We start from the raw sequence: 56571 nt of genomic DNA on the forward strand, positions 1-56571 counted from the left end.
CATCGGGGCGACCGACATGACCCACGATGGTGAGGTCATCACGGTCGTCGTCGAGCAGCACCGCGTAGTGCGACGCGACGAGTCCGTCGGGCCCTGAGCTCATGATCGTGGCCCAGGGATTCGCCTCGATCACTCGCCGGATCTCGGCGACGTCGGCGAGGGTGAAGCTGGGATTCTGGCGCATGATCCGAGCCTAGGCCTGGCAGCGCGGGCACCAGTACAGCTTGCGGGCGCCGATCTCCTCGAGGGCGATCTCGGTGCCGCAGACGCGGCACGGCAGACCCGCACGGTGGTACACCCAGTGCCGGTCGTCGCGACTCGCCATCGCCGCACGGTACTGCTCCGCGGAGAGGTCGTCCATGGTCATCATCTGCCCGGTTTCGACGCCGATCGCGAGCAGGCGGACCCAGTCGCGCCAGAGCTCGCGCACGATCTCCTCCGGGACGTCCCTCCCCGGTGTGTGCGGGTTGAGTCGCCGGCGGAACAGCATCTCGGCGCGATACACGTTGCCGATGCCGCTGACGACGCTCTGGTCCATCAGCAGGAGCGCGATCACCGTCTGCTTCTTGCGAACGGCGCGGACGAAGCGTTCCTCGTTCTCAATCGGATCGCCCACAAGCGGGTCGGGGCCCAGCTTGGCGACGGTCGCGAGCATCTCCTCCGGCGTCTGCAGCACGCAGGCCGTCGGACCGCGCAGATCCGCGACCGTGATGTCGGTCATCAGACGCAGCCGAACCTGACCGACGATGGGTGGAGGCCACTCGAGCCCCTCATCCGCGAGCCCCTTCGTCTGCTCCGACATCCGGACGTGCACGCGCGCGCGGCGAGGAGCCCCGATCGATGCGAGCGAGTTCTCCCCCGCATCGTCGAGTATCACGTCGTCGAGGTCGGTCCCTCGCTGGTTGGTCTGCCCCATGCGTCCGTTCGCCGAGGCGATCGTCGGGTCGATGAGGATCTCTCCGGCGAAGTCCCACGCTCCGTAGAGCCCGAGGTGCACGCGCAGCCACACATCGCCCTCGGTCTCGAGGAACATCTGCTTGCCGACGGCCTGCACGCTCACCGCTTCGCGGCCGTCGAGCACGGCGGCTCCCTCGGCGAACCGCCCCTGCGGGCTCGACGCGCGGAGGGCCTTGCCTACGAAGTTCCGGTCGAATTGCCGCGCGATCCGGTGGACGGAATGCCCCTCGGGCATGTCAGGCCCTGGGGTCCGGCAGCAGCGATCCGTCGTGCTCGAAGTCGGCGATCTGGCCGATCCGCCGCACGTGGCGCTCCTCGTTGGAGAACGGGGTCGCGATGAACGTGTCGATGAAGCTGGTCACCTCATCGAAGGTGTGCTGCCGCGCACCGATCGAGATCACGTTGGCGTCGTTGTGCTCCCGTGCCAGCTCGGCGGTCGAGATGTTCCACACCAGCGCAGCGCGGATGCCCTGGACCTTGTTCGCGGCGATCTGCTCGCCGTTGCCGGAGCCGCCGAAGACCACTCCGAGCGCCTCGACGCCGGCCGACTGGTCGGCGACGACGGCCTGGGCCGCACGGATGCAGAACGCCGGATAGTCGTCGACGGCGTCGTACTCGATCGGGCCATGATCGACGACCTCGTGTCCTGCCGACCGAAGGTGGTCCTGCAGCTGCGTCGAGAAGTCGAGACCGGCGTGATCGGTGGCGATGTGGATGCGCATGGTTCCCATCCTATTGAGGGTGTCGGATGCCGAATCCGGCGTTACGGGACGAGACCGGCGGCGGCGGGTTTGAAGCCCAACCGCGCGTTCTCGCAGTCACCGGGGCGAGAGACGTCGTACCAGGGGCCGAGTTCGGTGAGATGCGGCCGCTCTGCAGCCGGCGTGCCCTCGATGCGCTCGACGACGAGGTCGATGAGCCCCGCGACGAATGCGGGGTGCGTGCCGGGCGTCGGGGTGCGGACGGCACGGATGCCGGCTTCCTCCGCGGTCTCCATCGCCTCGGTGTCGAGATCCCAGAGCACCTCCATGTGGTCGCTGACGAACCCGAGCGGAACGATCACGACCGCCTTCGCACCGGTCTCGGGCAGTGTCGAGATCACGTCGTTGATGTCGGGCTCGAGCCACGGCTGGCTGGCCGGGCCGGAGCGCGACTGGAACACGAGCTGCCATGGCACAGTCGATCCGCCCGTGACGGCAGCCAGTTCGCCCATGATGTGCTCGGCGACGGCCCGGTGCTGGGCGGCGTACGCACCGCCCACACCCCAGTCGACATCGCGGGGTCCGGAGCGCTCGGCATCGCCCGTCGGAATCGAGTGGGTCGAGAACAGCACCCGGATGTCCTCCGCGGCGATGCCGTCGGCGAGCAGAGCGCGCACCGCGTCGTCGACTCCTTCTTGGAAAGGAGCCACGAATCCGGGGTGGTCGAAGAAGAGACGCACCTTGTCGGCGGTGACCCGCTGTTCGAGGTTCGCGTCGATGATCGCCTTCGCGATGTCCTCTCGGTACTGGCGGTCGCTCGAGTAGGAGCTGTATGCGCTCGTCGCGAGCACCAGCAACGTGGAGTGCCCGTCATCCGCGGCCTGTGTGAACGCGTCGGCGAGATAGGGATCCCAGTTGCGGTTTCCCCAGTAGACCGGCAGGTCGAGTCCGCGTGCGGCGATCTCGGCCTCGAGTGCAGCTTTCAGCTGCCGGTTCTGCTCGTTGATCGGGCTGATGCCGCCGAAGTGACGGTAGTGGTGCGCGACCTCCTCCAAGCGCTCGTCGGGGATGCCGCGTCCTCGCGTCACGTTGCGCAGGAACGGGATGACGTCATCCTGCCCCTCCGGACCACCGAACGACGCGAGGATCAGCGCGTCATATGCCACCGGAGTCTCCACATGAGGCGCACCACCTGCGGCAGCGGGAGAGGCGAAGGGCACGAGGGTCTGATCGTTCGCAGTCACTTCTCCATCCTTTCATCCTCGCGCGTGCGCGGACGCCCGTCGGGTCCTGGCGTAGGCTGTCATGGTTGCCGTCGGCGCCAACTGCGCCCGAACCGCGGCCACGTCCCCTCACCCCTGGGAGTACAGCAGTGCCTGGAGAGAACCTCACCCGCATCGAAGCGCAGGAGCGCCGCGACGTCATCGACACCCAGTCGTACGAAGTCGCCCTCGATCTGACGAAGGGTGCCGAGGTCTTCGGCTCTCGCAGCGTTGTGCGATTCACCGCCACCCCCGAGAGCTTCACCTTCATCGATCTGATCGCCCGCGAGGTGCGCGAGATCTCTCTGAACGGAGAGCAGCTCGACCCGAACGAGGTCTACGCCGATTCGCGGATCGCTCTCACCGGTCTGCAGGCCGAGAACGTCCTCGTCGTCGATGCGGACTGCCTGTACACGAACACGGGCGAGGGCCTGCACCGCTTCGTAGACCCCGTCGACGATGAGGTCTACCTGTACTCCCAGTTCGAGGTGCCCGACTCCCGCCGCGTGTTCGCGGTGTTCGAGCAGCCCGACCTGAAGGCGACGTTCCAGTTCACCGTGACGGCCCCGGCCGCGTGGAAGGTCGTGTCCAACTCGCCCACGCCCGAGCCCATCGTGCACGACCCTTCGTCGGGCTCGGGGACCGGAGAGGTCGCGACGTGGGGATTCGAGCCCACTCCGCGCATCTCCTCGTACATCACGGCGCTCGTCGCCGGCCCCTACGAGGCGACCTTCTCCGAGCTGACCAGCGCATCCGGCCGGGTCATCCCGCTGGGCGTCTACGGGCGCAAGAGCCTGTGGCAGCATCTCGACGCCGACTACATCTTCGACAAGACCCGCGAGGGCTTCGCCTACTTCGAGTCGAAGTTCGGCGTGCCGTATCCCTTCGCGAAGTACGACCAGCTCTTCGTGCCCGAGTTCAATGCGGGTGCGATGGAGAACGCGGGCGCGGTGACCTTCACCGAGACCTATGTCTTCCGCAGCAAGGTGACGGATGCCGTCAAGGAGCGCCGCGTCGTCACGATCCTGCATGAGCTCGCGCACATGTGGTTCGGAGACCTGGTCACCATGAAGTGGTGGAACGATCTCTGGCTGAACGAGTCGTTCGCCGAGTGGGCCTCGACCATCGCGACCGCCGAGGCCACCGAGTGGACCGAGGCGTGGACCACGTTCAACGCCATGGAGAAGACCTGGGCCTACCGTCAGGACCAGCTTCCGTCGACGCATCCGATCACGGCCGTGATCAACGACCTCGAAGACGTGCAGGTCAACTTCGACGGCATCACGTACGCCAAGGGCGGATCGGTGCTGAAGCAGCTCGCCGCCTGGGTCGGGATCGAGGCGTTCTTCGCCGGTGTCTCGCAGTACTTCCAGAAGCATGCCTGGGGCAACACCGAGCTCAGCGACCTGCTCACCGAGCTCGAAGCCACAAGCGGTCGCGACCTGAGCACGTGGTCGAAGAAGTGGCTGGAGACGGCCGGCGTCAACACCCTCGAGCCGCTCATCGCCGAGGCCGCAGACGGCACGATCTCGCGCTTCGCGGTCACGCAGACCGCACCTGCCGACTACCCGACCATTCGCCCGCACCGGCTCGGCATCGGCTTCTACACGCTGCAGGGCGGCTCGCTCGTGCGCACGCACTTCATCGAGGTCGATGTCGACGGCGACCGCACCGAAGTGCCTGAGCTCAACGGGATCGCCCGCCCGGATCTCGTGCTGCTCAACGACGAAGACCTGGCGTACGCCAAGATCCGACTCGACGAGCGTTCCCTCGCCACCGCCATCGCGCACCTTGCCGACATCCGTGATCCGCTGGCGCGCTCGCTCGTCTGGGGTGCGGCCTGGGACCAGACCCGCGACGCCGAGAGCGCAGCGTCCGACTACATCGATCTCGTGCTCGGCAACATCGGACGCGAGACCGAATCGACCACCGTGCGCACCACGCTCGCTCAGCTGCGCACGGCCGCGACGCTCTATGTCGACCCTGCGCAGCGTCTCGCGGCTCGGCAGAAGATCGCCGACGGCCTGTGGTCGCTGGCGGAGGGCGCCGAGGCCGGAAGCGACAGCCAGCTGCAGTTCGTCACGGCTTTCGCGAACTCCCTGGTCACACCCGAGCATGCGGGCATCGTGGGTCGCCTGCGCTCCGGCGAGGAGACCCTTCCCGGTCTCGAGATCGATGCGGACCTGAACTGGCAGCTGCTGGTCGGCCTCGCGACGATCGGCGCGACGGATGCCGCCACCATCGACGCCGCGCTCACTGCCGACAACACGGCCAAGGGCGGAGAGTTCGCGGCTCAGGCTCGGGCCGCGCTCCCCGACTCCGCATCGAAGAAGACCGCGTGGTCATCGCTCATCGAGCGCGACGACGCACCCAACACGATCGTGCGTTCGGCGGCGCTCGGCTTCGTCCACCCCGCCGGAGTCGACGTCCTCGCAGAGTTCGTCCCCGCGTACTTCGACATGCTTCTTCCGATCTGGGAGTCGCGCTCGTACCAGATCGCCCAGTACCTGGTCGTCGGACTCTTCCCGACCGCTCTCGCCGACATCGAGCTGCGCGATGCGACCCGTGGTTGGCTCGCGGCCCACCAGGACGCTCCCCCGGCCCTGCGTCGTCTCGTGATGGAGAACCTCGCCGACGTCGAGCGTGCGCTCGCGGCGCAGGCGCGCGACGCCGAGGACTGACCCTCCGACAGGCTCAGAGACTCAGGCTCTGAGTCGCTGAGCCTGTCGAAGCATCCAGCCCGCGCAGAGGCCTGATCGCTAGGATCGGTGGTGATGATGTTCCCCTTCGAAACCACCACGCCGCCCGTCGACACGCCGCTTCCCGAGTGGTTCCAAGCGCTTCCCGACTGGCTCCGAACTGTGCTCACGGTACTCATCCCCGTGGGGTCGACAGCGCTCACGATCGCGATCATCATCGTGAGCTGCGTGCTCATCGCACTGGTCCTGCGCGTCCTCATCCGCCGCGTCGTGCACCGCATCGTCGACAGCGCGAAGAGCAAAGCGGCCGTCGACGACACCCAGGCCCTGGAACGATCGCCGCTCGCCGACATGCGGCTCGTGCAGCGCACCCGCACGCTCGGCAGCATCCTGCAGAACATCGTGAACGTGATGCTCGTCGTGATCGCCGTCGTGCTCATCGTCAACGCCATCGACAGCGGCCTTCTCGGCTCGCTGACGCTGCTGACGGCCGCCGTGGGCGCGGGTCTCGGCTTCGGGGCCCAGAACATCGTCAAAGACGTTCTGAACGGCATGTTCATCGTCGCCGAGGACCAGATCGGCATCGGCGACGTCGTCGATCTCGGCCTCGCGAGCGGGGTGGTCGAGTACGTGAGCGTGCGCATCACGCAGGTCCGTGACGTGAACGGCACTCTCTGGTACGTCCGCAACGGCGAGGTCACCCGCATCGGCAACATGTCGCAGGGGTGGGCGCGCGTGATCATCGACCTCGGGGTTCCCGCCGATGTCGACCTCGATGCCGTCGAGCACACGATGCTCGAGACCGCACAGGGACTCGCCAAGGATCCGAAGTGGCGTACGCGCATCGTCGAGAAGCCCGAGCTGTGGGGCCTCGAATCCATCGGCGGCGATGCGCTCGTCGTGCGCATCGTGATCAAGGCGCGGGCGAACGCCAAGGACGACGTCTCGCAGGAGCTTCGCAAGCGCCTGCGTACGGCGCTCCACGAGCAGGACGTCGCGATCCCGAGCATGGTCGGCGTGATCCCGACCGGCCTCGAGGGCGCACAGCGGGTCCGCGGCGCGAATCCGCCGAAGACCAGGCCCAACGCGATCACCGGCGTTCCGGTGATCCCCGATCGCGGCATCTGGCGCCGAAAGAAGTCCGGCGACGGCACGAAACCCGGTGACGAAGGGACCCCGCAGCGATGACGTTCTACGACGAGGTCGGCGGTCACGCCACGTTCGAGAAGCTGGTCGGAGTGTTCTACCGCGAGGTCGCCCTCGACCCCGTGCTGAAGCCCATGTACCCCGAAGAGGACCTGGGCCCGGCCGCCGAACGGCTGACGATGTTCCTCGCACAGTACTGGGGCGGACCCACCACGTATGGCGAGACACGGGGGCACCCCCGTCTGCGGATGCGGCACATGCCCTTCCACATCGACCCCGACGCTCGCGATCGTTGGCTCACGCACATGCGCACCGCCGTCACGGAGACGAAGTTGTCGCCTCTGCACGAAGCGACCCTCTGGGACTACCTCGAACGCGCCGCCTATGCCATGGTGAACACATTCGAGCCGTCGGGCATCGGGCCGGCAGCGTCCGGCCGCCCCACTCTCGAGACCCGAGCACGTCAGGAATCAACGGAGAACGAATGACGAAGTCAACCCTGTCCACAGACGTCCTGGTGATCGGATGGGGGTTGGCCGGGCTGGTCGCCGCCTGCGAGGCGCTGGATGCCGGAAAGCGCGTGATCCTGATCGACCAGGAGCCCCGCACGAACCTGGGCGGACAGGCGTGGTGGTCGTTCGGCGGACTGTTCTTCATCGACTCTCCCGAGCAGCGTCGCATGGGGATCAAGGATTCCCTGGAGCTCGCCACGCAGGACTGGTTCGGGAACGCAGGTTTCGACCGGCCGGAAGACGAATGGCCGCGCCGCTGGGCGGAGGCGTACCTGAACTTCGCCGCAGGCGAGAAGCGCGCCTGGCTGCGCGAGCGCGGTGTCGGGTTCTTCCCTGTCGTCGGCTGGGCTGAACGCGGCGGTTACGGCGCCCTCGGCCCCGGCAACTCCGTACCGCGGTTCCACATCACGTGGGGCACCGGCCCCGGAATCGTGGCGCCGTTCGCCGCACGCGTCGAGCAGGGTGAGCGACAGGGTCGGATCACGATCCTCCCCCGGCATCGCGTCACCGGACTCGTCTCCGCAGATGGAGCGGTCGCCGGTGCCCGTGGTGACGTGCTCGCCACCAGCGCCGCCGAGCGGGGCGAGAAGTCCTCGCGCGACGTGATCGGCGGTTTTGAGATCGCCGCAGGAGCGACCGTGATCGCCTCCGGTGGGATCGGCGGCAACCACGACCTCGTGCGCGCGGCCTGGCCCGAGCGGCTCGGTACGCCGCCCGCGCACATGCTGAGCGGAGTGCCCGCATACGTGGACGGCTCGATGCAGCCCGTGGCTGAGGCGGCGGGGGCGCGGCTGATCAACGGCGACCGCATGTGGCACTACGTCGAGGGCATCACCAACTGGGATCCGGTGTGGCCGTCTCACGGCATCCGCATCCTCCCCGGGCCGTCGTCGCTGTGGCTCGACGCCACCGGCAAGCGGCTCCCCGTGCCGCTGTTCCCCGGATTCGACACGCTCGGCACGCTGGCTCACCTGCGCACGACCGGCCACGACCACTCCTGGTTCGTCACCTCCCGGCAGATCGTCGAGAAGGAGTTCGCGCTCTCCGGGAGCGAGCAGAACCCCGACCTCACCGGCAAGGATGTGGGGCTGCTGCTGAAGTCACGACTCGCGAAGGGGCCCACCGCTCCTGTGCAGTCCTTCCTCGACGAGGGCGAGGACTTCATCGTCGAGAACGATCTCGAGTCGCTGCTCGAGCAGATGCGCCGTCATCCGGGCGGAGACGCTCTCGACATCGACCGCGTGCGCAACGAGGTTCTCGCACGCGATCTCGAGATGGACAACGATTTCACCAAGGACGCGCAGATCGGGATGCTCCGCTCGATGCGCGGCTATCGCGGGGACAAGCTGATCCGCACGGCATCGCCACATCGCTTGCAGGACCCCGCGGCCGGTCCTCTGATCGCCGTCAAGCTGCACGTGCTGACGAGGAAGTCGCTCGGCGGCATTCACACCGACCTCGACGGGCGCGCCCTCGACGCCGACGGCACCGTCATCCCGGGACTGTTCGCGGCCGGCGAGGCGAGCGGCTTCGGCGGCGGCGGCGTGCACGGATATCGGGCGCTCGAGGGGACCTTCCTCGGTGGATGCCTGTTCTCGGGCCGCCAGGCGGGTCGCGCGGCGGCGGGCTGAGCTCAGTCCGCGCTGCCGGTGCCACGCACCGCGGTGAGGCCGGTCGCCACCGGGCCGCGCGACAAGACGTGACCGCGGCGGAAGGCCAGACGGATCCAGCGCCCAGAGCGCATGACGGGGACGTCCTCCTCGCCTGAGATGAAGCCGAACGCGTCGGCGGCGAAGGCCACACCGCGGGGAAGGTGACCGAGGTCTTCGTCGAGCTCTCCCCAGATGGCGGCACGCAGCGCACGCACCGCCTCTTCACCGGCCCCGGGAGTAGCACCTCGTGCCACGGCGCTGATCCCCCACTGGGCGCGCTGGGCGATCAGAGAGGCGGCGAGCGTGCCCGTGGCCTCCCAACCCTGTCGAGGAGGCGCGATTCCCGCCCATGAGGGCGACAGGCCCGATTCGGGCAGCTGCAGCATCCGCTCGTCCGCTCCTGGGGTCAACTCGGCGACGACGATGTCGCACTGCAGCTCAGGATCGGCATGCACGACGCGCATCGCCAGGACGGTCGGGGTCTGATCGAAGAGCCCGTGCGGGGCGAGAGCTGCGGCCGTGAGCGCGAGGACGCCGTTCGCCCCTTGCAGACGCACTCCTTCATCGGAGATGCGCCGAGCCCTCCCCACGAACGTGAGGACGTCCTTGGACGTTTCGGCATCGGCGAGGACGAGAGGGTGCGGCACGCACTCTAAACTAGCAACGCCAGCGGCCGCAGCAGTCGCGAGGAAGCGCACATGCGACGGCACGACCGACCGGAAGGGCATGAATGACCGCCGATCAGCACGCGATCCGCACCGTCGAGCAACTGCTCGCGGTGCTGGATCTCGACACGACTCAGGCGCGCACGACCGAGGACATCTTCACCGGCTCGTCGCACCCCATGCCGAGCGGGCGCATCTACGGCGGGCAGGTGCTCGCACAGAGCCTGATCGCCGCGGAGCGCACCCTTCCTGAAGATCGGGCCGTGCACTCCATGCACGGGTACTTCCTACGTCCCGGTGACGCGTCGCAGGGCATCACCATCGCCGTCGATCGCATCCACGACGGACGCTCCTTTTCGACGCGGCGTTCGCAGGCCTACCAGAACGGCGTGCCGATCTTCTCGATGATCGCCTCATTCCAGGATCAGGACCCGGGTCTCGAACACGCGGTGCCGATGCCTGCGGGCATCCCCGCCCCGGAGACGCTGCTCCCGGACGAGGAACGGGTCGATGGGCTCCCCGAGGGCACAGCCCGAATGCTGAGCGACAGGGCGGCCGACGTCCGACACATCGAGTCTCCGCTGTTCCTGCCGAGCGACGACGCCCAGGTGCCGCAGCAGGGCGTGTGGATGCGCATGCGTGCACCGTTGCCCGACGACCAGCGCCTGCACCGGGCGGCGCTCGCCTATCTCAGCGACATGACCATTCAGGAGTCGATCCTGCGCGCCCACGGCGCGTACTGGGCGCTTCCCGGTCTCAAGGTCGCGAGCCTCGACCACGCGATGTGGTGGCATCGGCCTGCACGCGTCGACGAGTGGCTGCTGTACCTGCAGGAGTCGCCGAACGCCCGTGGCGGACGAGGGCTCGCGCAGGGGCGGATCTACACGCGAGACGGCGATCTGGTCGCCACGGTCGCGCAGGAGATCATGATCCGCGTGCCGTCCTGACCGAGCGACCGGGCACGCCAGCGCCTCGACCGCCTCGCCGTCAACGGTGCGCGTACTCGATCGACGGGCCGGTGAACGGCTCCCACACGTCGCGCATCTCCTGAGTGAGCCGCGTCGGGCGTCCCGTGCCTGCGTCGACGAGGACGATGATGGCGGTGGAGCGCGCGTACAGCTGCCGGGACTCGGATGCCGGGTCGTTGTGCACCTCGTAGCAGACCTCGACGCTCGATCCGCCGAGCTTTCCGAACCACATCTGCACCTCGAGCGGACGCCGCTGGTACGGCACCGGCGCGAGGTACTCGATCTCCTGACGCGCGATGAGCGTCAGGATGCCCTCCTCGATCCCGGAGTCGAGCACTGCTGTCGACGGCGCCTCCTCCCCCGGGCCGGCCCGCCAGAACGCGCGCACGCGCGCCTCTTCGAGCAGCTTGAGCATCGACGTGTTGTTCACGTGGTTGAACGCGTCGAGGTCGCCCCAGCGCAGCTGGATCGGGATGTGCAGCCGAGACGTCTTTGCGGACTGCTCGGCTGCCGCGTCCGAGGCCTGCACGTCAGTCACGCGTCAGCTTGCGGTGCGTCGACCGGTGCGGCTTGGCCGCGTCAGGGCCGAGTCGCTCGATCTTGTTCTGCTCGTACGCCTCGAAGTTGCCCTCGAACCAGTACCACTTGTCGGGCTGCTCGTCGGTGCCCTCGTAAGCGAGGATGTGCGTGGCGATGCGGTCGAGGAACCACCGGTCGTGGGTGATGACCACGGCGCAACCGGGGAACTCGAGCAGGGCGTTCTCGAGCGAGCTGAGGGTCTCGACGTCGAGGTCGTTGGTCGGCTCGTCGAGGAGAAGCAGGTTGCCGCCCTCTTTCAGCGTGAGCGCGAGGTTCAAGCGGTTGCGTTCGCCGCCGGAGAGAACGCCGGCCTTCTTCTGCTGATCCGGTCCCTTGAAGCCGAACTTCGACACGTAGGCACGGGAGGGGATCTCGGTCTTGCCGACGGTGATGTAGTCGAGTCCGTCCGACACGACCTCCCACAGGGTCTTGTTGGGGTCGATGTTCGAGCGCGACTGGTCGACGTAGCTGATCTTGACGGTCTCGCCGATCTTCAGGTCGCCGCCGTCGAGCGGCTCGAGTCCGACGATCGTCTTGAACAGCGTCGTCTTTCCCACACCGTTCGGACCGATCACGCCCACGATGCCGTTCGGCGGCAGGCTGAAGCTGAGACCGTCGATGAGCGAGCGACCGTCGAAGCCCTTCTGGAGCTTCTTCGCCTCGATCACGACGCTGCCCAGTCGCGGACCCGCGGGGATCGTGATCTCTTCGAAGTCGAGCTTCCGGGTGCGCTCCGCCTCAGATGCCATCTCCTCGTACCGGGCGAGACGTGCCTTCGACTTCGTCTGGCGACCCTTGGCGCTGGCACGCACCCACTCGAGCTCCTCCTTGAGTCGCTTCGCAAGCTTGGCGTCTTTCTTGCCCTGGATCTCCAGGCGCTCGCCCTTCTTCTCGAGATAGGTCGAGTAGTTGCCCTCGTAGCCGATCAGACGTCCGCGGTCGACCTCGGCGATCCATTCAGCGACGTGGTCGAGGAAGTACCGGTCGTGGGTGATCGCGATCACCGCGCCCTTGTACGCCTGCAGGTGCTGCTCGAGCCAGAGCACGCTCTCGGCGTCGAGGTGGTTGGTGGGCTCGTCGAGCAGAAGCAGGTCCGGCTTCTGCAGCAGAAGCTTGGCGAGTGCGACGCGACGCTTCTCTCCACCGGAGAGCGGTGCGATCGCGGCGTCCGCCGGCGGAGTGCGTAGTGCGTCCATAGCCTGATCCAGCTGGGAGTCGAGGTCCCAGCCGTCGGCGGCGTCGATCTCCTCCTGGAGGGAGCCCATCTCGGCGAGCAGCGCGTCGAAGTCGGCATCCGGATCGGCCATCAGAGCCGAGATCTCGTTGAAGCGGTCGAGCTTCGCCTTGATCGCGATGCCGTCCTGGATGTTCTCGATGACGGTCTTCGACTCGTCGAGTTCGGGCTCCTGCATCAGGATGCCGACGGAGAATCCAGGAGACAGCTTCGCCTCCCCGTTGGAAGGCGTGTCGAGGCCGGCCATGATCTTGAGGATCGTCGACTTTCCGGCGCCGTTCGGGCCGACCATGCCGATCTTGGCTCCAGGAAGGAACGCCATGGTGACGTCGTCGAGGATGAGCTTGTCGCCCACCGCCTTACGCGCTCGAACCATCGAGTAGATGTACTCAGCCACCGAAAATGCTCCTTCTGTCGGCGTCGAAGATCGACACTCCAGCCTACCGGCCCTGTGCTGTGCCGTTGTCGTGAGCGCCGAGCGGTCACCAGTCGATTGCGCGCGTGCTCCCGACGAGACAGCGTCCTTCAGCGAGCTGCGGCAGAACCACGGTGACGGGTTCACCCGTCGACGGGCCCACCTGGCCGACCAGGCATTCCGTCTCGCCCCATCGCACGGAGAACTGCAGAGTCTCAGCGGCGTTGCCGACGGTGGACTGATCCTGCGTCACCTGCATGGCTGCACGGTCGAAGCCCGCTGCGATCAGCGCATCGATGTAGGCACGCCCGGATACGCGTTGGTCCGTGGACCACACCTGCGCGGTGACAGCCGTGAACAGCGGAAGGTTGTCGGCGGCGGAGCCGTCGGCGACGAGCACCGGGCCCTCCGAGCTCGGGGGTGCGGTCGGACTCTCCTGTGCGCCGTCTGTCGTCGTCGGCGTCGGCGTGGACGTCGGTGCGCAAGCGGACAGAACGAGAATCATGGCAGCGGCGGCACCCGACAGCACGATGCGCGATGCGGAGGAGGCCGGTCGTCGTAGCACGAACCGAGTCTACGGGCCGCCCTCCCCCGAACCTGCACATGCGCCGCGTCCGCGCGACGTTCAGTTGAGCACCGTGGTCTCGTCCTTCACCTCCTCGTCACCGGTCGCCCATGACACGTCGATGTCGTCGAGCAGGTTCTCCTCGTCGTCGCTCACCTCGCCGGTCACGGGATCGGGGTACAGCTGTCCGGACTGAGCCGGGGCTGCCGCGACATCGCCGCGCGTGGGCGAGCCGTCGGCATCTCCGAACTCGCGACTCGCCGTGATGACCCTCGAGCGGGGCATGTAGCTGCTCGTCCCCCAGCGAAGATCGTGGCCGATCGCCTCCGCATCGATGTCGACGCTGGTGCCGTGCTTTCCGTTCGCCTCCCAGTTCCGGATCTTCAACCTCCCGGTGACGATGACACTGTCGCCCGTGTGCAGCGAGGCGCGCACATGCTCCGCCAGCTGACGGAACGCGGCGACGCTGAACCAGTTGGTCTCCGCGTCGATCCAGGTGTTGGTCGCCTGGTCGAACCGGCGGTGCGTACTCGCCAGGCGGAAGTTGGTGACCGGTGTGCCGCCGGCCGTGCGCCCGGTCGTCGGGTCTGTGGCCACCTTGCCGACGATGGTCAGGATCTCCGTCATGTTCTTCTCCTCTGCAAGCCGGGGCATGCCCGGATCGCTCCAGGATGCGCCGCATGGCGGACCCCGGGTGGGCGCTGACGCACCTTCTGTGGAGAAGCCGTCGATCTTCACCGGCTGTGCAGGAACAGTCCAGGTGGGAGGGCATAACCCGATGTCGGAGGCCCCCCGTAGCGTCGGATCAGGAAGGAGTCACCGATGTCCGACAAGCTGATCCAGTCCGCACCCGAAGTTCCCTACGCCGCTCCGCGATTGCGTTCCTCACGAGAGCATCTCGTGCGGGCGTCCGCTCACCTGTGGCGCGTCCAAGACGCGTCCGGCCGGCTTCTCGGACATCTTCGGATGATCGCCGACCCTCTGGGCATCCGTTATCGCGCCGAGCGACTGCATCTCGCCACCGGGCAGTTCCGCCTGGTCGGCGACTTCTGGCGGGCCGACGACGCCGTCGCTGCGCTGCGCAACGGCTGAGCCCCGTCGAAGTAGTCGTCGTGCCCCCTGCTGGATTCGAACCAGCGACCGACAGATTAGAAGGCTGTTGCTCTATCCACTGAGCTAAGAGGGCGTGCCGTTCAACCGTACCGTGCTCCACGCAACCGATGTCGGCACCGTCGATAGGATGATCGAATGGTATCTGCGTCCGAGAACGACCGACTGGTCTGGATCGACTGTGAGATGACCGGCCTCGACCTCGCGGTCGACGAGCTCGTCGAGATCGCGGTCGTCATCACTGATTTCGAGCTCCGTCCCGTCGATCCGGGCTTCCAGGTGGTGATCCGCGCGAGCGAGGCTGCGCTCGAGAACATGAACGACTTCGTGACGAACATGCACACCTCGTCCGGCCTCATCGAGGAGATCCCGCTGGGCGTCTCCTTGGAGGACGCGCAGGCGCAGACACTCGCGTACATCAAGCGCTTCGTGCCGCTGGAGCGCAAAGCTCCGCTCGCCGGCAACACGATCGGCACGGATCGGATGTTCCTCGCGAAGTACATGCCCGACGTCGACGGCTGGCTGCATTACCGCAACGTCGATGTGTCGAGCATCAAGGAGCTGTCTCGCCGCTGGTATCCGCGAGCGTTCTTCCACGCCCCGGCGAAAGACGGAGGGCATCGTGCCCTCGCCGACATCCTCGAGTCGATCCGCGAGCTCCAGTACTACCGTCAGGCCGTCTTCGTGACAGAGCCCGGCCCGACGAGCGAGGAAGTCCGCGAGATCGCCTCCTCCGTCGTGTCAAAGTTCGCTCCGAACATGTAATAGACTCGTCTGGTTGCCCGATGCGTCGGGCACATGGTGGCTATAGCTCAGTTGGTAGAGCACCGCGTTGTGGTCGCGGGGGTCGCGGGTTCGAGTCCCGTTAGCCACCCCAAGCGAAGCCCCGGCTCATCGAGCCGGGGCTTCTTGCATTTCTGACACTTCGGGAATACCCCCACTGGGTATGGGGTTCTCGTCAGCATGGAGAGCCACGAGCAGATGCACAGCGAGCACCACCAGCACGCGACACCTGAGATGCAGAAGCATGCGCACCACGCGGGGCACGAAGGTCACGCCGGGCATGCGGGCCACGCCGATCGGTTCCGGCGGCTCTTCTGGATCATGCTGCTGATCGCCGTTCCCGTCGTCACGACCTCTCCGATGTTCGGGATGATCCTGGGCTACGAAGTGACCGGTTGGGCGCGATGGATCGCACCGGCACTCGGCACCGTCATGTACGTGTGGGGCGGCGCCCCCTTCCTCACCGGCGCCGTGGACGAGATCAGGTCCCGCCGACCCGGCATGATGCTTCTGATCGGACTCGCGATCACGGTCGCCTTCCTCGCTTCCTGGGGCGCGAGCCTCGGAATCCTGCATCACGAACTCGAGTTCTGGTGGGAACTCGCACTGCTGATCGTGATCATGCTCCTCGGTCACTGGATCGAGATGCGTTCGCTCGCACAGACCACGTCCGCTCTCGACTCGCTCGCCGCGCTGCTCCCCGACGAGGCCGAGCGCGTCGACGGCGCGAACATCGTGCAGGTGAGCCCCGCGGATCTGCAGATCGACGACGTCGTCATCGTCCGCCCGGGGGGACGGATGCCGGTCGACGGAATCATCGTGCAGGGTTCCGCACAGCTCGACGAATCGATGATCACCGGCGAATCCCGCACAGTGCGCAGGGCCGTCGGCGATCGAGTGGTGGCCGGAACCGTGGCGACCGACTCCGGCCTTCGGGTGCGGGTCACTGCCATCGGTGCCGACACGGCCCTGGCCGGCATCCAGAAGCTCGTCGCCGACGCTCAGGCGTCGTCCTCACGCGCTCAGCGCATCGCCGACCGGGCCGCTGCGTGGCTGTTCTGGTTCGCGCTGGCCGCAGCAGCGGTCACCGCTCTCATCTGGACGGTGCTCGGGATGCCGGACGATGCCGTCATTCGGGCGATCACCGTGCTCGTGATCGCCTGCCCTCACGCCCTCGGTCTCGCGATCCCTCTCGTCGTGTCGATCGCCACCGAGCGAGCGGCCAAGGCCGGGGTGCTCGTGAAGGATCGTCTGGCGCTCGAGACGATGCGCACGGTCGACACCATCCTCTTCGACAAGACGGGCACCCTCACGAAAGGCGCACCTGCTGTGACCGGCGTGGCGCCCGTCGAGCCGTTCGGGGAGGACGAGCTGCTGGCGCTGGCCGCCTCCGCCGAGCACGACTCCGAACATCCGCTGGCCAAGGCCATCGTCGCCGCCGCCCAGGAGCGCGGCCTGGACGTCCCCGCTTCCACCGACTTCTCCTCCTCTCCCGCCATCGGTGTAAGCGCCCGCGTCGGCGGGCGCGTGGTTCAGGTGGGCGGTCCGAACCTCCTCCGCGAGAGCCGCGCCGCGGAGCTGTCCGTGGCCGACGACTGGCGTCGCGAAGGAGCGATCATCCTCCACGTGCTCGTCGACCACGTCGTCGCCGGAGCGTTGCGTCTTGCCGATGAGATCAGGCCCGAATCCCGGGAGGCCGTGCGGTCACTGCATTCCCGAGGAATCCACGTGGTCATGATCACAGGCGATGCGGCCGCGGTCGCCGAGCACGTCGGCACGGAACTCGGCATCGACCGCATCTACGCGGGCGTGCGTCCTGAAGACAAGTCGTCGAAGGTTCGCGAGCTCCAGGCGGAGGGGCGCACGGTCGCGATGATCGGGGACGGCGTGAACGACGCCCCGGCCCTCAGCCAGGCCGACGTCGGCCTGGCGATCGGCGCGGGCACGGACGTCGCCATCGCCTCAGCGGGCGTGATCCTCGCGGGAAGCGATCCGCGCAGCGTCCTCTCGGTGATCGACCTGTCCACGGCGAGCTATCGGAAGATGACGCAGAATCTCTGGTGGGCGGCCGGCTACAACCTCCTGTCGGTTCCGCTGGCGGCCGGCGTGCTGGCGCCGTTCGGATTCGTGTTGCCGATGTCGGTCGGAGCGATCCTGATGTCGCTCTCCACAATCGTCGTCGCGCTCAACGCGCAGCTGCTGCGCCGGCTGGACCTGCGGCCGGCACCAGAGCGCTGAGAGCGTCAGCCCTTAGAATCGACGAGTGTCTTCCGCCCTCTGGGGCACGCTCCTCGCCGCGTGCATCGTCATCAGCTTCACGCCAGGAGCCGGCGCGATCAACACCATGTCGAACGCGCTCAGCCAGGGCTGGCGACGCTCGATCTGGGGCATCATCGGCCAGCAGCTCGCTCTGATCGTCCACGTCATCATCGTGGCGGCGGGAGTCGGCCTGATCGTCTCTCAGTCCGAGTTGCTGTTCAACATCATCCGATACGCCGGCGCCGCCTATCTCGTCTATCTCGGCATCCGTCTGATCCTTGCGAAGCCCACGCTCTCTTCGACCGACGACGACCCCGTGGCCGACGCACCGAGCGAGGGCCGCTGGTCGATGGTGCGTCGGGGCCTGTGGGTGAACCTGCTCAACCCGAAGGCGATCGTGTTCTTCCTCGCGTTCATCCCCCAGTTCGTGCGTCTCGACCAGCCGCAGCTGCCCCAGTACTTGACCATCATCGTCACGACGATCGCTGTCGACATCGTGGTCATGTGGGGCTTCTTCGCGGCAGCAGCGCGACCGTTCCGCCGGCTCGCTCGCTCGGAGCGAGGACAGCGGACGCTCAACATCGTCTTCGGATGTCTGTTCATCGTGGTCGCCGCGCTCCTCGCGCTTGTGCACTGATCCGCGGGCTTAGACTCACGCTGTGTCGATCCGGATCCTCGTCGTCGATGATGAGCCGCAGCTCGCCGAGCTCGTCGCCAGGCATCTCGAGCGAGAGGGCTATCGCGCGGCGACTGCCGATGACGGCGTAGCGGCGCTCACCCTCGCCTCTGGCGGCGACTTCGACCTCGCCATCGTCGATGTGAACATGCCGGGGATGACCGGGTTCGAGGTGTGCCGCCGTCTGAAGCAGATCGACGGATCTATCAGAGTGCTGATGCTGTCGGCCCGCGATGCGGTCGATGACCGCGTCCACGGACTCGACTCCGGCGCTGACGACTACCTCACCAAACCGTTCGAGTTCGCCGAGCTGTTCGCTCGACTCCGCGTGCTCACGCGGCGAAACGGCAGCGCGCAGCTGCACTGGCGTGCGGGCGACCTCGCGCTTTCGGTCGATCGCGGGGCCATCACAGTGGGAGAGGCGAACCTGCAGCTCAGCAGGCGCGAATTCGACCTGCTGAAGACGCTGGTGCAGCATGCTGGGGAGACGGTCTCGAGACCAGCGCTGCTCGCCGAGGTCTGGGGTTCGGAGCACTTCGAATCGAACGTCGTCGATCAATACGTCGGCTACCTTCGCCGCAAGCTCGACTCGATGGGATCGGCAGCCCAGATCGTCACCGAACGCGGAGTCGGCTTCCGACTGCTTTCGGGAGGAACTGACTGATGAGGCGACGGATCTCACTGCGGGCCCGCATCACGATCGGTTCCACCCTCGTCGCCGTGCTGCTGCTCGCCGGCGCGTCCGCCATCGTGTACGCGCATCTCACCGGGATCGTGGCCGACAAGGAGCGGGCGATCCTGCACGGCATCACCGAGGTGTATCGCGGGGCGATCCAGGAAGATCCGAATGAGCGCTTCCCGCCCCCGGGGGTCAAGCAGCACGTGGCGATCGTCGCGCCCGACGGAACCGAGCGCATGAACACCTTCCCGGCTGGCCTCCTCGACCACGCCACGGAGATCATCGCGGAAGGTCCTCGCCTGCAACACGTCCGCGCCGGCAGCAAGACCTTCTTCGTGTACGTCGATCCCGTCGAGACCGCGGACGGCACGTGGTACGTCCTGGCCACACGAGACACGGACATCGCCGAGGACGTGCTCTCCGACGTGGTCCGTCTGATGGTGCTCGTGCTGGCCGCAGGGGCGCTCGTATTCGCCGCGGGTTCGTGGTTCGTCGCAGGAGCCGCCCTGCGCCCGGTGGATCACATGCGACGCAGTGCGCAGACGCTCGTCGTCTCACGCCGCGGCGAGCTGCTCCCCGTCGGAGACGCGCACGACGACCTCGCCGACCTCGCCCGCACGCTCAACGACCTGCTCGAACGCATGCGGGCTGCGACCGACAGGGAGCGGCAGATGGTCTCGGACGCGAGCCACGAGCTGCGCAATCCCCTGGCCGTCCTGCAGGCGCAGTTCGAGCTGATCGATGGATCGGATGCCGCCGCCGACGCCACCGCCATCCGCGAAGCGCGCGCGACGCTCGCCCGTCTCACGAGGATCGCCGACTCGCTTCTGCAGCTCTCTCGCATCGACGCCGTCGGCGATGCCGGATCGGCCACGGCAGAGCAGCTCGTCGACGCCGTCACGGATCGTATCGACCGGTTGCGTCTGCAGAGCTCCGAGCGGACACCGGGGCGAAACGTCGACCTCGACTTCGTCATCGACGTGGCAGACGACCGAGTCCGGCTCCGCGTCCGTGCCGACGACTTCACCCGGATCATCGACAACCTCGTGGACAACGCGCTCTCCGCCGCAGAATCGGAGGACGTGCGCATCCTCGTCTCGCTCGCGGTGACCTCCGACGGTGCACGCCTCGCCGTCAGCGACGACGCAGGAGGTTTCGACCCGGAGGTCGCCGATCGCGCCTTCGAACGATTCGTCCGCGGCCGAGCACCGTCCTACTCCGGCAGCGGGCTCGGTCTCGCGATCGTCGCAGGGCTGGCTGAGAAGAGCGGCGGCGAGGCCCTCATCGAGAACCGTCAGGGCGTCGGCGCCACCGTCGTCGTGACCTTCGGCGTCGCCGACGACTGAGACGGGCCCCGCGCAGAGCGATCCGCGAAGACCCACGAGCGATATGCGGCGAACCTGACGGCGGAACCGGCGATCAGTCCGACCACGTTCGCCGACACGTTGTCGGCGACAGGCGTCGTGAAGGCGAGCAGATAGTGCGACACACCCAGGCAGGCGAGAGCCACCCCGCTGCCGAGGAGACTGGCGACCAGGAACTCGAGTCCTTCACGCGCGGCATCGGATCTCCGCTGCTCGCGGAACGTCCACCATCTGCTTCCCATCCAGTTCACGGCGATCGCGCACACCGTCGATGCGCTCTTCGCGATCATCGGCCACGCCGCGGACTGGGACGGGTGCAGGAGCAGCAGATTGAACAGACCGACGTCGACGATCAGGCCCACACCGCCCACCGCGGCGAATTTGGCGAGCTGTGCGAGGACGGACGGCTGTCGTGTTCTCATGCGTTCAGACACGAGCGGCCTCGATCCGGAGTGTCTGCGCCTGCCGACGAGAACCGAAACGTCGGCCGATGCCCCAGCGGGTGACCTGTCCGAGCGCCTCGAGCACGATCCGTCCCGACATCTTCGACTGCCCGTGCAGTCTGTCGTCGAAGGTGATCGGCACCTCCGTCACTCGGCATCCGCTCCGCACCGCTCGATCGAGCATCTCGATCTGGAAGCAGTAGCCCCTGCTCTCCACCTGCACCGGCACGATCCGTTCCAGAGCCTCGGTCCGAAAGACCCGGTAGCCTCCCGTGATGTCCTTCTGCGGCAGCCGCAGCATCACGCCCGCATACGCACTCCCCGCTCGCGAGAGGAGGAGACGACCGGGCGACCACCTCTCCACCGTTCCGCCAGGCATCCACCGCGAGCCGATCACCACATCGGCGCCGGTCAAGGCGTCGAGCATGCGAGGAAGGTCCTCCGGACGGTGCGAGCCGTCGGCATCAGACTGCACGATCACCTCGTAACCCGATGCCGCCGCTTCTGCGAAACCGGCGATGTATGCGGGCCCGAGCCCCTGTTTCTCCGCACGGTGTAGGACGTGCACCTGCGGGATGCGGGAACTCAGCAGGTCGGCGAGTTCACCCGTGCCGTCGGGAGACGCGTCGTCGACGACGAGGATGTCGGCCGTGGGAACGCTGCTCCGCAGTCGCCCGACCACCTCCGGCAGGGTCTCGATCTCGTTGTAGGTAGGCAGAACCACGACGGTGCGCGCGATCATGATGTTCCCTTCTGGAACTCGTAGACGATGGTGCGATGGACGTCTGTGCGGGAGACCTGGGTGAATCCGGCCCGCAGCAGCGCGGCGATGTCGTCCTCGGCCGAACCGGAGGAACCGGTCTCGAGCAGCCAGACGGTGCCGTCGTCCAGCGTGGGCGCCAGGTCGGAGACGACATCCATGCGATCCCACAGGCCATCGGTCTGCTCGGCGGGAGTGATCAGCTGCGGATCCTCGAGTCCGGCGAAGGCTTCCGGATAGAGACGGTAGATCAACCTCGGCGCTCGGGATGGACGGGTGCCGGTACCGAAGAGGATCGTGTCGCCGGGATCGCTCCGTGCGGCGACCTCCGCCGCCACAGCACGTCCGTCCGCCGCGCCGTCCTTCGCGAACGGAGTGCGCTGGTGCACGAACTCGGGTACCAGGACCACGGCGCTGATCGCGATGAGAGATGCCCCCGCCAGCGCACCTCCCCTGACGCCGAGCCGCTGCGCGACATCGACGAGCGCCCACGCCCCGGAGGAGATGAGGAGCGCGACAGCACCCAGACTGATCGAGAGATATCGCGGGTTGTACGTGGGCGACACGAAGACGTCGAGGACCACGAGCACCGCGGCCGGGGCCAGCAGCCACACCAGCGTCGGCAACGCCCCCGGGATGGAGCGGCGGCGCCGCACCACGACGAGCACGCCGATCACGAGAAGAGGAAGGAGAAGCGCCGCAGGGGCTGGATGCGCGAACCACGGCGTCACGAACCAGCCGCGAGGCGACATGTAGCCGCGATGCGCGAGAAAGGCCACCTGCCCCCGCTGGGTCGACGCCGCCAGGATGATCGGGGCTGCGAGAACCGCGGCGATCAGCATCGATCCGATCCAGCGCCGAGCGACGCGGCCATGGAACGTGCGCCACGTGAACAGCCACGCGGCGTGGACCATCGGCATCAGCAGCAGATAGAGGAACAGGGTGCCGCCCGCCGCCACTGCCACGCCGTACAGCACCCAGATCACACGACCGGATCCGCGATCGACGATGTGCACGAACAGGACGGTGACCCACACGGCGGCGGCAGCGGCGAGGGCGTAGCCGCGCGCCTCCACCGCGAGCACGCCGGCGCGCGGGATCAGCGGGATGAGCACGCCTGCGAGGATCGCCGTGCGGGCGTCGTACCAGCGTCGGCCGAGGACGACGACCCCCGCGGCCAGGAATCCGATCCCGATCGCGCTGGGCGCCCGTGTCGACCATTCGCTGCTGCCGAAGAGGTCTATCCACACATGAAGCAGGGCGTAGTACAGACCGTGCACCGCGTCGACTGTGCTGAGCTCTGCCGTGAGGCTCTCCCACGACCGCTGCGCCGACAGCACGCTGGCCGCCTCATCGCCCCAGTAAGAGGGGACGCCCGCTCCCACGTAGGCCACGAGCCCTGCTGCCAACCCGATCCACAGGGATGCTCGCCTCGTCGGACGCGGCGCCGGCCCGGCACCGCGTCTGACGACGACCGGACGATCCAGAGTGACCATGCAGACAGCCTTCTCCGCGTACTTCGCCGTCAGCCCGGAGAAGCGGCATCGAATCATGAGAGAACTCACATGATCGCCGACGGCAATAGGCTGGACGATGATGGAGATGGATGCGGAGAGCTTCGAGGAACTCGTGATCGCCGAGCTCGACCGGCTGCCGGACGACATGGTGGACGGTCTCGACAACGTCGTGTTCGTGGTCGAGGATCGGCCGGAGGACGGAAGCCTGGATCTTCTCGGCCTCTATGACGGTCTCGCGCTCACAGAGCGCGGCGGGTACGGCATGGGCGAGCTACCGGATCGCATCGTGATCTACCGCGAACCCCACCTGTCCGAGTGCGACTCCGAGGAGGAGCTCCGCGAGGAGGTGCACACCACACTGGTCCACGAGATCGCGCACTTCTACGGAATCGACGACGAGCAGCTGCACGAGATGGGGTGGGCATGAGCACGCCGCTGAGCACGCCGGATGTCGACGAGGAGCTCGGCCTGAGCGCCGCGCCCGGAGAACCCTGGCAGGTGGTCGTGTGGAACGACCCCGTGAATCTCATGAGCTACGTCGTGCGCGTGTTCCGCACCTACTTCGGCTATTCGCACGACCGCGCGACGCAGCTCATGCTCGCGGTGCACCACGACGGACACGCGATAGTGGCGACCGGACCGCGCGAGACCATGGAGGTGCACGCCCAAGCCATGCATGACTTCGGACTCTGGGCGACGGTGCGGAAGGTGCCGCAGTGACCGCCGACCTCGTGCGGGTGCAGATCGCTCCCGCAGAGGAACTGCAGCTGCATCGACTGGTCCAGGACTTCCGCGATCTCATCGGCGCTGATCGGGATCTCGCCGATCCTGCACTCGCACGGCTGACGCCCAGCCCGTATCCGAACGACGTCGAGGCCGCACGTGAGTTCCGCACAGCCACGGAGGCGGACCTGCTCGGCCGGCGCGACGCGGATGCCGCGACCGTGAGTGCCGCTCTCGCCTCGATCGAGGATGATCTCGCCGGGATGTCCGATGACGATGCCTTCGCGGAGCGCGAAGTCGCCATTCCGGTGGAAGACATCGACGCGTGGCTGCGCACGCTCACCGCCATCCGGCTCGTGATCGCGACACGCCTCGGAATCGACAGCGAAGAGGACCACGATCCGGTCGACGCGCGGTTCGGCGTGTACGACTGGCTGGGCTATCGCCTCGAGCTGCTGATCGAGGCCGCAGAAGAGTTGGGCGTGTGAAGCGGATTCACGGCACGGTCACGACGCGGGTCGCGAGCGAACGCGGATCATCGCGTTCGATGTGCCGGAGCTCCTGTTGCGCCCATCGGTCCCAGTGGGGTCGATAGGTGTCGCCATCACGGGCGAGCGCGCGGGCCTTGCGCCCTGCCTCCCCGGATTCCACCCAGATGCCGATGTCTGCGATCGCGGCCGTCGTCGGGGTCAGGATGCCGCTGCCTTCGACGATCACTCCGAGTGCGGGGTTGACGGCGAAGCTCTCCGCCTGAACGCCGCGCTCCCAGTCCCAACGATGCCAGGTGCTGTGATAGCCGCGCCCGTGAGGTTTGAGGATCCGTTCCAGCGCGTGTTCGACGCCCGCATCCAATCCGTCCCAGCCGGGATAGATCGAGTCGAGGGCGATCAGCTGCACGCGGCCGGCGAGCGGCCATCGATCGGCCAGCCGACGGGCGAGAGAGGTCTTCCCTGCACCGCTTCGTCCGTCGATCAGGACGACAGGATTAGCCGCCGCCAGCGCGCGCACATCGGCATCGATCAGCGTCGCCGCGCGCTCCAGCGCGACGGCGACAGGATCGTCACTTCTTGAGTGCACGGATGATGCGGCTGATCCCGCGACCGGCGACCCACACGAACGGGATGGCGACAGCGAGCAGCGAGACGAGGTTCGGCTCGAAGCGGAGCCCCTCTTCGCGGCGGATGTACACGCCCAGCGGGATCGCGACGCCTCCGCCGCCTCCGCCCTCGCCTTCGGTGCCGTCGGCTCCGCCGGACCCGCCACCGAAGCCGGTCCACGTCAGTGCGACGGGCGTGAACTCCGCCCCGTCGACCGTCTGGGTCGCCCCGTAGGCGCTGTTGACGCCGAACGAGCCGGCGTTCTTCCCTAGTTCAAGTGCAATATTGGGCATGAGTCCACGCTAACCCAGGAGGCGCCCGCGCGAGAGGTCAATCCAGGCCGCGAGCCTTCGGATGTCTGGCGGTGCCGCGTCCCTCGTCCCGGCCGAGGTGCCGCGCCCTGGTGATCGTCGACGTGCCGAAGCGCGCCACAGCCGTGTCGACAGCGCCCTCGACCTTGCGCCAGTCCTCGTCGTCATCCCAGAGCGCGATGCCGCCGCCTCCGGCTGGTCTCAGCTTCTCGGCGCGCACGCCGACCAGGCGCACAGGATCTCTGCTCGCGATCTGCTCGAAAAGCGTCTGTGCGGCTTCGCCGATGCGCTGCCCTACGGCTGTGGGCTCGGCGAGGGTCTGCGACCGGTTCACTGTGCGGAAGTCGTCGAATCGCACTTTGATCGCGACCGTCCCGGCTTCCCACCCCGCACGACGGAGCCTGGCAGCCACGCGGTCGGCGAGTCTCAGCAGCTCGGAGCGCAGGAACACCCGGTCGGTGATGTCGACGTCGAACGTCTCCTCATGACCGACGCTCTTCTCGACGCGCTCCGTGTCGACCGCGCGGGCGTCCTGCCCGCGGGCCAGCTGCGCGATGCGCGCGCCGAGGGCGGGCCCTACGGCACGATCGAGCATGTCCTGAGACGACTCCCTGATGTCGAGAATCGTGCGGATGCCGCGCGACTCCAGCGATTCCGCGGCCTTCGGGCCCACACCCCACATGGCCTTGACGGGTCGCGGAGCGAGGAAGTCGAGCGTGTCGGATGCCGCCACCACGAGCATCCCGTCGGGTTTCGCGATCGTCGACGCCATCTTGGCGACGTGCTTGGTCGCGGCCACACCGACGCTGCACGTGATGCCGACCTCGTCTCTGACGCGCTCTCTGATGATCCGCGCGATCCGCGCGGGACTCCCCCAGAGCCGGCGCACGCCCTGCACATCGAGGAACGCCTCGTCCACCGACAGCGGTTCGACCAGCGGTGTGATGGACTCGAAGATCGCCATCACCTGGCGCGAGACCTCTTGGTAGCGATCGAAATGCGGCATCACGATGCGCGCCGAGGGGCACAGGCGGATCGCCTGCGCGACGGGCATCGCCGCGTGCACGCCGTAGCGCCGAGCCTCGTACGAAGCACTGGAGACGACCGATCGGCCGTCCGGGGCACCGATGATCAACGGAAGGCCGCGCAGACTCGGGTCGTCGAGCACCTCGACCCCCGCGTAGAACGCATCCATATCGACGTGCAGGATGCGGGTGCCCGAGTCGTCGGCGTCGGCGAGAGAGACGAGCCGCCCCGATCCGTCACCGTGTCCCATGCACTCATTCTCCCCCGCGCCACCGACACTGCGCCTGATACGAAGAGGTCCCGCACGGCCTGCGGCGGTGCGGGACCTCTTGAGATGCGAGCACTACTGCGCGGCGCGCTCCAGGATCAGCTCGCGCACGCGCGCGGCATCCGCCTGACCCTTCATCGCCTTCATGACTGCGCCGATCACTGCGCCGGCCGCCTGGACCTTGCCGTCCTTGATCTTGGCGAGGACGTCGGGCTGGGCAGCGAACGCGTCATCGATCGCCGCGATCAGGGCGCCGTCATCCGAGACCACGGCGAGACCGCGACCGTCGACGACCTCCTGCGGAGCGCCTTCGCCCGCGATGACGCCCTCGAGGACCTGACGTGCGAGCTTGTCGGTCAGAGTGCCCGCATCGACGAGCTTCTGCAGAGCGGCGACGTTCTCGGGGCTGACCAGCTCGGCCGCGTCTTTCTCCTGAGAGTTCGCGAGACGGGTGATCTCACCGGTCCACCACTTGCGCGCAGCGGCGGGTGCGGCTCCGGCGGCGATCGTCGACTCGACCACCTCGAGCAGACCCCCGTTGCGGACATCCTGGAACTCGAGGTCGGTGAAGCCCCACTCGGCCATCAGCCGACGACGACGAGCCACCGGCTGCTCAGGGAGCGCGGCGCGCAGCTCCTCGATCAGATCGGGTGCCGGACGCACCGGAAGCAGGTCGGGCTCAGGGAAATAGCGGTAGTCGTCGGCGTCCGACTTCGGGCGACCCGGCGAGGTCGTGCCGGTGTCCTCGTGCCAGTGGCGGGTCTCCTGCGTGATGGTTCCGCCGTCGGCGAGGATCTGCGCCTGACGCTGGATCTCGTACCGGACGGCGCGCTCGACCGAGCGCATCGAGTTGACGTTCTTCGTCTCCGTGCGCGTGCCCAGCTTCTCCTGGCCGCGCGGGCGCAGCGACACGTTCGCGTCGCAGCGCAGGTTGCCGCGCTCGAGACGCGCCTCGGAGATGCCGAGGCTGCGCACGATGTCGCGGATCGTCTGCACGTACGCCTTCGCGACCTCGGGGGCGCGGTGCTCGGTGCCGAAGATCGTCTTCGTGACGATCTCGACCAGCGGAACGCCTGCGCGGTTGTAGTCGACGAGCGAGTACTCGGCGCCCTGGATGCGACCGGTCGCACCGCCCATGTGAGTCAGCTTGCCCGCGTCCTCCTCCATGTGCGCGCGCTCGATCGGGATCTGCACGATGGTGCCGTCTTCGAGCTCGACTTCGACGGATCCCTCGTACGCGATGGGCTCGTCGTACTGCGAGATCTGATAGTTCTTGCCGAGATCCGGGTAGAAGTAGTTCTTGCGCGCGAACCGGCTCGATTCTGCGATCGAGCAGCCCAGAGCGAGGCCCAGGCTGATCGACGAGCGGATCGCGGTCGCGTTCACGACGGGCAGAGAACCCGGCAGGCCCAGATCGACCGGGGCGATGAGCGTGTTCGGCTCGGCCGCGTGATACGCCTCGTTCGCCGGGTTCGGAGCACCCGAGAACATCTTCGTGTTCGTGTTGAGTTCGACGTGCACCTCGAAACCGAGCACCGGCTCGAACATCTCGAGCGCCTTGTCGAAGTCCATCAGCTTCGCCGTGGCCATCAGCGGTTCCCTCCGTTCAGCTGGGGTGCTCGGGTGAGAAGCGGGGCTCCCCACGAGTCGAGGAGCAGAGCCTCGAGGGCCGCGCCGACGCGGTACAGACGTGCGTCCTCGCGGGCGGGGGCGAGGAACTGGATGCCGACGGGCAGCCCGTCGTCTTCGGAGAGTCCGCTCGGGATCGAGATGCCGGGCACCCCGGCGAGGTTCGCCGGGATCGTGGTGAAATCGTTCAGGTACATCTGCAGCGGGTCGTCCAGCTGTTCCCCCAGCTTGAACGCGGTGGTGGGAGCGGTCGGCGTCGCGATCACGTCGACGTCGGCGAAGGCGGCGGCGAAGTCCTGCTGGATCAGCGTGCGGACCTTCTGCGCACTGCCGTAGTAGGCGTCGTAGTAGCCGGCCGACAGGGCGTAGGTGCCGAGGATGATGCGGCGCTTGACCTCGTCGCCGAAGCCCGCGTCGCGCGTGGCGGACATGACGTCCTCGACGGTGGGGCTGCCGTCGGGCGTGATGCGCAGTCCGAAGCGCACAGAGTCGAACTTCGCCAGATTGCTGGACGCCTCGGCGGGAAGGATCAGGTAGTAGGCCGCGACGCCGTACTCGAAGTGCGGAGCTCCGATCTCGACGAGCTCAGCGCCGTGCGCTTCGAGCAGAGCCAGTGACGCGCGGAAGGACGCCGCGACACCGGGCTGGAACCCGCTGTCGGGGAGCTCGCGGATCACGCCGACCTTCAGCCCCTTCAGCACATCTCCGCGCGCGCCCTCACGGGCGGCATCGGCGAACGACGGCCAGGCGTCGGTCAGCGACGTGGAGTCCTGCGGATCGTGCCCGCCGATCACATCGTGCAGCAGGCCCGAGTCGAGCACCGTGCGGGTGACGGGACCGACCTGATCGAGGCTCGACGCCAGAGCGATCGCACCGTAACGGCTCACGCCGCCGTATGTCGGCTTCACGCCGACGGTGCCGGTGACGTGCGCCGGCTGACGGATCGATCCACCCGTGTCCGAGCCGAGGGCGAGAGGCGCCTCGAACGCGGCGACAGCAGCGGCCGAGCCGCCGCCTGAACCGCCCGGGATGCGGTCGAGATCCCACGGGTTGCGGGTCGGTCCGTAAGCGGAGTGCTCAGTGGAAGAGCCCATCGCGAACTCGTCCATGTTCGTCTTGCCGAGCGGGATGAGACCGGCGGCGCGAGAGCGGGCGACGACGGTCGCATCGTAGGGCGATCGGTATCCCTCGAGGATGCGGGAGCCGCTCGTGGTCGGCTGGTCGGTTGTGACCAGGACGTCCTTGATCGCGAGCGGAACGCCGGCGATCGGACCGAGCTGCTCACCCGCGGCGCGGCGGGCGTCGACATCGGCGGCCGCCGCGAGAGCGCCCTCGTTGACGTGCAGGAAGGCGTGGATGTCGCCGTCCACGGCGGCGATGCGGTCGAGATGCGCCTGCGTGGCCTCGACGCTGGAGACCTCGCGGGAGGCCAGCTTGTCGGCGAGCTCGGCCGCGGTCAGACGGATGATGTCGCTCACTGCTCTTCTCCCAGGATCGCGGTCACGCGGAACCGGCCGTCGGCCTGATCGGGCGCGTTCTGGAGCACCTGCTCGTGAGTGAGGGTGTGCCCGACCTCGTCGGGCCGGAACACGTTGCTCAGCGGGATCGGGTGGCTCGTGGCGACGATGTCGGCAGTGGCGACCTCGGACACCTTGGCGATGTTGTCGACGATGGCGTCGAGCTGGCCCGTGAGCCGCGTCACCTCGTCGTCGTTCAGCTGGATGCGCGCGAGCACGCCGAGATGGCGCACAAGATCAGGGGTGATTTCAGACACCCGGCCAGTCTACTTGGCGGCTGTCCTTCACCATCGCACGGCACCGACCGCCGTAGGGTGTAACTCGTGAGCACGTTCCAGCCTCCTCGCCCTTGGGTCGCCAGCTACGCCGCCGGGGTCCCGGAAGATCTCGCTCCTGTCGACGGGTCGCTGATCGACATCGTCGCCGCGTCGGCACGGGACTACCCGGATGCCCCGGCCCTGCAGTTCTTCGGTCGCGAGACCGGTTATGCGGCGCTCCAGGACGCGATCGACCGGGCCGCCGCGGGTCTTCGGGATCTCGGCGTCAAGACCGGAGATCCCGTCGCGATCGTGCTTCCGAACTGCCCGCAGCACATCGTCGCCTTCTACGCGGTACTGCGCCTGGGCGCCGTGGTGGTGGAGCACAACCCGCTGTACACCCCGAGGGAGCTGCGCAAGCAGTTCGAGGACCACGGCGCGAAGCACGCGATCGTGTGGAACAAGGTCGTTCCGACCATTCAGGAGTTCCCCGCCGATCTGGCGGTCTCGAATCTGATCTCGGTCGACGTCACGCGTGCGATGCCCTTCCTCACTCGCGTCGCGCTGCGCCTGCCCGTGGCGAAGGCGCGCGAGTCCCGCGCGGCGCTCACCACGAACGTCCGCGGCACGGTGACGTGGGAGAACCTGGTGCGGAGCGCTCCCCTGCCCGCCTCGCACCCGAAGCCGAAGACCGACGACCTCGCGATCATCCAATACACGTCCGGCACCACCGGGACTCCCAAGGGCGCGTCGCTCACCCACCGCAACCTGCTCGCGAACGCGGCGCAGGCCCGAGCCTGGGTGCCGTCGATCCAGCGCGGCAAAGGCTGCGTCGTCTACGCGGTGCTGCCGATGTTCCACGCCTACGGACTGACGCTGTGCCTGACCTTCGCGATGTCGATGGGCGCCCGCCTGGTGCTGTTCCCGAAGTTCGACCCCGATCTCGTGCTCGACGTCATGAAGAAGCATCCCGCCACCTTCCTCCCCCTGGTTCCGCCGATCGCCGACCGCCTCCTCGCCGCCGCGAACGCGCAGGGAGTCTCGCTGGAGGGCGTCGAGGTCGCCATATCGGGAGCGATGGCCCTGCCCCACGATCTCGTGGTGCCGTTCGAGAAGGCCACGCACGGGTATCTGGTCGAGGGATACGGTCTCAGCGAATGCTCGCCGGTGCTCATGGCGAACCCGGTGGCGGACAACCGCGTTCCCGGCACCGTCGGCCTCCCCCTTCCGGGGACGGAGTGCCGAGTGGTGGATCCGGAGAATCCGGCCGTCGATGTGCCTGCAGGCTCGGCAGGGGAACTCCTCGTCCGCGGACCTCAGGTGTTCGGCGGCTACTACGGGAAGCCCGAGGAGACCGAGGCGGTGTTCGTGGACGGCTGGTTCCGCACCGGCGACATCGTCACGGTCGACGACGGCGGCTTCGTGCGCATCGTCGACCGCATCAAGGAGCTCATCATCACCGGCGGCTTCAACGTGGCGCCGACCGAGGTCGAGAACGCGCTGCGCCAACATCCGCAGGTGTCCGACGCTGCCGTGATCGGCCTTCCGAGCGATCACTCCGGCGAGGAGGTCGTGGCGGCCATCGTCGTGGACGGCGGACAGGACGTCGACGTCGAGGCGATCCGCGAGTTCGCCCGCGGCATCCTCACTCCTTACAAAGTGCCGCGGCGCATCTTCGTGGTCGACGATCTCCCGAAATCACTGATCGGCAAAGTCCTCCGTCGTCAGGTCAAGGACAAGCTGCTGGCCCTCACGAACGGATCCTGACCCCGCGCCCAGGTGCGACGGGCGCGATCACGCTACCCTTGGTCAGTGACTGAAGAAGACGCTGTGCCCACTGACGCCCCCGAGACCCCCGGATTCGAGGAGCTCGGCATCACCGGGCCCGTCCTCAAAGCCATCAAAGACCTCGGCTACGAGACCCCCTCGCCCATCCAGGCCGCCACGATCCCCACCCTGCTGGCCGGGCGCGACGTCGTCGGCATGGCGCAGACCGGAACCGGGAAGACGGCCGCGTTCGCACTGCCCGTGCTCGAGCGACTGGACATCGCGCAGAAGACCCCGCAAGCGCTCGTGCTCGCCCCGACCCGCGAGCTCGCGCTGCAGGTCTGCGAGGCGTTCGAGTCGTACGCCTCGAAGATGAAGGGCGTGCACGTGCTGCCCGTCTACGGCGGCCAGGGCTACGGTGTCCAGCTCTCCGCGCTGCGCCGCGGCGTGCACGTGGTCGTCGGCACCCCCGGTCGCATCATGGACCACCTCGCGAAGGGCACGCTCGACCTCTCCGAGCTGCAGTACCTCGTGCTCGACGAAGCCGACGAGATGCTGAAGATGGGCTTCGCCGAGGACGTCGAGCAGATCCTGGCCCAGACGCCCGCGGAGAAGCAGGTCGCCCTGTTCTCCGCCACCATGCCTCCGCAGATCCGCCGTCTCGCGCAGAAGTACCTGCGCGATCCGGAGGAGATCAGCATCAAGTCCAAGACCGCGACCGGAACGAACATCACGCAGCGCTACCTGGTCGTGTCGTACGCGCAGAAGGTCGACGCCTTGACGCGCATCCTCGAGGTGGAGAACTTCGACGGCATGATCGTCTTCGTCCGCACGAAGAACGAGACCGAGACGCTCGCCGAGAAGCTGCGCGCCCGCGGCTACTCCGCCGCCGCCATCAACGGCGACGTGCCGCAGGTTCAGCGCGAGCGCAGCGTCAACCAGCTCAAGGACGGCAAGCTCGACATCCTCGTCGCCACCGACGTCGCCGCCCGCGGCCTCGACGTGGAGCGGATCAGCCACGTCATCAACTTCGACATCCCCACCGACACCGAGTCGTACGTGCACCGCATCGGCCGCACGGGCCGGGCCGGACGCAAGGGCGATGCGATCAGCTTCATCACCCCGCGCGAGCGCTACCTGCTGAAGTCGATCGAGCGAGCGACCCGCCAGGAGCCGACGCAGATGCAGTTGCCGAGCATGGAGGACGTGAACAGCACGCGCCTCGCGCGCTTCGACGACGCGATCACGACGGCACTGTCGGAGACCGGCCGCATCGAGGCCTTCCGCGACATCATCGCCCACTACGTGCGCAACAACGACGTGCCCGAGTCCGATGTGGCCGCAGCCCTCGCCGTGGTCGCCCAGGGCGACACCCCGCTGCTGCTCGACCCGTCGAACGACGCGCTCTCGCGGGCGGTCGAGGCCGACAACCGGCCGCAGCGCGAACGCGCACCGCGTTCCGACCGTGAGCCGCGCACTGAGCGACGGGGACGCGGGGACTACACCGCTTACCGCATCGAGGTCGGTCGCCGCCACCGCGTGGAGCCGCGTCAGATCGTCGGCGCCCTCGCGAACGAGGGCGGCCTCGGACGTGACGACTTCGGCGTGATCAACATCCGCCCGGACTTCTCGACGGTCGAGCTGCCGTCGAACATGGACGCTTCGGTTCTCGAGAAGCTCCGCGACACCCGCATCTCGGGGCGTCTGATCGAGATCAAGCCCGATCGCGGCCCGCGCGGCGGCGCACGTCGTGACGGCGACCGCTTCGAGCGCCGCGACCGTCCGTCTTACGGCGATCGCGACGACCGTCCGGCACGCGAAGACCGCGAGGACAAGCCGTTCCGCAAGCCCCGCCGCAAGGACTGACCCCGCGCACGAGGTTCTTCTCGGGTGCCGTGGCTGACCAGCCGCGGCACCCGATGTGCGTCCGGCGTGTCGCGCCCCCGTACCGCTCGTGCAGCGCCGCTAGCGTGGAAGGGTGATCATCAGACCCGCCGTCCCCCACGACGCTCGAGGCGTCGCCGAGGTGCATGTCGCCTCCTGGCGCGCAGCCTATGCAGGGCTGATCGATCAGGCGGTGCTCGACGCGCAGAGCGTCGATGGGCGCCAGGAGATGTGGGCGAGCTGGATCGTCCGTTCCGAGGCTGGTCTTCCTCCGGTCGGGTACGACGTGCCCGTGCATCGGATGCTCGTCGCCGACGACGACGGTGTCATCACCGGATGGGCCACGTTCGGCCCCGGACGGGACGAGGGCACATCCGGGCTCGGCGAACTGGCGGGCCTGTACGCGCATCCCGCGGCATGGTCCACCGGTGTCGGGCACGCTCTCGTAACCCGTGCGGCCGAGAGCCTCGTGGAGGACGGCTTCGATGAAGCCTTCCTCTGGGTTCTGCACGGCAACCAGCGCGCCTCGCGCTTCTACGAGCGCCACGGCTGGATCGCCGACGGCACGGAGAAGACCGCGGATGCCGGGGGCGCGAAGGATCTGCGCGAGCTTCGGCACACCCGACGGCTCTCGGACGGTTCCGCATGACGTCGACACGAGTACGCGTGCGCGGGCACGTGCAGGGCGTCGGCTACCGCTGGTTCACGCGGGACGCCGCGGAGGCCCACCACGTGTCCGGATGGGTGCGCAACCGCCGCGACGGTACGGTCGAGGCCGAACTGCACGGCGACGCGGACGACGTGGAGGCGACTCTGGTGGAGATGCGCCGCGGACCCGTCTCCGCGCGAGTCGACGCGGTAGAGGTCATGAGCATCGATGCGCCGAGTCCCGGCGACGCCTCTGGATTCGAATTCCGCCAGACGAGCTGACGATTCACTCCGGGAGAGCGTCGGGCCCCTCTGTCACCAGGATGTGGAACTGTGCAGCATCCAGCACGCGGATGCCCAGCTCCTCGGCCTTCGCGAGCTTAGAACCCGCGCCCGGGCCAGCGGCGACGAAGTCCGTCTTCTTCGACACGCTCGACGCGGCCTTGCCGCCTGCCTTGATGATGGCCTCCTGAGCGCCGTCGCGCGTGTAACCGTCGAGAGACCCGGTCGCGACGACGGTCAGCCCCTCGAGCACCCCGCCCTCGACGACCGCGGCGCCAGGGCCGGGGTGGCCCGGTGTAGCCCACTGCACACCGGCGTCCGCCCACTGCCGAACGATCTCCTGATGCCAGTCGACCTCGAACCAGGCCAGCAGCGAGTCCGCGATGATCCCCCCGACGCCTTCGACGGCCGCGAGTTCATCGCGGGATGCCGAGCGGATGGCGTCGAGCGAGCCGAACCACTGAGCCAGCGCGCGAGCGGCGACGGGCCCCACATGCCGGATGTTGAGGGAGACGAGAAGCCGCCAGAGCTCCTTCGTCTTCGCCTTCTCGAGCTCGGCGAGAAGCGTGACCGCCTGCGACGAGGGCTGCGCGCCCTCGAGTCCCTGCTTGCGCTCGGCCGCGGTCGGATTACGACGGAACGGAGCGCGGGTCTTCACGACGCCGTCGTCGTCTTCCTTCGGAAGGCCGGTCTCAGCGTCCTTGACGACGAGCTCGATCGGCACCAGCTGATCGATCGTCAGCGAGAACAGCCCTGCCTCGGTCTCCAGCGGCGGGATCTCCGGCGACGTGGGCTGCGTGAGGGCGGCTGCGGTGACCTCGCCGAGAGCTTCGACGTCGAGAGCACCCCGCGACCCGATATGCTCCACGCGTCCGCGCACCTGCGCCGGGCAGGAGCGGGCGTTCGGGCACCGGAGGTCGATGTCCCCCTCCTTCATGGCGCGCAGCGGAGTCCCGCACTCGGGGCAGTCGGCGGGCATCACGAACTCGCGCTCGGTGCCATCGCGCTTCTCCACGACCGGCCCCAGGACCTCGGGGATCACATCGCCTGCCTTTCGCAGTACGACGGTGTCGCCGATCAGCACGCCCTTGGCTTTCACGACATCTTTGTTGTGCAGCGTCGCCTGCCGCACGACCGAGCCCGCGACATGCGCCGGCGCCATCACCGCGAACGGCGTCGCTCTGCCGGTGCGTCCCACCGACACCACGATGTCGAGGAGTGTCGTCTGCACCTCCTCAGGAGGGTACTTGTACGCGATCGCCCATCGCGGAGCACGACTCGTCATGCCCAGCTCATCGTGCAGCTCGAGCTCGTCGACCTTCACCACGATCCCGTCGAGCTCGTGCTCGATGGAGTGGCGGTGCTCGCCGAAGTACTCGACGAACGCGACGACGTCATCGATGTCGGCGCAGACCCTGTAATGAGGGCTCGTCGGGAGGCCCCACTCGGCGAGCAGTGCGTACACCTCGCTCTGCGCGGCGACCGGCGGATTCTGCCACGCGCCGATGCCGTGGACGTACAACGCGAGCGACTCGATGCGCAGCAGGCCCGCCTCGAGCTCGAGCCCCTCCTTCTTGTCGATCTGCTGACGCAGCCCGCCGCTGGCGGCATTGCGAGGGTTGGCGAAGGCCGGGAAGCGCCGGGCCGCGGCGGTCCGGGCCTTCTCCTCGTCGAACGGCTGCTTCTTGACGCCGGGGCGCGCCTCCCAGCGCGCGAGCGCGTCTGCGTAGGCTCGTTCGCGGAACGACGCCTGCGCCGCGTTCAGCTTCTCGAAAGCGGCCACAGGGATGAACACCTCGCCACGGACCTCGACGATCTCAGGATGTCCTTCGCCGGAGAGCCGCGCGGGGATCTCCGGAAGGCGCAGCGCGTTCTCGGTGACGATCTCGCCCACGCGTCCGTCGCCACGGGTCGCCGCCGACGTGAGAACACCGTTCTCGTAGCGCAGGTTGATCGCGAGGCCGTCGATCTTCAGCTCGGTCAGCCAGTCCACGTGGCGGCCGGCGGCTGCGCGCGTCTTCGCGGCCCAGTCGCGGAGCTCGTCGATCGAGAACACGTTGTCGAGGCTCAGCATCCGCTCGGCGTGCTGGATGGTCGCCAGCCCCGTCGCCTGCGCCGCTCCGACCATCTGTGTCGGGGAATCCTGCCCCTGCAGCTCGGGGTGCAACCGCTCGAGCTCTTCGAGTCGGCGCATCCACCCGTCGTACGTGGCGTCGTCGACGACCGAGGTGTCACGACCGTAGTACGCGTCCTTCGCCTCGAGGATGAGGGTGGTCAGCTCTTCGGCTTCGGTTCGGGCGGCTTCCAGCGAGATGTTCTCCGGCACGCGTTCAGTCTACGAGCGCACTCCGACATCGCACCGCGCCGCAGGCGTGACGGCGAGGCTCAGGCGTCGACGGGAACGGCCGAGACCGTGCGGTCGATCGTGAACTGGCCGAGCACGCGCATGCCGACGTACAGCACAGCGGTCTGTCCGGTGGCGACGCCCTCGAGGGGGACGTCCGGCACGACGACGACGCCGTCTGCAGTCACGGTGGCGGATGCCGGAACCGGCTCGGCATGGGCGCGGATCTGCACCTCGCAGGCGAACTCGGACTCGGCAGGGGCGCTTCCTACCCAGCTGAAGCGTGCACCCGAGATCTCGCCGATCGCAAGCGCCTCCTTGGGCCCCACCACGACAGTGTTCGACACCGGGCGCACCTCGAGCACGAACCGCGGCTTGCCGTCGGATGCGGGGATTCCCAGTTTGAGTCCTCGACGCTGCCCCACCGTGAACGCGTGAGCGCCTTCGTGGGTGCCGACGACGGAACCGGAGCGGTCGACGATGTCTCCGGTCGCGGTGCCGACCTTCTCGGCCAGCCAGCCGCGCGTGTCGCCGTCGGGGATGAAGCAGATGTCGTGGCTGTCCGGCTTCTGCGCCACGCTCAGTCCACGCTCGGCCGCTTCCGCCCGAACCAGGGCCTTCGAGGGCGTGGATCCCAGCGGGAAGTAGGTGTGCGCGAGCTGCTCGGCCGTGAGCACACCCAGGACGTACGACTGGTCCTTGGCGTCATCTGCGGCGCGGTGCAGCTCGAGACCGGTCTCGGTCGAGACGAGATTCGCGTAGTGGCCGGTGCAGACGGCGTCGAAGCCGAGCTCGATGGCACGCTCGAGGAGTGCCGCGAACTTGATCTTCTCGTTGCAGCGCATGCACGGGTTGGGTGTGCGACCGGCCTGGTACTCCGACACGAAGTCGGCGATCACGTCGTCGCGGAAGCGCTCGGAGAAGTCCCATACGTAGAAGGGGATCCCCAGCAGGTCGGCGGCGCGGCGTGCGTCGAGGGCATCCTCGATCGTGCAGCACCCGCGACTGCCCGTGCGCAGCGTGCCGCCCGCTCTGGACAGCGCCAGATGCACTCCGACCACGTCGTGTCCGGCCTCGACCGCACGCGCGGCGGCGACGGCGGAGTCCACCCCCCCGCTCATGGCCGCAAGAATACGCATGAAGCCAGTCTACGAGGGGCTGGATGAACGCGGGCCGGATGCCCGCCGATACGCGTCTTCGATGCTCGCGAGCACTGCGTCGACATCGGCGTCCACGGTCGTGCGCCCGAGGGAGAAGCGCAGCACGCTGCGCGCATCCTGCTCACTGCGCCCCATCGCCATCACCACGTGCGACGGTTCTGCGACGCCCGCCTGGCACGCCGAACCGGTGGAGGCCGCAATCCCCGCCATGTCGAGGAGGAAGAGCAGACTCTCCCCTACCGCCCCGGGGAAGAGCAGGTGGGCGTTGCCCGGCAGGCGGTCGACGGGGTCGCCCAGGAGCTGCGCAGAGGGAACACGGGAGCGGATTCCGTCGACGAGCCGATCGCGCAGAGCACGCAGTCGCCTCCCCTCGGATACGCGCTCCTGCTCGGCGAGTTCGAGCGCGACCGCGAAAGCGGCTGCACCTGCGACGTCCTGCGTGCCGGCGCGAAGGGACCGCTGCTGTGCTCCGCCGTGCAGCAGCGGAGCGATCCGCGCGCTGCGCGCCACGACCGCCGCTCCTACACCGACAGGAGCGCCGATCTTGTGACCGGCGACGCTGAGCGCCACGAGACCGGCTCCGTCCGGAGCGTGCCCGCGCAGTGCGGAGAACGACACAGGCAGATGGCCGAGGGCGGCCACCGCATCGAGGTGCAGCGGTACGTGCGCCTCCGCAGCCGCGAGAGACAGCGCGACGCCGTCGTTCACGGTGCCCGACTCGTTGTTGGCCATGAGCGCCGTGGCGAGAGCGGCACCGGGCAGCGCGGCGGCGAAATCGACCACGGGCACCCGCGCCTCCTGCGACACCCTGACCGGGCGCAGCACCGCCCCTCGGGCCACGAGAACGGCAACCGTGTCCATCGTCGCGTGGTGCTCGGCATCCGGCATCACGATCGCGTCTGCGCCTGCGGGCCTCGCGGCCCACATGCCCTGGAGCGAGAAGTTGATCGCCTCGGTGCCCCCAGACGTGAACACCACCTCGATCGACTCGCACCCCAGCGCCGCAGCGACGCGCTCACGCGATTCCTCCAGGAGTCTCCTCGCGTCCTGCCCTGCTCCATGCGTCGACGAGGCGTTTCCGACGACCTCGGACGCGTGCAGCCACGCCTCACGCGCCTCCGGGCGCAGCGGAGACGTGGCGGCATGGTCGAGGTAGTGGCGCATCCCTACAACTCTCCCCTATTTTCGCGCCCCCGGCACACGGAACTGAGTGCACCGAGCCGTGACACCCGGGCGCACCCCCTAATGTGTACTCATGCCCGCGAACCGAGACATCACCGTGCCCGGCGGTACTGCACTCGACAACCTCGGCGTCCGTCTGCACGACGGCGTCGGAACCCTGCGCGTCTGGTCGCAGAACGCCTCTTCCGTCGAACTCGTGGTGTTCGACGCGACCGACCTCGACTGGGTCACCGACCAGGCCGATCTCGAACGGCTGCCCGGCGGCGTCTGGGAGGTCACCACGCCCCTGCTCCAGCCCGGCGTGAGGTACGCGCTGCGAGTCGGCGGCCCGCACGGCCCCGGCAACACCTTCAATCCGGAGACGCTCCTGCTCGACCCCTACGCGCGAGGACTCGCGCAGGGCGACGGATACGAAGAATGGCGCTCTGTGGTCATCGTCGACGGCTTCGACTGGGGCGATTCGCGCAAGCCCCAGGTGCCGCTCGACAAGACGGTGATCTACGAAGGACATCTGAAGGGCCTCACCAAACGGCAGCCCGACGTGCCGCCCGCCCTGCACGGCACGTACGCGGGTCTCGCCCATCCGGCGATGATCGGCTACTTCCACTCGCTCGGCATCACCTCGATCGAGCTGCTTCCCGTGCACGCGTTCGTCCCCGAGCCTCGCCTGCTCGAACGCGGTCTGACGAACTACTGGGGCTACAACACGCTGAACTTCTTCACCCCGCACAACGCCTACGCCACCGAGGAATCCCGCAAGGGCGGCCCTGAGGCGGTGCTCGCCGAGTTCAAGGGCATGGTGCGCCTGCTGCACGAGGCAGGACTCGAGGTCATCCTCGACGTGGTCTACAACCACACGGCGGAAGAGGGGCTCGGCGGTCCCCGCTGGAGCATGCGCGGGATCGACAACGCGAGCTATTACCGGCAGGACGCGAGCGGCGCCTACATCGACACGACGGGGTGCGGCAACACCCTGAACACGTCGACGGATGCCGGCGCCCGCCTCGTGCTCGACTCTCTGCGCTACTGGGCGCAGGAGATGCAGATCGACGGGTTCCGCTTCGACCTCGCGACGGCGATCGCGCGAGATGCCGCACACACGTACACGCCCGAGCATCCGCTGCTCACCGCGATCTCGAACGATCCGATCCTGAAGGACACCAAGCTCATCGCCGAGCCGTGGGATGTCGGGCTCGGCGGCTGGCAGACGGGCAACTTCCCGAGCGGCTGGCACGAGTGGAACGACCGCTACCGCGATCGTGTCCGCAACTTCTGGCTCAGCGACATCGACTACGCGCGTCGGGCTTCCGCGCCCGTCGGCATCGGCGGATTCGCGACACGTCTCGCGGGCTCGTCGAACACCTTCTCCGATGAGCGCGGACCCCTCGCGAGCGTGAATTTCGTCACGGCGCATGACGGCTTCACGATGCACGACCTCGTCTCGTACGATGTCAAGCACAACGAGGCGAACGGCGAGCACAACCGCGACGGCGCCGACATGAACCGCTCGTTCAACCACGGCATCGAGGGGCCGACCGACGACCCGGCGATCCTGTCGGCGCGCCGGAAGGCCATGCGCAACCTCCTGGGCACTCTGCTGCTCTCGGCCGGCATCCCCATGCTCACCGCAGGCGACGAGGTGGGACGTTCGCAGCGTGGCAACAACAACGCCTATGCGCAGGACACGGCGATGACCTGGCTCGGCTGGGACGACGAGCCCTGGCAGGAGGATCTGCGTGCGCATGTCTCGAAGCTGATCCGTCTGCGCACGGACAACCCCGCGTTGCGGCCCAGCAAGTACGCCCGCCTGGGCGAGCACATCCCCAACGCCTCGGTCATGGACTGGTTCGACCAGAACGGCGAGACGATGGAGAGCGAGCAGTGGACCGATCCCGGCAACCGCACGATCCAGTACGTCGCCGCGTCGACTCCTGACAAGGAGCCCGCCAACCGCATCCTGCTGATCGTGCACGGTACGGAGGCGCCGATCGACGTGCGGCTACCCGAGGAGATCGAGGGAGCGACCCGCTTCGTGACCCTCTGGTCGAGCGCTGACGAGCGGCCGTCCGACACCGGCGAGGAGTTCGCTCCCGGGGATGTGCTGCCGATTCCCGGCACCTCCATGCGCCTCTTCCGCGTGGAGTGAGAAGGCGCGCGACGCGCCCGGTCACGCGGCTACCGTGGGTGGTCGGGTAACGGTACATTCGCAGTGTGGCAGCACGTGCGAACACCCGGACCCCGGTTCTTCGGAGCCCCGCCCAGATCCCCCTGCGCCCGTTCGGCGCCCGTTCTGACGGCGAGGATCTCCGCACGACGCGCATCCCGCTCGTGAACGGGACACCCCGTGTGCCGGGCGGCTTCCCACCGAAGGCGTTCGTGGGCGAGGTGGTGCCCTTCAGCGTCGTCGCGTTCCGCGAGGGGCACGACATCATCGGTGTGCAGCTGCGTCTGACGTCGCCCGACGGCGAGGAGTCCCTGCATCGGCTGCGGCCGCTCGCCGACGGCACCGATCGATGGGCGGCCGAGCTGGCCGTCGATGCGCAGGGCGCGTGGACGTTCGCGTTCGAGGCGTTCTCCGACGACTTCGCGACCTGGGCGCACGCGGCCGAGCTCAAAGTCGCCGCTGGAGTCGACGTCCCCGTCATGGCCGCTCTCGGACGCGAGCTGCTCCTGCGCGCAGCGGCGGAGAAGGATCGTCCCGCCGCGCAGCGCAAGCTGCTCAAGGCCACGGCCGACTCCCTCGCCGACGGCGTCGGCGACGTGACTCTGGCGGTGTCGACGGATGCCGGGCTGGCGCAGATCTTCCACGATCGTCCCCTCACGACGCTGCGCTCCGCCGGGAACCCTCAGTCTCTTCTGGTCGAGCGGGCCGCCGCGGGCGTCGGCGCCTGGTACGAGTTCTTCCCGCGATCGGAAGGCGCCAAGCGGCTGAAAGACGGGTCGATCAAGTCGGGAACGTTCCGCACAGCGGCCAAGCGCCTCCCCGGAGTGGCCGGCATGGGGTTCGACGTCATCTACCTCGTCCCGATCCACCCGATCGGCACCACCAACCGCAAGGGCCGCAACAACACCCTCACCGCGGGGCCCGACGATCCCGGTTCGCCGTATGCGATCGGCTCGGCCGAAGGAGGCCACGACGCGATCCATCCGGATCTCGGCACCCCCGCCGACTTCCGCGCCTTCGTCCGCGCCGCACGCACCGAGGGTCTCGAGGTGGCGCTCGACCTCGCCCTGCAAGCCTCGCCCGACCACCCCTGGGTCGCCGAGCATCCCGAGTGGTTCACGACGCTTCCCGACGGGACGATCGCGTACGCCGAGAATCCGCCCAAGAAATACCAGGACATCTACCCCCTGAACTTCGACAACGACCCCGAGGGCATCTACCAGGAGATGCTCCGCGTCGTGATGCACTGGGTGGGGCAGGGCGTCAAGATCTTCCGTGTCGACAATCCGCACACCAAGCCGCTGCAGTTCTGGGAGTGGCTGATCGCCACGGTGAACGCGAGCGACCCGGATGTGATCTTCCTCGCCGAGGCTTTCACTCGGCCCGCCGTCATGCAGGCGCTCGCCGCGGTCGGCTTCCAGCAGAGCTACAGCTACTTCACGTGGCGCAACACCAAGAGCGAACTCGAGGAGTTCCTCACTGCGGTGTCTCACGACACCAGCGACTTCATGCGTCCGAACCTGTTCGTCAACACGCACGACATCCTCACGGAGTATCTGCAGTTCGGCGGCAGAGCGGCGTACAAGATCCGCGCGTGCATCGCGGCCACCGCTGCCCCCGTGTACGGCGTGTACGCGGGGTACGAGCTCTTCGAGAACGTGGCGCGGCCCGGGTCCGAGGAGAACATCGACAACGAGAAGTACGAGTACAAGGTGCGTGACTGGGACGCAGCCGAGGCCGCAGGAGACTCGCTCGCTCCCCTTCTGCGGCGCCTCAACGGCATCCGCCGTAACCACCCGGCGCTCCACCAGCTGCGCAATCTCTCGACGCACTGGAGCGACGACGATGCCGTGCTGGTGTACAGCAAGCACCTCGACGCCGCGTTCACGGGCACGGGTCGCCCCGACACCATCATCGTCGTCGCCAACGTCGACCCGCACTCGGTGCGCGAGACCACCGTGCACCTCGACACGACCGTGTGGGGCGTGCCGCTCGGGGAGAGCTTCGAGGTCGAAGACCTCGTCACTGGTGCTGTCTGGACTTGGGCAGACCACAACTACGTGCGCCTGGACTCGTTCTCCGAGCCGGTGCACATCTTGAAGGTGAGGGACCGAGCATGAGCTACGTCGAAGACGTCACGGCATCCGCAGACTGGGCAGCCGTCGCAGGAGCGTCGCACCATGATCCCCACTCCGTGCTGGGTTCGCACCCGTACGTCGACGCCACCGATCGCACGGTCACTCTGATCCGCGCCCGCCGCCCCCTCGCGTCTTCGGTCGCGGCGGTCTTCGCCGACGGCACCCGGCTAGAGCTCGCGCACGTCGCCCACGGCATCTGGGAAGGCCAGCACGACGGCTCCCCCGTGGCCTATCGTGTGGCCACCGCCTACGGCGAGGACCCGGAGACCATCGTCGGCGATCCGTATCGCCACCTGCCGACGCTCGGCGACCTGGATCTCCATCTGATCGCCGAGGGGCGGCACGAGCGGCTGTGGGAGGTCCTGGGATCCCACCCGCGGACCATCGACGGCGACAGCGGCGCGGCGTTCGCCGTGTGGGCCCCCAACGCCACGGCCGTCCGCGTGGTGGGCGAGTTCAACGGCTGGAACGGTGAGTCCCACGCCATGCGTTCGATGGGCGTGAGCGGCATCTGGGAGCTCTTCGTGCCCGGCGTCGCAGTCGGCGCCCAGTACAAGTACGAGATCCGCACGAGGGCCGGCGACTGGATCTTCAAGGCCGATCCGATGGCGCAGGAGGCGCAGGTGCCGCCGGCCACAGCCTCGGTCGTCACCGAATCCCGGTACCGGTGGTCGGATGGGGCGTGGATGACGCGTCGCGCCGCAACCCATGCCGTCGCTCAGCCCCTCTCGGTCTACGAGGTGCATCTCGGATCGTGGCGTGGCGGGCTGGGCTACCGAGAGGCCGCCGACCCGCTCATCGAGCACGTCACGAACGCCGGTTTCACCCATGTGGAGTTCATGCCGCTGGCCGAGCATCCGTTCGGCGGCTCATGGGGCTATCAGGTGTCCGGTTACTACGCCGCGACGAGTCGCTTCGGCTCCCCCGATGACCTGCGCTACCTGATCGACCGGCTGCACCAGGCGGGCATCGGCGTGATCATGGACTGGGTGCCCGGGCACTTCCCCAAGGACGCCTTCGCGCTTGCGCGCTTCGACGGTCAGCCGCTGTACGAGCATCCGGATCCCCGGCGCGGCGAGCACCAGGACTGGGGCACGCTGATCTTCGACTACGGCCGCAACGAGGTGCGCGGCTTCCTCGTCGCGAACGCCCTGTTCTGGATGAGCGAGTTCCACGTCGACGGGCTGCGAGTGGATGCCGTCGCCTCGATGCTCTACCTCGACTACTCCCGGAAGGAAGGTCAGTGGGCGCCGAACGTGCACGGCGGCCGTGAGAACCTCGAAGCGATCCGATTCCTGCAAGAGGTCAACGCAACGGCGTACCGCCTGCACCCGGGCGTGCTGATGATCGCCGAGGAGTCCACGGCCTTCCCCGGTGTCACGGCTCCGACTGACCACGCCGGTCTCGGCTTCGGATTCAAGTGGAACATGGGGTGGATGAACGACTCGCTCCAGTACATCGAGCGCGATCCCATGTACCGCGCACACCACGAAGGCGAGATGACGTTCTCGTTCGTCTACGCGTTCGGCGAGAACTACATGCTGCCGATCAGCCACGACGAGGTCGTGCACGGCAAGGGCAGCCTGCTCGCGAAGATGCCGGGAGACCACTGGCACAAGCTCGCGAACATGCGAGCCTACCTCGGCTACATGTGGGGGCACCCCGGCAAGAAGCTGCTGTTCATGGGGCAGGAGTTCGGACAGCTCGCGGAATGGTCCGAGTCCCGCGAGCTGGACTGGTGGCTGCTCGACCAGCCGTCGCACGCGCAGTTGCAGGGCTTTGTCGGCGCTCTCAACCGCACGTATCGCGCACAGTCTCCGCTGTGGGAGCGTGACAACGACGGCTCGTCGTTCTCACGCATCGGCGCGCCCACGTGGGACCCGACGGTGGTCGCATTCGAACGACGCGACAGCCACGGCGGACGCCTCGTCGTGGTGAGCAACTTCGCGGGCGTGGAGCGCGGTGGCTACCGTCTCGAGCTTCCCCGTGAGGGGGTCTGGAACGAGATCCTCAACACGGATGCCGCCGACTTCGGCGGCCGTGGATCAGGCAACCTGGGGATGGTCGTGGCGACGAGCGACGGAGACGCCGCGCCGACGGCGACGATCACACTCCCCGCGCTTTCCACGATCTGGCTGCGCTTCCAGGGCGAGCCGCACGTTCCCACGATCAATCACGGTTGACGCGTCACCGGCTCATCGACCTGTTCCCGGGTGGATGAGCCGGTGAGATGTCAGAACAGCAGCGAGGTGAGTCGGTTGCGAGCGGCCGCGACGCGCGGGTCGGACGCGCCGATCAGACCGAAAAGTTCGACAAGGCGCTCGCGCACCGGGGCGCGCTCGTCGGCAGGCAGCTGAGCGAACAGATCGAGCAGACGTCCGAATGCGTCGTCGACATGCCCGCCGGCGAGATCGAGATCGGCGACGTCGAACTGCGCCTGCACGTCAAGGGGTGCCGCAGCTGCGGCGGCGCGGGCGCTCTGCAGGTCGAGCGACTGCACGCGAGCGAGCAGACGCACCTGCCCGAGACCGGCTGCGGCCTCTTCATCGCGCGGGTTCTCTGCGAGCGCCTTCTCATAGGCCACGATCGCGGCCGGGTAATCGCCCGCCTCGATCGCCGCGTACGCTTCGGCGTGCAGCGGAGGCAGCTCGGGTTCGGCGGGCCCCTCGACGTCGCGCACGGCGCCGCCGTTGACCGCCAGCGTACCCGTCACGCCGTTCTCGGCGGCGAGCTGCAGCAGCTTCGCGAACACCTCGCGCACTTGCGCTTCGGGCACGGCGCCGGTGAACATCGGAACCGGCTGCCCGGCGATCAGCGCGACCACCATCGGGATCGACTGCGCGCGGAAGCCCTGCGCCAGCTGCGGATTCGCATCGACGTCGACCTTGGCGAGCAGGACACGACCCTCGAGTTCGCGCGTCACCTTCTCGATGATCGGGCTGAGCTGCTTGCAGGGGCCGCACCACTCCGCCCAGAGGTCCACGACCACGGGCACGGTGCGAGAGATCTCGAGGATCTCGCCGAACGACTCGTCGGTCGCGTCGACCACGACGTCGACGACGCCGGGAGCAGCGGCAGCGCCCTCGGCGGGTGCTGGGGGACGGTTGCGGAGCGTCGACAGGTCGACGGCTCCACGGAGGGCGGCGGGCGAGATCTGGCTCATTTGATCACCTCGACGGAGAGTAGGTTCTGACGGGCTGCGAGCAGATGGATCTGCTCAGTGGATCCCTGCGCGGGTACGGCGAAGAACAGTTGGAACTCGTATTTCGTCGTGATTCCCTTGGCCGATTCCGTGACCCCTGTGAGCGCCTTGGCCTCGGGATTGTTCTCGAACCGGATCACGGCCTCCGACGAGGTCGGCGTCACCGTCTCCGCCTCGATCAGCGTGACCGCCACGATCGCGCCGCTGTCGAGCGTCGTCATCGAGACGGGGGCCGAATCGGAGGGCACGATATCGAACGAGGTCTGCGACGTCGTCGCAGCGTTGTTCGCAGCGAGGTTGTCGACGATGGCCTGACGACTGTCGCGTATCGACTTCGCATAGGCGAGCGCCACATCGTCGTAGGAGCCGTAGGACGGGCTCTGCTCGTTCGCATCCACCACGTCGGCGAACGTCTCGGCCAGCTTGCCGGGCGCGATGCTGAGGAATGCTGAGTCGGCGGGCACCAGTGACGTTCCGAGCCACGGAGCGACGACTTCCGGCACCTTCGTGTCCGCCAGCATCTCGGCGATGTCCGTGATCTTGTAGTTGGACCAGGGATCCTGCTGAGTCATGGTGAGGATGACGGGCGGTGCGGTCTCGTCACCCGTGCTCTTGGTCAGCAGCAGCACCGTGCGCGGCCAGCGATCGGTCGCCTCCGGAAGCACCACCTCGACGTCGTCGGTCGGAATCGCGGCGGGGACCGGCGACTCGGGGATCGCCGTGCGCAGGGCGTAGTCGGTCGTGCGGGCCGCGAGCGCCGCGCCGTCCAGGCGCGTCTTCGCGAGCTCGATGTCCATCGCCCCGTCCGCCTTCTCGAGCGTCGACGAGATCTGCTCGATGATGCGCTTGGCCTGGGACTCCGTCACCGCCGGCGGCTTCTGGTTGTCAGGTGCGATCACGGTCGGCGTGGGAGTCGGCGTGGGCGAAGATGATCCCAGCTGCGGCCACGAGTCCGCCGTGCAGCCGGTGGCGAGAACCGCGGTCACGGCGAGTGCGGGCAGAGCGATCACCCAGCGTCGGCGAGATGGGCGAGCACCGCGCATCTCGGCCTTGGACGGCTTCGTGCTCTCGCCGGCCTCGGACTCGGGAGCTTCGTCCCGCTCGGCAGCGGCGTCCGGCTTCTCTTCGATCGCCGCGCGATCCGCCGCGGGCAGTTCGGCGAGGTCGATCGGCTCCGTGACGGGAAGAGGACCAGGGCCTTTGCGGCGAGGTCCGCGGCCACGACGCTGGTGGCGGATACCGAGGACGTACAGGATCAGACCGATGAAGAGAACGACCACACCGCTCGTGACCAGTGGACCGGTCAGCGGCGTCGAGTTGTCGAGCGGCCACGAGACGCTGATGTCGGTGGGCGCGTCCTTCGTGCCGTCATAGGCGATCAGCATGCTCATCCCGTCCGGCAGCTGCATGTTGTCGGCGATGAGCGAGTCCTTCTCCGAGAACGAGTCGAGCCACAGGTCGGACCCTGCGGGGTTGCGGGCCGCTGTCGCCTGCTCGGCGCCGTCGGCGGGCGTCTCGGTCGGCGCCGGCGTCGCGTCGCCGTCACCGGAGTCCGCGTCGGCCGTCGACGCCGACACGAGCTCGACATCGAGCTTGCCGTTCTTCGCGACGCTGACGTGGTTGTAGTCGGAATCGGCCAGCCAGGCCTCCATGTCAGCGGTGCGCCCGTATGCGGCGAAGATCTCGCCGTCACCGCGGACGAGCAGGGTCTGCGCGCCGGGGCGCTCGCGCAGCACATCGCCGTCGAGCAGGACGAACGGGGCGGGTTCGTCGACCTTCACCGACACCTGATCGGACGACGGCCCTAGGAAGATGGTCCGCTGAGCGATGCCCGCACCGATCAGCACCGTGGCCAGCACGAAGGCCGCGACGGCCCAAACGAAACGCACGAAAAGTCTCCTCACGCACCCCGACACTCTGCCCGAGGCGCAAACACTCGACATTTCAGACTAGCGAAAGCACCTGTGTGTTGCCCACGAGATGCGCCGGGCGCGTCCTCACGCGGCACGTCGGACCGGTCGTCGCGTCGTCGATGGATAGCCTGACAGCATCCGTCTTCCGAGGAGCCCGATGAAGATCCACAATCCGTTCCGCACCGCGCTGGTGGCGACGCTCGGCGTGGGCCTGGGCGTGCTGCTCATCGGCAGCGTGCAGACGCTGTCCACGATCATGCTCTACATCGGCACTGCGCTCTTCCTCAGCCTGGGCCTCGATCCGCTCGTCTCGTTCCTCGAACGACGGCGTCTGCCGCGATGGGCGGCCGTCCTCGTCACGATCCTCGCCGTGCTCGGCGTCTTCGCGGGCATCGTGCTGATCATCCTGCCGGTGCTGATCGATCAGATCTCCGACCTGATCGCTCAGATCACCGCGATCGTGGAGCGCGGCAGAGTGCTCGACGATCTGCGCGAGTGGCTGACGGTCACCTTCCCGAATCTCGATGTAGACAAGGTCTTCGCCTACGTCGTGGATTGGCTCGAGACCAACCTCAACGACATCGGCCAGGGTGTGCTCACGGTCAGCGGCGCGGTGCTCAGCGGCCTCTTCGGCACCTTCATCGTGCTCATCCTCACGATCTACCTCACGGCTTCGACGCCGTCGCTCAAGCGAGCCGTGTACCAGCTGGCGCCTGCATCGAAGCGCGAGCGCTTCATCGATCTGGCCGAGCAGATCACCGACTCGGTCGGCTACTACGTGATGGGCCAGGTCACACAGGGCGTGATCAACGGCGTGCTCAGCATGATCTTCCTCTCGATCATCCGCGCGCCGTTCCCGGCCGTGCTCGCCGTCGTGGCCTTCTTCTTCTCGCTGATCCCGCTGGTGGGAACCCTCACCGGCTCGACGATCATCGTGCTGGCGTGCTTGATCCCCGGGCTCGGCTCCCCCGCGACGGCGATCGCCGCGGGCATCTACTACCTGATCTACATGCAGATCGAGGCATACGTCATCTCCCCCCGCATCATGAGCCGTGCCGTGGCAGTCCCGGGCGCGGTCGTCGTCGTCGCTGCCCTCGCCGGCGGCAGCCTGCTGGGTCTTCTGGGAGCGCTGATCGCGATACCCGTCGCGGCCAGCATCCTGATCATCTATCGCCAGGTTCTGATCCCGCGCATGAACGAACGATGAGCCTCAGGCTGCCGGCCAGTGCGTGGGCAGCGGAAGCGCCGACGGGTTCACCGCAGCGACGACCTCGGTGAGGACCCGCCTCGTCTGGCTCTCACCCACCCACAGGTGCTTTCCGCCCTCGACCGCGATCAGCCTGGCATGCGGGATCGATGCGAACCGGGTCTCGGCCTCGGGCGGACGCAGATAGTCGTCGAGCTCCGGTACGAGGACGACGACCTCACGGTCCGACTGAGCCCACGCGGCCACCTCGGCCTCGGTTGCGCGGTGCAGCGGAGGCGACAGGAGGATGATGCCTTCTATGTCGTGCTCGCGACCGTACTTCAGTGCGAGCTCGGTGCCGAAGGACCAGCCGAGCAGCCACGGGCGAGGAAGCGCGCGCTCGCGCACGAACTCCATCGCCGCCGCGACGTCGAACTGCTCGGCCACACCCCCGTCGAACTCTCCGTCGCTCGTGCCCCGCGGAGAGGACGTGCCGCGGGTGTTGAATCTCAGGACTGCGAGGTCCGCCAGCGCCGGAAGACGGGCGGCGGCCTTTCGGAGGATGTGCGAGTCCATGAATCCGCCGGCGGTCGGAAGCGGATGCAGCGTCACGAGCGTCGCGACGGGGTCCGAATCCACCGGCAACGCCAGCTCGCCGACGAGCGTGAGCCCGTCGGACGTCGACAGCTCGATGTCCTCACGACGGGCGGGCAGCTCCAGCGGCCCGCGGATCTCGATGCTCATGCAATCCTCCAGCAGTGCGTGTGCCAATGTCGGCGGGCGGCGAGATCAGCGGCGTCGCCGAGCACGCCGTCGGCCCGCCAGACGACGAGGTGGGCGGTTCCGGACTCGACCGTGCGCCCGCAACCGGGGCAGATGTAGTCTTTCTGCGCCTGAACGGCCGATACCGGCTGCACAGTCCATTCGACGCCACGACGGACTTCGCTGCGCTTCCAGGAGGACAGCAGCCGATCGAGAGAGTCGTCGGGGTCAGGGCGCGACGGACGGCGCTTGCGCGAGCGGGCCATGACCCGCCATCACCACCAGTGGTTCTTGGTCCAGAACGCGTAGGCGCCCGCCCAGCCGCCGTAGCGGCTGGTGGCGTATCCCGTACCCCAGCGGAGATTGTCGACCGGGTCGTACCCGTTGCCGGGGACCTTGCTGCACGGCAGCGCCTGGACGAGACCGCACGCGCCCGACGACTTGTTCGTGGCGTTGGGGTTCCAGCCGCTCTCGTGCGACACGATGTAGTCCACGTAGCCCCAGTCGGACTCGGCGATGCCGGCCGCAGCCATCCACTCGGCTGGTGCTCCGCCGCCCGTGTAGAAGAGGGGTCCCCCTCCCCCTCCACCGCCGCCCGTCGACGCGGGCTTCGCGGTCGGGGTGGGAGTGGGTTTGGGCGTGACGTACACCGAGAACGCGCCGCGATCCGCCGGTGCGATCGCCGCACCGTCGACCGTGACCGTGAGGTCTTGCGTGTCGACGAGAGCGACCGAGTACATCGACTCAGCGACCGCGGCTTCAGGCGGATCTGCCAGGGCGATACCCGTCGGGGCGACGATCGCTGCGGCGAATCCGACCACGGCGACACCGGCGACGACGCCGGCCACGCGGCGACGGACCGTGCCCGCGCGCGGCGACAGCGCGCGCGACGCAGGCAGCGTCGTCACGCTCTTTCGTTCGGAGATCATGTCGTTTCGGGAGTTCACGATGGCTGGCAGTCTACCGGTCGAGCCTGGGATGACCGTGGGAACTCTCAGCGAACGGCCAGGATGACGTCGATAGTCGCGTCCAGAAGCGCGTCGACCTGTTCCTCGCGATAGCCGCCGCGCTGCATGCGGAACGCGGCGGACCTCAGCTGCTCGGCCGTGAGCGGCTCGCCATCGCGCAGGTAGCGCACGATGCGCGTCGCGACGTGATCGACTTCGTCGATCCGGTACCCGAACGTGAGCATCCCGGTACGGGCGAAGCGATGCTTCCTGCGACGCGCAAGGTGATCGAGGATCACCTGCGCCTCTCCCCTGGCCTGCTCCACCCAGGCGCCGGCGCCCTGGCTGCGGACCACACGATCGCGTTCGCGGCCCGCGAGCGCATCCTCGACGCGGCTCAGGGCCGCATCGACCTCGGCCACCACATAACCGTTCTTCACAAGCGGGAACGATGCGATGCGGACGTCGGAGGCCGAAAGGTCGCCGTCGCCCTCGAACGCCTTGCGCGCCGCGGCGAGGAACGTGTCGACCGCAGCGCGGTGATACCCCCGGGTGCGGCCATGAGTCAGCGAGAACGCGGGCGGCGTCTCGTCGGCCTCATCCAGATCGAGAACGTCGTCAGTGGACATCACAGCACCACCCAAGGTGAGAGAAGAAAGTAGAGACACAGCGCGGGGATGGTCGACGGCAGGATGCTGTCGAGCCGGTCGAGCAGACCCCCGTGACCGGGGAGCCAGGAGCTCATGTCCTTGATCCCGATATCGCGTTTGAGCATGGACTCGCCGAGATCCCCCAGCGTCGCCGTGAGGAGGACCGCGACGCCGAAGATCGCTCCGGCCCACCACGGCAGCTCCAGCAGGAACAGCGCGAGCAGGACGCCCGCCGTGATCGAGGCGACCACGGCTCCGGCGAAGCCCTCCCAGGTCTTCTTCGGGCTGATCCGCGGAGCCATCGGATGCTTGCCGAAGGCGAGACCGCTGGCATACGCACCGGTGTCGGCGGCCACCGCGATCGCGATGAAGCCGAGCACCCACCACTGCCCGCCTTCCTGCCGCAGCAGGATCAGTGCGATGGCGGCGAAGAACGGCACGTAGATCTGCACGAAGCCGCCGATCACGGCATCCGCCAGGACGTCGCCGTAGGTGCGGCCGTCCTGTGCGACCATCTGACCCACCAGGCGCCACACGATCACGAAGGCGACGCCGAGGAACAGCAGCGCCCAGACCAGCCAGATCTGCACGAAGTACGCCGGGATCACGATCAGAGCGGCCGACAGCAGCTGCGGCAGGAGATCGATGCGACGACCCGCGCCGCGCAGGGCGAGGGCGAGCTCGTACACGCCCAGAAGAGCGGCGGCCAGGGCCAGCGGAACGAAGAACACCTTGAAGAACAGCAGTGACGCGAGCAGGGCGGCGCCGAAGGCGAGACCGATCGCGATCGCGAGGATGAGATCGCGACCCGTGCGCTGCTTGATCCGCTCGTTCCGCTGCTTTATGCGCTCATTCGCCTGATCGAACTGATCACGCGCATGCGACACGTGGTTCTCGAACTCGCCGCGCGCCGCGCGCCACTGCTCGCGGATCGCGTTGTGCTCCCCCGTGTCCAGCGGGTCGGGCGCATCAGCGGGCAAGGGCGGACGCGGCGGGATGCTCTCGGCATCGAAGCCTGGGAACGCCTCATCGGCCAGCGGCATGCCGCCGTCCGGAGTCGCCGACTCTCGCGCCTCCCGGCGCGTCTGCGGAGTGCCGTCGTCGGCTCCGCGCGAATCGTCGTCGGACATGTCCGATCAGACCTCGAGGAGCTCTGCTTCTTTGCGCTTGAGAGCGTCGTCGATCAGATCGACGTGCTGGCGCGTGAGCGCGTCGAGCTCCTTCTCGCCGCGGGCGATCTCGTCTTCGCCGAGTTCGCTCTTGAGAGCGTCGAGCTCGTCCTTCGCCTTGCGGCGGATGCCGCGGACGTGGACCTTCGCGTCCTCGCCCTTCGCCTTGACGATCTTGACGTACTCCTTGCGACGATCGGCGGTCAGCTCGGGCATCGTGACGCGGACGATGTTGCCGTCGTTCGACGGGTTCGCCCCGAGGTTCGGCATGTCCCGGATCGCCTGCTCGATGGCCTTGAGCGCCGACTTGTCGTAGGGCGTGATGATGAGCGAGCGCGCCTCGGGGTTCGCGAGCGACGCGAGCTGCGCCAGCGGGGTCGGCGTGCCGTAGTAGTCCACCAGAACCTTCTGGAACATCTGGGGGTTCGCGCGGCCGGTGCGGACCGTTGCGAAGTCCTCCTTGGCAGCGTCGACCGCACGCGTCATGCGAGAGGTGGTTTCAGCGAGGACATCCGCGATCACGGTGACTCCTATCGTCGGGGTGTTCTGAAAATTCTATCGGGCGAAGGCTCTGCGACTGGTGAGGTCAGGCCGTGACGAGCGTGCCGATCGGCTCGCCGAGCAGGGCGCGGGTCACGTTGCCGGCCGGCTCCATGCCGAACACGCGCATGTCCATGTTGTTGTCCATGCAGAGGCTGAAGGCGGTGGAGTCGACGACCTTGAGCCCGCGCTGCAGCGCGTCGCGGTAGGTGACGCGTTCGATGCGCTCGGCATCCGCATGCTTGTTCGGGTCGGCGGTGTAGATCGCGTCGACGCCGTTCTTGGCGACGAGCACCTCCTGTGCGCCGATCTCGAGCGCGCGCTGCGCGGCGACCGTGTCGGTGGAGAAGTAGGGCAGCCCCGCGCCGGCGCCGAAGATGACGACGCGCCCCTTCTCCATGTGGCGCTCCGCGCGCCGCGGAATGTACGGCTCGGCGACCTGGGTCATCGAGATCGCCGACTGCACGCGAGTCGGGGCGCCCGCCTGCTCGAGGAAGTCCTGGAGGGCGAGAGCGTTCATCACTGTGCCGAGCATGCCCATGTAATCCGCGCGTCCGCGGTCCATGCCGCGCTGGCTGAGTTCGGCACCGCGGAAGAAGTTGCCTCCGCCGACGACGATCGCGATCTCGACCCGGTCGACGGCCGCGGCGATGTCGCGGGCGATCTGGCTCACGACGTCGGGGTTGACGCCGAGCTGGCCGGCACCGAATGCCTCGCCGGAGAGCTTGAGCAGGACGCGGCGGCGTCCAGTGCGTTCGGTCATGGGTGGTGTCCTCTCATCCCGATTCAAGATAGTGCCTCTTGGGCATGAAGAAGGGGTCCGGATCGAGATGATCCGAACCCCTTCGACGGTGTTACGCGCCGACCTTGAAGCGAGCGAAGTCCGTCACGGTGATACCGGCGTCCTTCGCCACCTGGGCGACGGACAGCTTGTTGTCCTTCGCGTAGTCCTGCTCGAGCAGGGCGACCTGCTTGATGAACGCGGAGACACGGCCTTCGACGATCTTCGGCAGGGCGGCCTCGGGCTTGCCCTCGTTGCGGGAGATCTCGGTGACGATCTCGCGCTCCTTCTCGACGGCGTCCGCGGGGACGTCCTCACGAGACAGGTACGACGGGTTCGCGAACGAGATGTGCTGCGCGATGCTGCGAGCGGTCTCGGCGTCGTCACCCGTGTAGGCGACGACGACGCCGATCTGCGGAGGCAGATCCTTGCTCGTGCGGTGGAGGTAGACCTCGACCTTGTCGCCGGTCACGGTGCGGACCTGGCGCAGCTCGACCTTCTCGCCGATGATCGCGGCCTCTTCCGAGATGACCGTCTCGACGTTCTTGTCTCCGGCCGGAGCTGCCAGAGCAGCCTCGACCGAGTCCGCCTTGACGGCGGCGACAGCGTCGGCGACCTTGTCGGCCAGCGCGATGAAGCGCTCGTTCTTCGCGACGAAGTCGGTCTCGCAGGCGAGCTCGACGAGCGTCACAGCGCCGTCCTGCTCGCGAGCGACGATGAGGCCCTCGCTGGTCGAACGGTCAGCGCGCTTGGCGTTGCCCTTGGCACCCTTGAGACGCAGGATCTCGGTGGCCTTCTCGACGTCGCCGTCGGCCTCCTCGAGCGCCTTCTTGGTGTCGACCATTCCCGTTCCGAGCTGCTCACGCAGCGCCTTGAGGTCGGCGATGGTGAAGTTGGCCATGTGTGGTGGCTCCTTGCTTCGTAGGTGTGTGTGCGTGGTGTACGCGTGGATTACTTGGCGTCGGCGTCGACGGCGGCAGCCTCGACCTCGACGACCTCAGCCTCGGCGGCGGGAGCCTCAGCGACCTCGGCCTCGACAGCCTCGACGACCTCAGCCTCAGCGGCGGGAGCCTCGACGACCTCAGCGGCGGGAGCCTCGACAGCGCCCTCCTCGGCCGGAGCCTCGAGCAGCTCGCGCTCCCAGTCGGCGAGCGGCTCAGCGTCGCCCGTCTCGGGGTTGTGCTTCTGCTGCAGGCCTTCGGCCGCGGCGTCCGCGATGATGCGGGTGAGCAGCGAGACCGAGCGGATCGCGTCGTCGTTGCCGGGGATCGGGTACTGGAAGTCGTCGGGGTCGGCGTTCGTGTCGAGGATGCCGATCACCGGGATGCCGAGCTTCTTGGCCTCATCGATCGCGAGGTGCTCGCGCTTGGCGTCGACGACCCACAGGGCCGACGGCGTCTTGGTGAGGTTGCGGATGCCGCCGAGCGACTTGTGCAGCTTGTCGAGCTCGCGCTTCTTGAGAAGGAGCTCCTTCTTGGTGAAGCCGGAAGCCGCGGGGTTCTCGTAGTCGAGCTCCTCGAGCTCCTTCATGCGGGCGAGACGCTTCGCGATGGTCTGGAAGTTGGTGAGGAGTCCGCCGAGCCAGCGCTGGTTGACGTAAGGCTGGCCGACACGGGTCGCCTGCTCCGCGAGGATCTCCTGCGCCTGCTTCTTCGTGCCGACGAAGAGGATCGTGCCACCGTGGGCGACGGTCTCCTTGACGAAGTCGTAGGCCTTGTCGATGTAACCGAGCGACTGCTGCAGGTCGATGATGTGGATGCCGCTGCGCTCGGTGAGGATGAAGCGCTTCACCTTCGGGTTCCACCGACGGGTCTGGTGTCCGAAGTGCACGCCGCTGTCGAGCAGCTGGCGGATGGTGACCACAGCCATGGTCGTCTCCTTGTTCTGGCGCGTGGCGCCGTTGAGGTTATCGCCGATCGGTCGATCGGACTGCCTGGTGCCCGGCACACGCCCGCCACCTCTGAAGAGGTGGACCTGTGGGAGTGGATGCCGCGACCGGAGTCGCTCTGGGCACGCGTAGTCACCCCGATTTCGAGGTGCTCCCCCAGCATACAGGATGCCGCCGCCTCCGATGCTCT

The 56571-nt window shown here is 67.8% G+C and carries 54 protein-coding genes and 2 tRNA genes (1 of these 56 running past the window's edge); 23 read left to right on the top strand and 33 right to left on the bottom strand.

Annotation, left to right across the window (positions count from 1 at the left end; all coding sequences use genetic code 11):
• The 4 genes in view from ACI3KT_RS03800 to ACI3KT_RS03815 are tightly spaced (at most 41 nt apart) and all read right to left on the bottom strand, a layout consistent with a single transcriptional unit that may run on beyond the window.
• A protein-coding gene (locus ACI3KT_RS03800; protein ID WP_292908824.1) for an FMN-binding negative transcriptional regulator crosses the window boundary here: on the bottom strand, nt 1–184 show its 5' portion. The gene continues 458 nt to the left of window position 1, outside the view; only the first 184 of its 642 coding nucleotides appear in the window; it begins with the start codon at nt 182–184; its stop codon lies off the left edge, out of view.
• A gap of 9 nt (nt 185–193) precedes the next feature.
• On the bottom strand, nt 194–1192 hold the full coding sequence (locus ACI3KT_RS03805; RefSeq protein ID WP_404902665.1) for an Fpg/Nei family DNA glycosylase: 999 nt from the start codon (nt 1190–1192) through the stop codon (nt 194–196).
• Nucleotide 1193: 1 nt separating this feature from the next.
• A complete protein-coding gene (locus ACI3KT_RS03810) occupies nt 1194–1679 on the bottom strand; it encodes a ribose-5-phosphate isomerase (RefSeq protein WP_307296711.1) in 486 nt (161 codons plus the stop codon).
• 41 nt (nt 1680–1720) lie between these two features.
• Nucleotides 1721–2902 carry a ferrochelatase gene (locus tag ACI3KT_RS03815; protein WP_307296709.1) on the bottom strand — a complete coding sequence of 394 codons (1182 nt, stop codon included), beginning with the start codon at nt 2900–2902 and terminating at the stop codon, nt 1721–1723.
• Between the two features lie 128 nt (nt 2903–3030).
• On the opposite strand from ACI3KT_RS03815, the gene pepN reads away from it, so the two are divergent.
• The 4 genes from pepN (at nt 3031) to ACI3KT_RS03835 (ending at nt 8908) form a co-directional block, all read left to right on the top strand.
• Nucleotides 3031–5601: an aminopeptidase N gene (pepN, locus tag ACI3KT_RS03820; RefSeq protein ID WP_404902667.1), complete on the top strand. Its 2571-nt coding sequence runs from the start codon at nt 3031–3033 to the stop codon at nt 5599–5601.
• A 93-nt stretch (nt 5602–5694) separates the two neighbouring features.
• Nucleotides 5695–6807, top strand: coding sequence for a mechanosensitive ion channel family protein (locus ACI3KT_RS03825; RefSeq protein WP_404902668.1), 1113 nt, complete (start codon nt 5695–5697; stop codon nt 6805–6807).
• Complete coding sequence (locus ACI3KT_RS03830; RefSeq protein ID WP_404902670.1) at nt 6804–7253, top strand: globin; 450 nt, start codon at nt 6804–6806, stop codon at nt 7251–7253. Before ACI3KT_RS03825 ends, ACI3KT_RS03830 begins: the two co-directional genes overlap by 4 nt.
• On the top strand, nt 7250–8908 hold the full coding sequence (locus ACI3KT_RS03835) for an FAD-binding dehydrogenase (RefSeq protein ID WP_404902672.1): 1659 nt from the start codon (nt 7250–7252) through the stop codon (nt 8906–8908). Before ACI3KT_RS03830 ends, ACI3KT_RS03835 begins: the two co-directional genes overlap by 4 nt.
• A 2-nt stretch (nt 8909–8910) precedes the next feature.
• On the opposite strand, the gene ACI3KT_RS03840 is transcribed toward ACI3KT_RS03835, so the two are convergent.
• Nucleotides 8911–9576 carry a hypothetical protein gene (locus ACI3KT_RS03840; protein ID WP_307296698.1) on the bottom strand — a complete coding sequence of 222 codons (666 nt, stop codon included), beginning with the start codon at nt 9574–9576 and terminating at the stop codon, nt 8911–8913.
• 83 nt (nt 9577–9659) lie between these two features.
• On the opposite strand from ACI3KT_RS03840, the gene ACI3KT_RS03845 reads away from it, so the two are divergent.
• Complete coding sequence (locus tag ACI3KT_RS03845) at nt 9660–10541, top strand: acyl-CoA thioesterase II (RefSeq protein ID WP_292908853.1); 882 nt, start codon at nt 9660–9662, stop codon at nt 10539–10541.
• Nucleotides 10542–10581: 40 nt separating this feature from the next.
• Here ACI3KT_RS03845 and ACI3KT_RS03850 read toward each other — a convergent pair whose 3' ends face one another.
• The 4 genes from ACI3KT_RS03850 to ssb all read right to left on the bottom strand — a co-directional run bounded on the left by ACI3KT_RS03850 (nt 10582) and on the right by ssb (nt 13982).
• Nucleotides 10582–11100, bottom strand: coding sequence for an acyl-CoA thioesterase (locus ACI3KT_RS03850; RefSeq protein WP_404902674.1), 519 nt, complete (start codon nt 11098–11100; stop codon nt 10582–10584).
• A complete protein-coding gene (ettA, locus tag ACI3KT_RS03855) occupies nt 11093–12772 on the bottom strand; it encodes an energy-dependent translational throttle protein EttA (protein WP_292908857.1) in 1680 nt (559 codons plus the stop codon). Before ettA ends, ACI3KT_RS03850 begins: the two co-directional genes overlap by 8 nt.
• 85 nt (nt 12773–12857) lie before the next feature.
• The gene (locus tag ACI3KT_RS03860) at nt 12858–13355 is read right to left on the bottom strand and encodes a DUF6993 domain-containing protein (RefSeq protein ID WP_292908859.1); all 498 of its coding nucleotides are present in this window, start codon (nt 13353–13355) and stop codon (nt 12858–12860) included.
• Between the two features lie 60 nt (nt 13356–13415).
• The gene (ssb, locus tag ACI3KT_RS03865) at nt 13416–13982 is read right to left on the bottom strand and encodes a single-stranded DNA-binding protein (RefSeq protein WP_292908861.1); all 567 of its coding nucleotides are present in this window, start codon (nt 13980–13982) and stop codon (nt 13416–13418) included.
• Nucleotides 13983–14177: 195 nt separating this feature from the next.
• Here ssb and ACI3KT_RS03870 point away from each other — a divergent pair, with 195 nt between their 5' ends.
• Entirely contained in the window at nt 14178–14447 is a 270-nt protein-coding gene (locus ACI3KT_RS03870; protein ID WP_292908863.1) for a hypothetical protein, read from the top strand.
• A gap of 21 nt (nt 14448–14468) precedes the next feature.
• On the opposite strand, the gene ACI3KT_RS03875 is transcribed toward ACI3KT_RS03870, so the two are convergent.
• Nucleotides 14469–14541 (bottom strand) — tRNA-Arg (locus ACI3KT_RS03875).
• Nucleotides 14542–14603: 62 nt separating this feature from the next.
• Here ACI3KT_RS03875 and orn point away from each other — a divergent pair.
• The 6 genes from orn to ACI3KT_RS03905 all read left to right on the top strand — a co-directional run bounded on the left by orn (nt 14604) and on the right by ACI3KT_RS03905 (nt 20208).
• A complete protein-coding gene (gene orn / locus ACI3KT_RS03880) occupies nt 14604–15230 on the top strand; it encodes an oligoribonuclease (protein ID WP_404902676.1) in 627 nt (208 codons plus the stop codon).
• 36 nt (nt 15231–15266) lie between these two features.
• Nucleotides 15267–15342 (top strand) — tRNA-His (locus ACI3KT_RS03885).
• 104 nt (nt 15343–15446) lie between these two features.
• The gene (locus ACI3KT_RS03890; protein WP_404902870.1) at nt 15447–17486 is read left to right on the top strand and encodes a heavy metal translocating P-type ATPase; all 2040 of its coding nucleotides are present in this window, start codon (nt 15447–15449) and stop codon (nt 17484–17486) included.
• Between the two features lie 25 nt (nt 17487–17511).
• Entirely contained in the window at nt 17512–18144 is a 633-nt protein-coding gene (locus ACI3KT_RS03895; RefSeq protein ID WP_307296680.1) for a LysE family transporter, read from the top strand.
• Nucleotides 18145–18166: 22 nt separating this feature from the next.
• A complete protein-coding gene (locus ACI3KT_RS03900) occupies nt 18167–18847 on the top strand; it encodes a response regulator transcription factor (RefSeq protein WP_404902678.1) in 681 nt (226 codons plus the stop codon).
• Nucleotides 18847–20208 (top strand): sensor histidine kinase, encoded by a 1362-nt coding sequence (locus tag ACI3KT_RS03905; RefSeq protein WP_404902679.1) that lies wholly within the window; start codon nt 18847–18849, stop codon nt 20206–20208. Before ACI3KT_RS03900 ends, ACI3KT_RS03905 begins: the two co-directional genes overlap by 1 nt.
• On the opposite strand, the gene ACI3KT_RS03910 is transcribed toward ACI3KT_RS03905, so the two are convergent.
• From ACI3KT_RS03910 to ACI3KT_RS03920, 3 genes are read right to left on the bottom strand one after another with little or no spacing between them, the layout of a single operon-like run.
• Nucleotides 20157–20648 (bottom strand): GtrA family protein, encoded by a 492-nt coding sequence (locus tag ACI3KT_RS03910; protein WP_404902681.1) that lies wholly within the window; start codon nt 20646–20648, stop codon nt 20157–20159. The two genes, ACI3KT_RS03905 and ACI3KT_RS03910, sit on opposite strands and share 52 nt — an antisense overlap.
• A gap of 4 nt (nt 20649–20652) precedes the next feature.
• Nucleotides 20653–21411, bottom strand: coding sequence for a polyprenol monophosphomannose synthase (locus tag ACI3KT_RS03915; RefSeq protein WP_307296669.1), 759 nt, complete (start codon nt 21409–21411; stop codon nt 20653–20655).
• On the bottom strand, nt 21408–22925 hold the full coding sequence (locus ACI3KT_RS03920) for a hypothetical protein (protein ID WP_404902682.1): 1518 nt from the start codon (nt 22923–22925) through the stop codon (nt 21408–21410). The genes ACI3KT_RS03915 and ACI3KT_RS03920 overlap by 4 nt, the downstream gene beginning before the upstream one ends.
• Before the next feature lie 100 nt (nt 22926–23025).
• On the opposite strand from ACI3KT_RS03920, the gene ACI3KT_RS03925 reads away from it, so the two are divergent.
• From ACI3KT_RS03925 to ACI3KT_RS03935, 3 genes are read left to right on the top strand one after another with little or no spacing between them, the layout of a single operon-like run.
• Nucleotides 23026–23373, top strand: coding sequence for a metallopeptidase family protein (locus ACI3KT_RS03925; protein ID WP_373426328.1), 348 nt, complete (start codon nt 23026–23028; stop codon nt 23371–23373).
• Nucleotides 23370–23666 carry an ATP-dependent Clp protease adapter ClpS gene (gene clpS, locus ACI3KT_RS03930; protein ID WP_307296663.1) on the top strand — a complete coding sequence of 99 codons (297 nt, stop codon included), beginning with the start codon at nt 23370–23372 and terminating at the stop codon, nt 23664–23666. The genes ACI3KT_RS03925 and clpS overlap by 4 nt, the downstream gene beginning before the upstream one ends.
• A complete protein-coding gene (locus ACI3KT_RS03935; RefSeq protein WP_307296661.1) occupies nt 23663–24157 on the top strand; it encodes a DUF2017 family protein in 495 nt (164 codons plus the stop codon). Before clpS ends, ACI3KT_RS03935 begins: the two co-directional genes overlap by 4 nt.
• Before the next feature lie 7 nt (nt 24158–24164).
• Here the strand turns inward: ACI3KT_RS03935 and ACI3KT_RS03940 are convergent, their stop codons facing one another.
• The 6 genes from ACI3KT_RS03940 to gatC all read right to left on the bottom strand — a co-directional run bounded on the left by ACI3KT_RS03940 (nt 24165) and on the right by gatC (nt 29774).
• Entirely contained in the window at nt 24165–24746 is a 582-nt protein-coding gene (locus ACI3KT_RS03940; RefSeq protein ID WP_292908884.1) for a hypothetical protein, read from the bottom strand.
• Nucleotides 24730–25059 carry a hypothetical protein gene (locus ACI3KT_RS03945; RefSeq protein WP_292908886.1) on the bottom strand — a complete coding sequence of 110 codons (330 nt, stop codon included), beginning with the start codon at nt 25057–25059 and terminating at the stop codon, nt 24730–24732. Before ACI3KT_RS03945 ends, ACI3KT_RS03940 begins: the two co-directional genes overlap by 17 nt.
• 37 nt (nt 25060–25096) lie before the next feature.
• Nucleotides 25097–26353, bottom strand: coding sequence for a DNA polymerase IV (gene dinB / locus ACI3KT_RS03950; RefSeq protein WP_404902684.1), 1257 nt, complete (start codon nt 26351–26353; stop codon nt 25097–25099).
• A gap of 93 nt (nt 26354–26446) precedes the next feature.
• Nucleotides 26447–27961 carry an Asp-tRNA(Asn)/Glu-tRNA(Gln) amidotransferase subunit GatB gene (gene gatB, locus ACI3KT_RS03955; protein ID WP_404902685.1) on the bottom strand — a complete coding sequence of 505 codons (1515 nt, stop codon included), beginning with the start codon at nt 27959–27961 and terminating at the stop codon, nt 26447–26449.
• Entirely contained in the window at nt 27961–29478 is a 1518-nt protein-coding gene (gene gatA, locus ACI3KT_RS03960; protein ID WP_307296654.1) for an Asp-tRNA(Asn)/Glu-tRNA(Gln) amidotransferase subunit GatA, read from the bottom strand. Before gatA ends, gatB begins: the two co-directional genes overlap by 1 nt.
• On the bottom strand, nt 29475–29774 hold the full coding sequence (gene gatC, locus ACI3KT_RS03965) for an Asp-tRNA(Asn)/Glu-tRNA(Gln) amidotransferase subunit GatC (RefSeq protein WP_292908894.1): 300 nt from the start codon (nt 29772–29774) through the stop codon (nt 29475–29477). Before gatC ends, gatA begins: the two co-directional genes overlap by 4 nt.
• 66 nt (nt 29775–29840) lie before the next feature.
• Here gatC and ACI3KT_RS03970 point away from each other — a divergent pair, with 66 nt between their 5' ends.
• The 4 genes from ACI3KT_RS03970 to ACI3KT_RS03985 all read left to right on the top strand — a co-directional run bounded on the left by ACI3KT_RS03970 (nt 29841) and on the right by ACI3KT_RS03985 (nt 34355).
• Complete coding sequence (locus ACI3KT_RS03970) at nt 29841–31541, top strand: long-chain-fatty-acid--CoA ligase (protein WP_404902686.1); 1701 nt, start codon at nt 29841–29843, stop codon at nt 31539–31541.
• 45 nt (nt 31542–31586) lie between these two features.
• Nucleotides 31587–33407 (top strand): DEAD/DEAH box helicase, encoded by a 1821-nt coding sequence (locus ACI3KT_RS03975; protein WP_307296650.1) that lies wholly within the window; start codon nt 31587–31589, stop codon nt 33405–33407.
• Between the two features lie 112 nt (nt 33408–33519).
• Nucleotides 33520–34074, top strand: a complete 555-nt coding sequence (locus ACI3KT_RS03980; protein WP_404902688.1) for a GNAT family N-acetyltransferase — start codon at nt 33520–33522, stop codon at nt 34072–34074.
• Nucleotides 34071–34355 carry an acylphosphatase gene (locus ACI3KT_RS03985; protein ID WP_404902689.1) on the top strand — a complete coding sequence of 95 codons (285 nt, stop codon included), beginning with the start codon at nt 34071–34073 and terminating at the stop codon, nt 34353–34355. The genes ACI3KT_RS03980 and ACI3KT_RS03985 overlap by 4 nt, the downstream gene beginning before the upstream one ends.
• Nucleotides 34356–34359: 4 nt before the next feature.
• Here the strand turns inward: ACI3KT_RS03985 and ligA are convergent, their stop codons facing one another.
• The 3 genes from ligA to ACI3KT_RS04000 are packed head-to-tail and all read right to left on the bottom strand — an operon-like array spanning nt 34360 to nt 39023.
• Nucleotides 34360–36681, bottom strand: a complete 2322-nt coding sequence (gene ligA, locus ACI3KT_RS03990; RefSeq protein WP_404902690.1) for an NAD-dependent DNA ligase LigA — start codon at nt 36679–36681, stop codon at nt 34360–34362.
• A gap of 59 nt (nt 36682–36740) precedes the next feature.
• Entirely contained in the window at nt 36741–37838 is a 1098-nt protein-coding gene (gene mnmA / locus ACI3KT_RS03995; protein WP_404902692.1) for a tRNA 2-thiouridine(34) synthase MnmA, read from the bottom strand.
• Between the two features lie 9 nt (nt 37839–37847).
• The gene (locus ACI3KT_RS04000) at nt 37848–39023 is read right to left on the bottom strand and encodes a cysteine desulfurase family protein (protein WP_404902693.1); all 1176 of its coding nucleotides are present in this window, start codon (nt 39021–39023) and stop codon (nt 37848–37850) included.
• A gap of 91 nt (nt 39024–39114) precedes the next feature.
• Here ACI3KT_RS04000 and glgX point away from each other — a divergent pair, with 91 nt between their 5' ends.
• The 3 genes from glgX (at nt 39115) to glgB (ending at nt 45526) form a co-directional block, all read left to right on the top strand.
• Nucleotides 39115–41187 (top strand): glycogen debranching protein GlgX, encoded by a 2073-nt coding sequence (gene glgX, locus ACI3KT_RS04005; protein WP_404902695.1) that lies wholly within the window; start codon nt 39115–39117, stop codon nt 41185–41187.
• Nucleotides 41188–41252: 65 nt separating this feature from the next.
• Nucleotides 41253–43325 (top strand): alpha-1,4-glucan--maltose-1-phosphate maltosyltransferase, encoded by a 2073-nt coding sequence (locus ACI3KT_RS04010; RefSeq protein WP_404902697.1) that lies wholly within the window; start codon nt 41253–41255, stop codon nt 43323–43325.
• Nucleotides 43322–45526, top strand: coding sequence for a 1,4-alpha-glucan branching protein GlgB (gene glgB, locus ACI3KT_RS04015; protein WP_404902698.1), 2205 nt, complete (start codon nt 43322–43324; stop codon nt 45524–45526). The genes ACI3KT_RS04010 and glgB overlap by 4 nt, the downstream gene beginning before the upstream one ends.
• Before the next feature lie 50 nt (nt 45527–45576).
• Here the strand turns inward: glgB and ACI3KT_RS04020 are convergent, their stop codons facing one another.
• Together ACI3KT_RS04020 and ACI3KT_RS04025 are read right to left on the bottom strand one after the other, a co-directional pair.
• Nucleotides 45577–46506, bottom strand: coding sequence for a tetratricopeptide repeat protein (locus ACI3KT_RS04020; RefSeq protein WP_404902700.1), 930 nt, complete (start codon nt 46504–46506; stop codon nt 45577–45579).
• The gene (locus ACI3KT_RS04025; protein WP_404902702.1) at nt 46503–48434 is read right to left on the bottom strand and encodes a glycosyl transferase; all 1932 of its coding nucleotides are present in this window, start codon (nt 48432–48434) and stop codon (nt 46503–46505) included. The genes ACI3KT_RS04020 and ACI3KT_RS04025 overlap by 4 nt, the downstream gene beginning before the upstream one ends.
• A gap of 181 nt (nt 48435–48615) precedes the next feature.
• On the opposite strand from ACI3KT_RS04025, the gene ACI3KT_RS04030 reads away from it, so the two are divergent.
• Nucleotides 48616–49665, top strand: a complete 1050-nt coding sequence (locus ACI3KT_RS04030; RefSeq protein WP_292908916.1) for an AI-2E family transporter — start codon at nt 48616–48618, stop codon at nt 49663–49665.
• A 3-nt stretch (nt 49666–49668) separates the two neighbouring features.
• Here the strand turns inward: ACI3KT_RS04030 and ACI3KT_RS04035 are convergent, their stop codons facing one another.
• The 9 genes from ACI3KT_RS04035 to rpsB all read right to left on the bottom strand — a co-directional run bounded on the left by ACI3KT_RS04035 (nt 49669) and on the right by rpsB (nt 56362).
• Entirely contained in the window at nt 49669–50388 is a 720-nt protein-coding gene (locus tag ACI3KT_RS04035) for an alpha/beta hydrolase (protein WP_404902703.1), read from the bottom strand.
• Nucleotides 50385–50672, bottom strand: coding sequence for a hypothetical protein (locus tag ACI3KT_RS04040; RefSeq protein ID WP_292908920.1), 288 nt, complete (start codon nt 50670–50672; stop codon nt 50385–50387). Before ACI3KT_RS04040 ends, ACI3KT_RS04035 begins: the two co-directional genes overlap by 4 nt.
• Nucleotides 50673–50681: 9 nt before the next feature.
• Nucleotides 50682–51335: a transglycosylase SLT domain-containing protein gene (locus ACI3KT_RS04045; RefSeq protein WP_404902704.1), complete on the bottom strand. Its 654-nt coding sequence runs from the start codon at nt 51333–51335 to the stop codon at nt 50682–50684.
• Between the two features lie 65 nt (nt 51336–51400).
• Nucleotides 51401–51982, bottom strand: coding sequence for a DivIVA domain-containing protein (locus ACI3KT_RS04050; RefSeq protein ID WP_292908924.1), 582 nt, complete (start codon nt 51980–51982; stop codon nt 51401–51403).
• Complete coding sequence (locus ACI3KT_RS04055; protein WP_307296622.1) at nt 51982–53133, bottom strand: phosphatidate cytidylyltransferase; 1152 nt, start codon at nt 53131–53133, stop codon at nt 51982–51984. The genes ACI3KT_RS04050 and ACI3KT_RS04055 overlap by 1 nt, the downstream gene beginning before the upstream one ends.
• Nucleotides 53134–53139: 6 nt before the next feature.
• Nucleotides 53140–53694, bottom strand: a complete 555-nt coding sequence (gene frr / locus ACI3KT_RS04060; RefSeq protein ID WP_292908928.1) for a ribosome recycling factor — start codon at nt 53692–53694, stop codon at nt 53140–53142.
• A gap of 64 nt (nt 53695–53758) precedes the next feature.
• Nucleotides 53759–54475, bottom strand: coding sequence for a UMP kinase (gene pyrH, locus ACI3KT_RS04065; RefSeq protein WP_045258661.1), 717 nt, complete (start codon nt 54473–54475; stop codon nt 53759–53761).
• A 91-nt stretch (nt 54476–54566) separates the two neighbouring features.
• The gene (gene tsf / locus ACI3KT_RS04070; RefSeq protein WP_292908934.1) at nt 54567–55394 is read right to left on the bottom strand and encodes a translation elongation factor Ts; all 828 of its coding nucleotides are present in this window, start codon (nt 55392–55394) and stop codon (nt 54567–54569) included.
• Between the two features lie 50 nt (nt 55395–55444).
• Nucleotides 55445–56362 (bottom strand): 30S ribosomal protein S2, encoded by a 918-nt coding sequence (gene rpsB / locus ACI3KT_RS04075; protein WP_307296616.1) that lies wholly within the window; start codon nt 56360–56362, stop codon nt 55445–55447.
• Nucleotides 56363–56571 lie beyond the last annotated feature (209 nt).

It is taken from the genome of Microbacterium sp. ZW T6_19, from assembly GCF_044987465.1.
Lineage (GTDB): Bacteria > Actinomycetota > Actinomycetes > Actinomycetales > Microbacteriaceae > Microbacterium > Microbacterium natoriense_A.

Excerpts from the sequence above, each read along its gene's own strand:
- ACI3KT_RS03925 (WP_373426328.1), top strand. The coding sequence starts at position 23,026 with ATGGAGATGGATGCGGAGAGCTTCGAGGAACTCGTGATCGCCGAGCTC.
- tsf (WP_292908934.1), bottom strand. The coding sequence starts at position 55,394 with ATGGCCAACTTCACCATCGCCGACCTCAAGGCGCTGCGTGAGCAGCTC.
- ACI3KT_RS03835 (WP_404902672.1), top strand. The coding sequence starts at position 7,250 with ATGACGAAGTCAACCCTGTCCACAGACGTCCTGGTGATCGGATGGGGG.
- ACI3KT_RS03825 (WP_404902668.1), top strand. The coding sequence starts at position 5,695 with ATGATGTTCCCCTTCGAAACCACCACGCCGCCCGTCGACACGCCGCTT.
- ssb (WP_292908861.1), bottom strand. The coding sequence starts at position 13,982 with ATGACGGAGATCCTGACCATCGTCGGCAAGGTGGCCACAGACCCGACG.
- ACI3KT_RS04050 (WP_292908924.1), bottom strand. The coding sequence starts at position 51,982 with ATGTCCACTGACGACGTTCTCGATCTGGATGAGGCCGACGAGACGCCG.
- ACI3KT_RS03805 (WP_404902665.1), bottom strand. The coding sequence starts at position 1,192 with ATGCCCGAGGGGCATTCCGTCCACCGGATCGCGCGGCAATTCGACCGG.
- ACI3KT_RS03920 (WP_404902682.1), bottom strand. The coding sequence starts at position 22,925 with ATGGTCACTCTGGATCGTCCGGTCGTCGTCAGACGCGGTGCCGGGCCG.
- gatB (WP_404902685.1), bottom strand. The coding sequence starts at position 27,961 with ATGGCCACGGCGAAGCTGATGGACTTCGACAAGGCGCTCGAGATGTTC.
- ACI3KT_RS04000 (WP_404902693.1), bottom strand. The coding sequence starts at position 39,023 with ATGCGCCACTACCTCGACCATGCCGCCACGTCTCCGCTGCGCCCGGAG.
- clpS (WP_307296663.1), top strand. The coding sequence starts at position 23,370 with ATGAGCACGCCGCTGAGCACGCCGGATGTCGACGAGGAGCTCGGCCTG.
- glgB (WP_404902698.1), top strand. The coding sequence starts at position 43,322 with ATGAGCTACGTCGAAGACGTCACGGCATCCGCAGACTGGGCAGCCGTC.
- ACI3KT_RS03985 (WP_404902689.1), top strand. The coding sequence starts at position 34,071 with ATGACGTCGACACGAGTACGCGTGCGCGGGCACGTGCAGGGCGTCGGC.
- ACI3KT_RS03945 (WP_292908886.1), bottom strand. The coding sequence starts at position 25,059 with ATGCCCAATATTGCACTTGAACTAGGGAAGAACGCCGGCTCGTTCGGC.
- ACI3KT_RS03810 (WP_307296711.1), bottom strand. The coding sequence starts at position 1,679 with ATGCGCATCCACATCGCCACCGATCACGCCGGTCTCGACTTCTCGACG.
- ACI3KT_RS04020 (WP_404902700.1), bottom strand. The coding sequence starts at position 46,506 with ATGAGCCAGATCTCGCCCGCCGCCCTCCGTGGAGCCGTCGACCTGTCG.
- orn (WP_404902676.1), top strand. The coding sequence starts at position 14,604 with ATGGTATCTGCGTCCGAGAACGACCGACTGGTCTGGATCGACTGTGAG.
- ACI3KT_RS03830 (WP_404902670.1), top strand. The coding sequence starts at position 6,804 with ATGACGTTCTACGACGAGGTCGGCGGTCACGCCACGTTCGAGAAGCTG.
- ACI3KT_RS03905 (WP_404902679.1), top strand. The coding sequence starts at position 18,847 with ATGAGGCGACGGATCTCACTGCGGGCCCGCATCACGATCGGTTCCACC.
- ACI3KT_RS04045 (WP_404902704.1), bottom strand. The coding sequence starts at position 51,335 with ATGATCTCCGAACGAAAGAGCGTGACGACGCTGCCTGCGTCGCGCGCG.
- ACI3KT_RS04035 (WP_404902703.1), bottom strand. The coding sequence starts at position 50,388 with ATGAGCATCGAGATCCGCGGGCCGCTGGAGCTGCCCGCCCGTCGTGAG.
- ACI3KT_RS04040 (WP_292908920.1), bottom strand. The coding sequence starts at position 50,672 with ATGGCCCGCTCGCGCAAGCGCCGTCCGTCGCGCCCTGACCCCGACGAC.
- ACI3KT_RS04055 (WP_307296622.1), bottom strand. The coding sequence starts at position 53,133 with ATGTCCGACGACGATTCGCGCGGAGCCGACGACGGCACTCCGCAGACG.
- ACI3KT_RS03890 (WP_404902870.1), top strand. The coding sequence starts at position 15,447 with ATGCACAGCGAGCACCACCAGCACGCGACACCTGAGATGCAGAAGCAT.
- ACI3KT_RS04030 (WP_292908916.1), top strand. The coding sequence starts at position 48,616 with ATGAAGATCCACAATCCGTTCCGCACCGCGCTGGTGGCGACGCTCGGC.
- mnmA (WP_404902692.1), bottom strand. The coding sequence starts at position 37,838 with ATGCGTATTCTTGCGGCCATGAGCGGGGGGGTGGACTCCGCCGTCGCC.
- dinB (WP_404902684.1), bottom strand. The coding sequence starts at position 26,353 with ATGGGACACGGTGACGGATCGGGGCGGCTCGTCTCTCTCGCCGACGCC.
- ACI3KT_RS03870 (WP_292908863.1), top strand. The coding sequence starts at position 14,178 with ATGTCCGACAAGCTGATCCAGTCCGCACCCGAAGTTCCCTACGCCGCT.
- glgX (WP_404902695.1), top strand. The coding sequence starts at position 39,115 with ATGCCCGCGAACCGAGACATCACCGTGCCCGGCGGTACTGCACTCGAC.
- ACI3KT_RS03845 (WP_292908853.1), top strand. The coding sequence starts at position 9,660 with ATGACCGCCGATCAGCACGCGATCCGCACCGTCGAGCAACTGCTCGCG.
- pyrH (WP_045258661.1), bottom strand. The coding sequence starts at position 54,475 with ATGACCGAACGCACTGGACGCCGCCGCGTCCTGCTCAAGCTCTCCGGC.
- rpsB (WP_307296616.1), bottom strand. The coding sequence starts at position 56,362 with ATGGCTGTGGTCACCATCCGCCAGCTGCTCGACAGCGGCGTGCACTTC.
- ACI3KT_RS03910 (WP_404902681.1), bottom strand. The coding sequence starts at position 20,648 with ATGAGAACACGACAGCCGTCCGTCCTCGCACAGCTCGCCAAATTCGCC.
- ACI3KT_RS03915 (WP_307296669.1), bottom strand. The coding sequence starts at position 21,411 with ATGATCGCGCGCACCGTCGTGGTTCTGCCTACCTACAACGAGATCGAG.